This is a genomic window from Buttiauxella sp. BIGb0552 (assembly GCF_004366275.1).
GTDB lineage: Bacteria > Pseudomonadota > Gammaproteobacteria > Enterobacterales > Enterobacteriaceae > Buttiauxella > Buttiauxella gaviniae.
Genome location: NZ_SODY01000004.1, coordinates 1 through 57,671 on the forward strand (window position 1 = coordinate 1; position 57,671 = coordinate 57,671).

Genomic DNA, 57,671 nt, shown 5'->3' on the forward strand with positions numbered 1-57,671 from the left:
CCCACCTGACCCCATGCCGAACTCAGAAGTGAAACGCCGTAGCGCCGATGGTAGTGTGGGGTCTCCCCATGCGAGAGTAGGGAACTGCCAGGCTCCAAATAAACAAACAAGCCTCATGCGAAAGCATGGGGCTTTTTTGTTTTATGCGATTTATGAAAATTCACCGACATGCAGATAAAAAGATTAGCTTGCTCACAATTCTTGACGTAACTACCTCAAAACAGACAACTCTGAATAGCATCTAAATAATCACCTGCTTTACTGAATCTTTGGGCTTTACGCTTATTCAGGAAGACAGGGGATTAAAAAATGACTGAAACAGCAACAACACATCAGGACAGCGGAACGCTTACAGGTTCAGATACACGTCGTCGTATTTGGGCAATTGTGGGAGCCTCATCGGGGAATCTGGTTGAATGGTTTGATTTCTATGTCTACTCATTCTGTTCACTCTACTTTGCACATATCTTCTTCCCTTCGGGCAATAGCACAACACAACTTCTACAAACTGCCGGGGTATTTGCCGCAGGTTTTTTAATGCGCCCGATTGGTGGTTGGCTGTTTGGTTATATTGCCGACAAGCACGGGCGTAAAAACTCGATGCTCATCTCTGTTTGCATGATGTGTTTTGGATCTCTGGTAATCGCCTGTTTGCCCGGTTATTCCTCGATTGGCACTTGGGCACCGGCACTTTTGTTGCTTGCTCGTTTATTTCAGGGGCTATCTGTTGGAGGGGAATACGGTACGAGTGCAACTTATATGAGTGAAGTTGCAGTAGAAGGGCGGAAAGGTTTTTATGCGTCTTTTCAATACGTAACACTCATTGGTGGGCAACTTTTAGCGCTACTCGTTGTGGTTGTACTTCAACAAGTTCTCAGTGATGGAGAGTTGCGTGAATGGGGATGGAGGATACCTTTCGCACTGGGCGCAGTACTTGCCGTTGTCGCCCTCTATTTACGCCGTTCATTAGATGAAACTTCAGATAAAGCGACCCGGGAACACAAAGATGCAGGGACTCTGGGTGGGCTTTGGAAAAACCGTAGAGCCTTTATTATGGTACTCGGGTTCACAGCCGGTGGGTCACTTAGCTTCTATACCTTCACAACTTACATGCAAAAGTACCTGGTCAATACTGCAGGGATGCATGCCAACACAGCCAGCGCATTAATGACCTTCGCATTGTTTATCTTTATGTTGGTGCAACCCTTCTTTGGTGCGTTGTCCGACAAAATAGGTCGTCGAAATTCGATGTTGTGCTTTGGTGGCCTGGCAACGGTGATGACTGTGCCAATTCTGACTGCTTTACAAAGCGTTAGCTCACCTTATGCCGCATTCGGTCTGGTCATTCTCGCGATGCTGATCGTCAGTTTTTACACTTCAATAAGTGGTATTTTGAAAGCCGAGATGTTCCCACCTGAGGTACGTGCATTAGGTGTTGGCCTTTCGTATGCGGTTGCAAATGCCTTGTTTGGCGGGTCGGCTGAATATGTTGCGCTCTCACTTAAATCCATCGGAATGGAGACTGCATTTTTCTGGTATGTCTCAGGAATGGGGGCGCTGGCGTTTCTGGTATCGCTATTGCTACACCGCAAAGGGAAGGGCATAAAACTTTAATATTTAGCAAATTGCCATATTGCATAGCCGGTGGCTGCACCGGCTACATCCCATGTGAAATCTTTCCAGCTCCATCCACTTCCAGCCGGGCGGCTATCCCATAATTCTTTCGTGGCCCCAAGACTTACCGAAAATAAGAAACCAAAATTCGCACTACGGGAGTCACTCCAGCCCTGATGCTGGCCATATTCGTTCCCTGCTGCGGATAAAATAGCCGATGCGATAAAGTGCTGTGCTTTATCCTGACCATGCCATTGGTCTTGTGCCATATGGCTGCAACCGCTAAGAAGGAATATTGAGGGGAGTAAAAAACGCAGCATTCATGATCCTCTGGCTACAAAAAAACCCTGCAAGCAGGGCTTTTCAGTATAGCGATGAATTACAGAATACGACTTATCAAACGGTCTATACGGATACGGCGTAAGCGGCGAATAAGCTTGCGCACTTTAACCGGATATTCCGCGATGCTCTGCAAATCACGATAATGTTGAACGACCGTGGTGTGAGTCCGAATCAAATCTAATTCATGGTCACGCTGCGCCGTAAGTTCTTGTTTTGGATCGTGAATCAGAATTGCATTCTCCAGATCCAGTCTCCACGCTCGCGGGTTGAGGTTATTACCGGTCAGCAGCATCCACTCATCATCGACCCACATGCCTTTCAGATGGTAACTGTTATCGTCATCTTTCCACAGGCGAACAATTAATTGCCCGCTGTTAACGTAGTATTGTAAGCGGCTCAGGAAGCGACGAAGGTTTATTTCATAGAGATAAGGTAAGGCACCGATAATTTTAAACGGTTGATCTTCCGGAATATAAAAATCATTCGCGGTTTTATCACCGACAATAATCTCGACCTGTTTCCCTTCGCGTAAGAGCGTAATAATGTTACGCACCAGCACCGCAGGAAGGTTGAAATAAGGCGTACAAATAACAAGTTTCTGCTCGGTACACGGCATCAAATGATAGATGGTTTTATTGAGCAGGCTAGCTTTACCCAGCCCGACTAATGGCGTAACGGCAAGCTGTTCGTTATCGGCATTACCCTGGAAATGAAAACTGGCATCTCGCAGTTCCTGGCGGAACAAACGAATATCATTTTTGATCTCTGGGCTTTTTGGCCTGTGTAGTTTATCCAGGCGATGTACCGCACGACCATGTACCAGATTTTCTTGCATCCAGTTATACATGATGTCGGAAAGCTGAGGGTTACAGATGACCTGATAGCGGTCATAACGATATTTATCATGCTGATGCAGATAGACGTCATTCACACTGGCACCGCTGTAAATCACGCAATCATCAACAATAAAACCTTTGAAATGCAGAACGCCTAATGCTTCGCGCGTGTTCACTGGCACGCCGTACACTGGAATATCTACGCCGGTATACTCCTCGGTCATACGATGATACCAGTCAGCATTGGTATTGGTCGCGGCGGCTCCGATGCGTCCTCGCTGCGCGCGATGCCAGTCCACCAGAACGGTTACTTCAATTTCCGGGCGTTGCTGTTTTGCCTGGTAGAGCGCGGTTAACACGGCTTTACCAGCATCATCTTGTTCAAGATACAATGCGACAATACAGATGCGGCGAGTTGCGCTCGCAATTTTTTGCAGCAGAACTTCACGGAAATCCGCTGGGGAGAAAAGGGTCTTTACATCATCAACTGACTGAGAAAGCTTCGGCAATTGGGCAAGGTGTTGTTGATGTTTATTACGTTTAAATTTAGACAACATCACAGTGCGTATCTTCTCTATTCATTGGATGGCCTTCTGCAAAATCCAGACGTCAGAACCTGCTGATAATACCACTACTGACCCGCAAAGTGAGTAAGTTTTCCAGTACCTTACTCACGAATCTATGCTTTTTATCAATGGAAGAGCCAGACTTACGATGCCATCTTCCAGTTGTATATCGACATCAAATCCGAGTTTTCTGGCCAAAGTGACCATGCCACGATTGTTCGGCATCGTAATGCCATTTAATCTTTGCAGCCCATGATCACTGGTATAGGCAATCAGTTTTTCCAGTAATCGCCGCCCCAATCCCAAACCCTTCAGGTCAGAACGAACCAGCACAGCAAATTCCGCATCGATATTGTCGGGATCAGAGATCGCGCGCGTGACGCCGATTATCTCACTCTCGCCATTTTTTTGGCGCACTGCGACGAATGCCATTTCTCGATCGTAGTCGATCTGGGTCATATTGGCTAAATCTTCATGGGTAAATTCGTTGATCTCACTGAAGTAGCGATAGTAGAGATCTTCTTTGGTAACCAGAGAAATAAACTGTTGAAGCAAGGGCTCATCTTCCGGAAGGATCGGGCGGAACAGGCATTGCTCGCCGTTCTTGAGAGTCACATTTTCTTCAAGTTGGTACGGATAGGGGCGGATCGCTAATCGTGTTTCTGCATCTCCGTCAAATTTACCGAGCTGCAAAGTCACATCTAGAAGAGTGAATTCATTACCGGAGGCTAAAAGCGGATGAATATCCAGACGCTGGATTTCCGGGCAATCCACAATCAGGTTTGAGACCTGCACCAGTACCTGGCTGATACCGGGCACATCTAACGGGCGTAATGCGCTGCGCCCACGTATTTTGCCGCTTTTGATCGCCTGAATAACCAAATAACGGGCAAGATTCATATTGAGTGGCGGTAAGGCCACCACGGCCTGCTGATCGGGGCGCCACTCGACGCCGCCTTCGCCCAGCATAATCAGAGGGCCAAAGACGGGATCATGCTCAACCACTATCCGCAGCTCCTGTGCTCCTGCCCGGTTAGCCATACTTTGGACCAACAACCCGTGGATACGTGCCTGTGGCCAGGTCATTTTCACTCGATCAATGATGGCATCAGCGGCTTGTTGAACCTCAGTGGCGGTTCTCAGGTACAACATGACACCCTGAACTTCAGATTTATGGGGAATATCAGGGGAGCGTAATTTCAGGGCGACCGGATAACCAATTTGTTCTGCAATATGCACAGCTTCCGCGCTATCACCGGCAATCCAGGTTGGCAGCGTGTTTAGCCCGTACGCTTGTAAAATAGGTCGCACTTCATGGGTATCGAGAGAGGTGGCTCCTTCGGTCAGTGCTTGTTGCAGGAGAGCATGAGCTTCACTGGCATTGGCTTTCAGATTGACAGGTAACGCTGGCGTTTCACGCAGCTGTTTCTGATTTCGACGATATTCCACCATATGCATAAATGCGGTTATCGCACCTTCAGGTGTGCGGTAAGTCGGGATACCCGCGTCACTGAACAATCGCCTGGCTTCCTGAGAGGAAAACTCGCCACACCAGTTGGTTATTAACGTGATGTATTTGCCGCGTGGATGTTTGTGGATTAAGTCGATTAACTCGGTGGCGCTTACCGTCCCAGGGGCTGCAGCACTCGGGGCATGGATGATCATCAGGGCATCATAATCCTGGCTATCAAGTAGCGTTTCAACCGCGTGCAGGTAGCGTTCCGGAGTGGCATCGTCGCGTAAATCTAACGGATTACCACTTTCAACACTGACAGGCAAAGCGCTCCTGAGCTTATCGAGTATTTCATCATTCAGTGTCGCCAGTTTGCCGTTGCGCAGCCATAGCTCATCCAATGCCAGGGCGGCGGGAGCTGCACCATTGCTGATAATCATTAAGCGTTCACCGCGTAATGGCCTCATATGGCTTAGCGTCTCTACCGCTGAGAACAGCTCATGAGTGTCCTGAACGCGCAATAGACCAGCACGTTGAATGGCGGCATCCCATGCGGCATCGAGTCCGATATGGGTTTTCAGTAGTTCTTGTGCTTTGGCACTGCGGCCGCTTTTAATCACCAGAATCGGTTTGTTACGCGAAGCACTTCGCGCCGCTGAAACAAAGCGACGAGCGTCGCTCAAATGTTCCAGGTAAAGCAAAATGGCGCTGGTTTTGGTGTCGCGAGCCAGGTAATCCAGTAGCTCATCAACATCAATATCGAGACTGTCACCGAGCGCGATAAACCATGAGAAGCCCATTTCACGTTGCTGAGCCCAGTCCAGAATAGTGTTCGAAACCGCCGCTGATTGCGAAATAAAGGCCAGTTTACCTTTTTGAATTGGGACGGGTGAGAAACTCGCATTCAGACCTTGCCATGGCGCAAGCAAGCCGAGGCTGTTTGGCCCCAGCAGACGCATTTGCCATTGGGTGGCGCAGGCTAATAATTCAGGGAGTTGCTCAGGTGGGGCAGAGAGAATAATGCAGGCTTTGCAGCCTTTTTCACCCAGAGCTTGTAGCAGTTCGAGATTACGTTTTGAGTTTGTGCAAATGACGGCAAGATCGGGCGGGAAAGGGAGACTTGCGATATCAGGCCAGGCAAGAACGCCGCAAACCGCTTTATGGCTGGGCGTTACAGGCATGACCGGGCCATTAAAACCTCCAGCCAGAAGATTGCGCATCATTAAGTAGCCTGCGCGATCGGTTTTCGCAGAAGCCCCGACAACAGCGATTGATTTGGGACGCAATAGCGCCTCCAGCCCACGTTGACTCATTGCTCTCTCCCCTGAGAATTAACTCAGTGAGTTTAAACGCTTTCTGGTTCTGCTGCTGTGATGCTGGACTGATGATGGGGTTTGCCTGCCAGATATCGCTCACGAAACAGCGTGAAATGTTCGGTTAGCCCAACAGCTGCGTGTTCATCGCCGGCCAGTGCGAGTAAAGCTGCTGCGACTTCTGCGGTGCAGTATTGCCCGTCAGCATGAACTTCACGAAGCCGATAAGCAGAGACAATACTCAAGTCCACTGAAATGACCGGAAGATTGTCCAGGTAAGGACTCTTGCGAAACATTTTACGCGCTTCAGTCCATGTGCCGTCGAGCATGATGAAAAGCGGTGGTTTGCCACTTTTGGGCGGCACGGTCAGCACTTCTCGCCCAACGCTTGCATAAGAAGCGGGGAATACGACCATCGGTTGGTAATCCGGGGAGCTGACTAAATCGAGCAGGGCCTGCGGTGGTTCGGTTCGTGACCACTGAAAAGCTTCGGTATCCGGCAAAATATCTGCAATGAGTCGCCCGGTATTGCTCGGCTTCATCGGTTCGGTGTCGAACATCACCAGGCAGAAACGGCTACGTGCGTTTTGTGGCTGTAGTGTTTCGCACAGGCATTGTTTTAGCGGCAGCAAGCAACGCTGACAACGGCGGATGCGGTTACCACGAGCAAGGAAAGGGCGGGTTGCACGCGCCAGGCGTTCGGCACGAAGACGTAAGACGGCGTTTTCAGTCATCAGATAAACAAGCTTAAAAACGCCATTCTAACGTAGATGAGGCATTCGGGCACAATAAACGTACCCGTGAAGTTAGATGTTTTCGTTCAACCAGCTATCAAACGGTGCTTTAGGCATCGCACCGTTTAGCATGTCGACCATTTCACCTTTTTTGAACACCATTATGGTTGGAATACTGCGGATACGGTAACGTGCGCTCAGTGCCGGCTCTGCTTCTGTATTCACTTTTACAAAACGCACTTTGCCGCTACGTTCTTCCGCCACATCTTCGAAGATTGGCGCGAAGTTCACGCATGGCCCACACCACGGCGCCCAGAAATCCACGACTACGGGTAAATCATCTTGCAGCAATTTATCCAGCGTTTCGCTGGTGGCATTAATCACTTCACCATCAAATAGTTCATGGCCACAACGGCCACATTTCGCACCGTCATCAATACGCTCATCGGGGATGCGATTAATCGCCTGGCAGGCGGCACAAACGGTATTCATAGCTAACCTCTAAAGGATACGTTGTCTGAAAACAGTCAACTCGTCAGTAATGTTTCTTATATGTTAAATATTATCAGCGATTAATAGAGTACCAGCCAAGTGATTTATTCGATGGATATAATAGTTATTGGCTTTCGACCAAAGTTAATGGCTAAGCCGTGCCACATCGGGTAATCTGCGCGCCACGCGCTCAGCCAGGTGGAGAGAAGAATGAACGACGAATTTAAAGGTAAAAGCGGCAAGGTCAAAGTGATGTATGTCCGCGGTGACGATGACAGCGAAAAACGCAGCCAAAACCCGCGCACAGGTAAAGGTGGTGGGCGTCCGGCGGCACCGTCACGTGGTGAGGGCCGTCGTGGTCCACGTCGCGATGATAAGCCTGGCGCCGGGCGTGATCGGAATCGTAGTGATGATCGTGACGATCGCGGTGATAACCCGTGGCGTACGGTTTCACGACCGCCAAGAGAAGAAGTAGTTGAAGCAGGCGAACAAATGGGTGCCAATGGCAGACCAATTGTTGACCCTGAAGTGATTCGCCGCCAGCGTGCGGAAGAAACTCGTGTTTACGGTGAAAATGCTTGCCAGGCGCTGTTCTTGAGCCGCCCTGATTGCATCGTACGCGCCTGGTTTGTCCAGAGCGTGACTCCGCGTTTCAAAGAAGCATTACGTTGGATGGCAGCAAACCGTAAAGCCTACCATGTGGTAGATGATGCTGAGTTAGTGAAAGCATCAGGTACTGAGCACCACGGTGGCGTTTGTTTCATCATTAAAAAGCGTCGTGGTATCACAGTTGATAGCTGGCTTTCTAAAGCTGGTGAAGAAGATTGTGTACTGGCGCTGGAAAACGTGGCTAACCCGCACAACCTCGGCGGCATTATGCGCAGCTGTGCACACTTCGGTGTGAAAGGTTTACTGGTAGAAGATGCGGCAATGCTGGAGTCTGGTGCTGCTGTTCGTACTGCTGAAGGCGGTGCGGAGCATGTTGAAGCCATCAGCGGCGAGACTTTCGAAGACGGTCTGGAGCAATTCCGTAAAGCCGGTTATGCGATTGTCACAACATCAAGCCACAAAGGAACTCCGCTTTTCAAAGCTGAGTTGCCGAAGAAAATGGTTCTGGTGTTAGGTCAGGAACGCGAAGGCGTTTCCGATGCAACCTTCGAAAATGCTGATATGAGCGTGGCGATTACCGGTACTGGTAATGTTGAAAGCCTGAACGTATCAGTAGCAACCGGTGTGTTGCTCTCGGAATGGTGGCGTCAAAACAAAGCGTGATGCTTTGTTAATGACTGCTTTAAAAAGCCAGCGAAAGCTGGCTTTTTTGTCTCTTTAATCTGGCAATACAGGCGTCCAGTTAATCGCTGGCTGGTTGCGCTCAGTCAGATACTCATTAGTTTTAGAGAAATGACCGCAGCCCATAAACCCACGATGTGCTGATAAAGGCGAAGGATGGGGAGCTTGTAAAACATGGTGGCGATTGCGATCGATAAAGCTACCTTTCTTTTGCGCGTGCGAACCCCATAGCAAAAAGACCACACCTTCACAGTGTTCGTTGATAAGCGCTATCACTTTATCCGTGAACGTCTCCCAACCTAATTTCGCATGTGAATGCGCATTGCCTGCTTCAACAGTCAGTACGGTATTGAGCAATAATACGCCCTGGCGCGCCCAGCTTTCCAGATAGCCGTGGTTTGGCCGCGTAAAATCAGCAATATCGGTCTGTAGCTCTTTATACATATTGGCTAATGATGGCGGCACTGCAACGCCGGGAAGCACAGAAAAGGCCAGCCCATGCGCCTGTCCTGGCCCATGGTAAGGGTCTTGACCAAGGATCACGACTTTCACATCACCCAGCTCAGTAAACCTGAATGCGTTGAACACATCTTTCTGCGGAGGATAAACCGTGACTCCAGCAGCACGCCGTTCAGTAACTGTCGCCAGTATGTTTGTGAAATAGGTCTGCTGCTTTTCTTGCGCCAGCACATCGTGCCATGTGAGGGGGGTTGTCATCTCGCTCTCCTGCGATTCGGAATGCCACTAGCTTAACCACTTCTTTCTTCTAAGCAAAATGGATGAACGGCGGATAAGCGTGAAACCTAAAAAAATTTGAAAATTTACATAATTTTTAATTTTCACTAGCTTAACTAAGTTGATGTAAAACAAATAAATGATATCATAGGCACATAGAAGGCATGGATTTAATTGATTTAAATCAAAGTTTGAAGCTGGTTTGGCTAGTATAAAGATCAGTAACGCAACAATGGTTTTACCAATGAGCCAGTTTATGGCCCGAAATAGAATCACAAAATTAGCCCTTAGGGAGAAATAAAATGATTACTGGTATCCAAATTACTAAAGCTGCAAATGATTCACTCCTGAACTCTATCTGGCTGCTGGACAGCGAGAAAGGCGAAGCGCGTTGTGTTTGTGCTAAAGCTGGTTTTGCAGAAGACGAAGTTGTAGAAGTGAGCAAATTGGGTGAAATCGAATATCGCGAAATCCCAGTTGAAGCAAAACCTGAAGTTCGTGTAGAAGGTGGTCAGCACCTGAACGTGAACGTTCTGCGTCGTGAGACTCTGGAAGACGCAGTTAAGCACCCAGAAAAATACCCGCAGCTGACCATTCGTGTATCTGGCTATGCAGTACGTTTCAACTCACTGACTGCAGAACAGCAGCGTGATGTTATTGCACGTACTTTTACTGCAAGCCTCTAATATCCTGCATCTCGAATTATTTCGGGTATACAGTATTTAAGATTTAAAAAGCCGGTGCTCATTGCACCGGCTTTTTTATGGCTTTGAGTCAGTAACTGTTATGAAACGGTTAAAATGCTAACTCAGAACGTAAAAAAACCGCCTCCATAGAGACGGTTTTTATGATCGCTGACGATTTATTCAGCTGAATCGGTTTTCGCACTGCTTGGTTTACGGCGCTTCCCGACATTCTTTTTATCGCGCAGACGAACTTTCACACGCGGTTTTTCTTTATCGTCTTTCTTCTTCTCTTCGCGCTTAGCGAGCACTTTCTTCGACGGCTTACCAGTGAGTTTCTCACTTGGTGCGCGGGTCGTTGGGCGCAGCTCTTCGATAATGCGCGCTTTCATTGGTTCTTTCATGTAACGCGTAACTTTGCCAAGCAGCAAATGGTCATGCGCTTCAACCAGGGAAATAGCGATACCTTTGAGGCCAGCACGGCCTGTACGCCCGATACGGTGCAGGTAAGTGTCAGCAGTACGCGGCATATCGAAGTTGAACACATGGCTTACTTCTGGAATATCGATACCACGAGCGGCAACATCGGTCGCAATCAACACGCTCACACGGCCATCAGTCAAACGCTTGATAGCTTCGGTACGCTTCATCTGCACCATTTCGCCTTCGAGGTAGCAGGTGTTAATACCCGCTTCACGAAGCCACGCAACCAGTTCATGCACACGGTCGCGTTTACGAACAAACACGATTGAACGTGTAGTGTCTGGTTGCTTAAGCAAATGCACCAGCATTGCCGTTTTATGCTCAACGTTGTCTGCGCGGTAGTACCACTGGTGGATTTTCTTGCGCTCGCGAGTTGAGGAGGTTGCAGAAACTTCTACCGGATCTTCTAACAAACGCTCTGCGAAGTTCTTGATCGCGTCGCCTTCAAGCGTTGCGGAGAACAACATGGTTTGTTTGCGCCAGCGTGTTTCAGCAGCAATGGTTTCGATATCCTGCGCAAAGCCCAGATCCAACATGCGATCGGCTTCATCAAGAATCAGTGTCTCTACCGCACGGCAATCAAAGTTTTCTTCTTTGATGTATTGCAGCAGACGACCCGTGGTTGCAACGACAATATCCTGATTTTCGCTGAACACTTCCGCGTGGTTCATATAAGCTACGCCACCGGTGATGGTTGCGATATCAAGATGTGTATGTTTTGCCAGTTCACGAGCGTGATCGGCCACTTGCATTGCCAGTTCACGCGTTGGCGTGACGATCAAAATACGTGGTGGGCCAGATTTCTTACGCGGGAAATCGACCAAATGCTGTAACACAGGCAGCAAATAAGCGGCTGTTTTACCGGTACCGGTTGGCGCGGAACCGAGGACATCACGCCCTTCAAGTGCAGGTGGAATGGCGGCAGCCTGAATAGCTGTCGGGCGGGTAAAGCCCTTGTCCTGGAGCGCGAGTAACAAACTCTCGTCAAGTTCCAGTTCGGAAAAAGTGGTTACAGTCATGGTCTTCCTCTATGTAGGGCGCCGATTATAGACGTTATGGCTGCGATCTTCATCTGTTTGTGTGGGTAACTGACGCTTTTCCTGGCAGCGAGTTTCCCCTATGCTACACCCGTTTCTCTATAGGGTAGCTAAGATGTGCAGTCAAAAAGCAGTATTGCGTCGTGATGGATTCACCTTTAAACAGTTCTTTGTCGCGCACGATCGATGCGCAATGAAAGTCGGTACAGATGGCACACTGCTTGGCGCTTGGGTGCCTGTGGCAAACGTGACTAGCGTATTGGACATCGGCACAGGTAGTGGTTTGTTGGCGCTGATGCTCGCGCAACGCACTCCTGATAATGTCACGATCGATGCTGTGGAACTTGATCCCGTTGCCGCTGAGCAAGCTGCGGAAAATGCCAAAGGTTGCCAGTGGGCCCCGCGCATAACAGTGCATTGTGCAGATATCCGCGAATGGGCTGAGCAGGCAACACAGCGGTATTCGCTGATTGTCAGTAATCCGCCATTCTTTGAACAGGGCAGCAATTGTGCATCGGCAGAACGTGCACAGGCGCGCTACACCACGACATTGGATCATAGCGCGTTGTTAAACAGCGCAACGCAGTTAATTACGGAAGACGGTTTTTTCTGTGTAATCATGCCTGAAACGGCGGGAACGGCGTTTACTGAACTGGCTAAAAAGCAGGGATGGCATGTTCGTTATCGTACCGACGTTGCTGATAACGAAACGCGCTTGCCGCATCGTGTCATGCTGGCGCTGTCACCGACAGACGGTGAATATTATACCGATCGATTAACGATTCGTGGGCCAGACCAGCAGTATTCAGAAGGCTACTGCAGCCTGACCCAGGATTTCTACTTATTTATGTAGAGCGGCGAGAGAATGCTTGGCCCGGCGTTTTCGGCTAAATCCGGGTAGTCCAGCGTGTAGTGCAGACCCCGGCTTTCTTTCCGCATCATGGCGCAGCGCACAATCAACTCTGCAACCTGCACCAGGTTGCGCAGTTCCAGCAAATTGTTCGAGACACGGAAGTTGGCGTAGTACTCGTCGATTTCTTGCTGCAACATGGTGATACGGCGCAATGCGCGTTCCAGGCGGCGCGTCGATCGCACAATACCGACGTAATCCCACATAAATAAACGCAGCTCATGCCAGTTATGCTGAATAACAACCTGCTCATCTGGGTTATCGACGCGGCTATCATCCCAGTCGGGTAATGACCTGGAAATGCGGGCGTATGGCATACGCTTGATAATATCCTCTGCCGCTGACCAGCCATAAACCAGGCATTCGAGCAGTGAATTTGATGCCATACGGTTTGCGCCATGCAGGCCGGTATAAGTCACTTCGCCGATAGCATAAAGCCCGTCAACATCAGTACGCCCATTCTCATCGACCATCACGCCACCGCAGGTGTAGTGCGCAGCAGGAACGACAGGTACCGGTTCTTTGGTGATATCGATACCCAGTCCCATCAGCTTTTCATAGATAGTCGGGAAATGGTGGCGCACAAACTCTTCCGGTTTGTGGCTGATATCCAGGTACATGCAATCTGCACCCAGGCGTTTCATTTCATGATCGATGGCGCGTGCCACGATATCTCGCGGCGCCAGTTCACCACGCTCGTCAAAATCAGGCATAAAGCGCGAGCCGTCCGGGCGCTTGAGATAGGCACCTTCACCGCGCAATGCTTCGGTCAGCAGGAAATTGCGCGCTTGCGGATGGAAGAGAGCGGTAGGGTGGAACTGATTAAATTCCAGGTTGGCGACACGGCAACCCGCACGCCAGGCCATGGCTATACCGTCGCCAGAAGAGATGTCCGGGTTTGTGGTGTACTGATAAACCTTTGATGCGCCACCGGTAGCTAAAACGACCGCTTTTGCACGGCAAGTTTCTACTTTTTCGCGGTTGCGGTTCCAAATCCAGGCACCGACAACGCGACGCGTGCCCGGCAGGCCAATTTTGTCCGAGACAATAAGATCGACTGCATTGCTACGTTCAATGACGCGAATATTAGGGTGGCTCAGTGCTTTGCCGACGAGTGTGGTTTCAACTTCTTTACCCGTTGCATCAGCGGCATGGAGAATTCGGCGATGGCTGTGTCCACCTTCGCGGGTCAAATGGTAACTTTCCGCACCATTTGCCTGAATTTCGGTATCAAACAATACACCCTGGTCGATTAACCATTGCACGCAATGGCGTGCATTGCTGGCGACAAACTCTACCGCATCCCGGTCGCAAATCCCGGCTCCGGCAATAAGCGTATCTTCAACATGTGAATCGATGCTGTCCGTTTCATCAAACACGGCGGCAATACCGCCCTGAGCATAGAATGTTGAGCCTTCATTGATTGGGCCCTTACTCAGAACAATAACTTTGCTGTTTTCGGCAAGCCGTAAAGCAAGAGAGAGGCCAGCAGCTCCGCTACCGACGATTAATACATCACAAGCTAGTTCGGAATTTGCGTTCATCGTGTTTAATTTACTAAACAAAGGTTGGGCCAGCATATCACCCGATGTGGGCTCTAACACGCTTTTTTTAATTCAGTGTTATATGAACTAAACAAAAGAGCTGAAGATCTCAGTTTCATCTGAATTATGTGCTGGATAAGCCATATTTGTTACAGGTCCGATGTTAGTGGCAGATTTTCTGATGAAAAATCATGATTCATGCGATACTCTGCAAGCAGTTTAGCGATCGCCTTTTAGGATAAAAAAGGTGTTACGGTTTGTGCCACGAAACTTATAATCAAGAAGAGATAATTCGTGGAACAGATCAGGAAAACAAAGGCGTAACGGAACTTTGCTCAAATCGAGCGCTCCAACCGTGAACTTGCTCAAATATGCAGAGTTCGGGTGGCTTTTCAATTACGCGTGGAAATAGGTTTGGGGAGACATTACCTCGGATGAGCGAGCAGTTAACGGATCAAGTCCTCGTCGAACGGGTCCAGAAGGGAGATCAGAAGTCATTCAATTTACTGGTAATTCGTTATCAGCATAAAGTGGCGAGTCTGGTTTCCCGCTATGTGCCTTCAGGAGATGTTCCTGATGTGGTGCAGGAGTCTTTCATTAAAGCTTATCGTGCGCTGGATTCATTCCGCGGCGATAGCGCGTTTTATACATGGTTGTACCGAATAGCGGTCAACACGGCAAAAAATTATCTGGTTGCTCAGGGACGTCGTCCTCCATCTAGCGATGTGGACGCAATTGATGCGGAAAACTACGAAAGTGGCAGCGCATTGAAAGAAATTTCGAACCCTGAGAACTTAATGTTGTCTGAAGAACTGAGACAAATAGTTTTCCGTACTATTGAGTCACTCCCGGAAGATTTACGCATGGCAATTACGTTGCGGGAGTTGGATGGTTTGAGCTATGAAGAAATAGCCGTCATCATGGATTGCCCAGTAGGGACTGTACGTTCTCGTATTTTCCGTGCACGGGAAGCTATTGATAATAAAGTTCAACCGCTTATCAGGCGTTGACGATAGCGGGTTACTGGAAGGGTAATTAGGCATGCAGAAAGAACAGCTTTCCGCTTTAATGGATGGGGAAACTCTGGATAGCGAACTGCTCGGTACTTTGTCGAAAGACAAAACATTGCAGAACAGCTGGGAGAGCTACCACCTAATCCGCGATACTATGCGCGGCGATACCAGTGAATTACTTCATTTTGATATTGCAGCCAACGTCATGGCCGCAATTGAAAATGAGCCAGTGCGTAATGTCACGCCACTCATTACTGAACAGCAGCCCGAACCTCAGCAATGGCAGAAAATGTCATTCTGGAATAAGGTTCGTCCGTGGGCAAGCCAACTCACCCAAATGGGCGTTGCAGCATGCGTATCGCTTGCGGTAATCGTCGGGGTGCAGCACTATAATGGCCAGTCTGACAACCCTGCTCAGCCCGAGGCTCCGGTGTTTAACACTTTGCCAATGATGGGTAAAGCAAGTCCGGTAAGTTTGGGTGTGCCGTCTGACAGCACAGCCAGCACAGGTCAGCAGCAGGTACAGGAACAGCGTCGACGTATCAATGCTATGTTGCAAGATTACGAATTGCAGCGTCGTTTACACGCCGAGCAACTCCAGTTTGAACAGGCACAAACCCAGCAAGCTGCGGTACAAGTGCCAGGAAACCAAACTTTAGGAACTCAATCGCAGTAATGAAGCAACTTTGGTATGCCCTGTCTCTTATGACAAGCAGCCTGTTGTTCACCTCAAATGCCTCGGCGGACACTGTTTCGTCCGGGGCATTGTTGCAGCAGATGAACCAGGCAAGTCAGTCACTCAATTATGAGTTGGCATTTATCAGCATTAATAAGCAGGGGATAGAGTCTTTACGCTATCGCCATGCAAGGCTTGATAATCGTCCACTTGCACAATTGCTTCAGATGGATGGCCCACGTCGTGAGGTTGTCCAGCGTGGCAGTGAAATCAGCTATTTTGAACCAGGACTTGAGCCGTTTACGCTCACTGGGGATTACATCGTTGATTCGCTCCCATCAATCGTCTACACCGATTTCAAACGTCTTACCCCTTATTACGACTTCATCTCTGTTGGTCGTACGCGTATAGCCGATCGCCTGTGTGAAGTCATTCGTGTTGTGGCACGAGACGGTACGCGTTACAGCTACATGGTGTGGATGGACTCTGAAACCAAATTACCACTGCGCGTTGATTTGCTGGATCGTGATGGCGAAACGTTGGAACAATTCCGCGTTATTTCTTTCAACGTTAGCAAAGAAGCAAATACCATGATGCAAACTCTGGCAAAGGCAAATTTACCGCCTTTGCTATCGGTTCCAGGTGCTGAGAAAGTGAATTTCTCCTGGGCACCGACTTGGTTGCCACAAGGTTTTAGCGAGGTATCCAGCAGCCGTCGTCCATTGCCAACTGTTGATGTCCCGATTGAATCACGTCTCTATTCTGATGGCTTGTTTAGCTTCTCGGTAAACATTAGCCGCGCTGTAAGTAATAGTACCGATCAGCTATTACGCACGGGGCGCCGTACGGTCAGTTCTGAGGTTCGTGACAAAACTGAGATCACCATTGTGGGTGAATTGCCTCCGCAAACTGCAAAACGTATTGCTGACAGTATAAAATTCAAGGCTGCGCAATGATCAAAGAGTGGGCGACCGTTGTCTCCTGGCATAATGGTGAAGCGCAACTTAGCTGCGACGTGAAAACCTCCTGCAACAGCTGCGCTTCCCGCGCAGGCTGTGGCAGTCGCATACTCAATAAACTCGGCCCACAGACCAGCCACACTTTATCGGTTGCTTGCGATACACCGCTGGTGGTGGGTCAAAAAGTCGAGTTGGGTATTACGGAAGGCAGTCTGATCGGCTCAGCATTGCTGGTTTATATGTCACCGTTAGTCGGTTTATTTCTGGTATCAGCCCTTTTCCAGGCGCTGTTTGGGACAAACCTTGCGGCGATTTGTGGTGCGTTGCTGGGTGGGGTTGGTGGTTTTCTTATCGCGCGCGGCTTCTCTTTGAAGCTCAGTCGTCGTGAAACCTGGCAGCCTGTTATTTTAAGCGTTGCTCTGCCGCCTGATGCATTGAGAGTCGAAACTGTTACTTCTGCGGACAATCGGTGAAGCCTCTTCTGCCCACTATCTATTTGACACACATTCCACCGGCTTTTCATCACTCAGCTACGCTTGCATGATGACCTGTTTCCTCGCTTTCTCGTTGTAGTGTAGAATGCGGCGTTTCAGGCAAAAGACAGCCATTGACATCATGCTCTGTACAGCGCATTGCGCCGAGCTTTCCCGGATTTGTAAGGCATAAAACCTCTAACTATGAAGAATATACGTAACTTTTCTATTATTGCCCACATCGACCACGGCAAATCGACGCTGTCTGACCGTATTATCCAAATTTGCGGCGGCTTGTCCGACCGTGAAATGGAAGCCCAGGTTCTTGACTCCATGGATCTGGAGCGTGAACGTGGTATTACCATCAAAGCGCAAAGCGTTACGCTGGATTACAAAGCATCTGATGGTGAAACTTATCACCTGAATTTCATCGACACCCCTGGCCACGTTGACTTCTCTTATGAAGTTTCCCGCTCTCTTGCAGCGTGTGAAGGTGCGTTGCTGGTGGTAGATGCCGGGCAGGGTGTAGAAGCTCAGACTCTGGCAAACTGCTACACCGCGATGGAAATGGATCTGGAAGTGGTTCCAGTTCTGAACAAAATTGACCTGCCAGCAGCTGATCCTGAACGTGCTGCGCAAGAAATTGAAGACATCGTTGGCATCGATGCCGCCGATGCTGTGCGTTGCTCGGCAAAAACTGGTTTTGGTGTGACTGATGTTCTTGAACGTCTGGTGCGTGATATCCCAGGCCCTGAAGGTGATCCGGAAGCGCCATTGCAGGCTCTGATCATTGACTCATGGTTCGATAACTATCTTGGCGTTGTTTCTCTGGTGCGTATCAAAAACGGTACCATGAGAAAAGGCGACAAAATCAAAGTAATGAGCACCGGCCAGGTTTATAACGCTGACCGTCTGGGCATTTTCACACCGAAACGTGTTGATCGAGATGTTCTGGGCTGTGGTGAAGTTGGCTGGTTGGTCTGTGCAATCAAAGATATTCTTGGTGCACCGGTCGGCGATACCCTGACCCTTTCGCGTAACCCGGCAGATAAAGCGCTGCCAGGTTTTAAAAAAGTGAAGCCGCAGGTTTATGCAGGTCTGTTCCCGGTTAGCTCTGACGATTACGAAAACTTCCGTGATGCGCTTGGTAAGCTTAGCCTGAACGATGCTTCACTGTTCTATGAGCCAGAAAGCTCCACCGCATTGGGCTTTGGCTTCCGCTGTGGCTTCCTGGGTCTGTTGCACATGGAAATCATTCAGGAACGTCTGGAGCGCGAATACGATCTTGACCTGATTACCACAGCACCTACAGTAGTTTACGAAGTCGAAACCACGACCGGCGAAACTATCTATGTTGATAGCCCATCTAAGCTGCCAGCACTGAATAACATCGCAGAACTGCGTGAGCCAATTGCAGAATGTCATATGCTGATGCCACAGGAATATCTGGGTAGCGTTATCACTCTGTGTATCGAAAAACGCGGTGTGCAGACCAACATGGTTTACCACGGTAACCAGGTTGCATTGACTTATGAAATTCCAATGGCTGAAGTGGTTCTCGACTTCTTCGACCGTCTGAAATCAACATCCCGTGGCTATGCTTCATTGGATTACAACTTCAAACGCTTCCAGACTTCTGACATGGTGCGTGTAGATGTTCTGATTAACGGCGATCGTGTTGATGCCCTGGCATTGATCACGCACCGTGGTAACTCGCAGTTCCGTGGTCGTCAGTTGGTTGAGAAGATGCAAGAGCTGATCCCACGCCAGCAGTTTGATATTGCGATCCAGGCGGCTATCGGCGCACATATCATCGCGCGCTCTACTGTGAAACAGTTGCGTAAAAACGTATTGGCAAAATGCTACGGCGGTGACGTCAGCCGTAAGAAAAAGCTGTTGCAGAAACAGAAAGACGGTAAGAAGCGTATGAAGCAAGTCGGTAACGTCGAATTGCCTCAAGAAGCGTTCCTCGCCATTCTGCACGTCGGCAAAGACAGCAAATAAATTAAGGAGTTGGCATGGCGAATATGTTTGCGCTAATCCTCGTGATAGCGACGCTGGTAACGGGCCTTTTATGGTGTATTGATAAATTTATTTTTGCGCCAAAGCGTCATGAAAAACAGGCGGCAGCGCAAGCTGCCACTGGTGATGCACTTGATAGCAAAACGCTAAAAAAAGTCGCACCTAAGCCAGGTTGGTTAGAAACGGGGGCATCCGTATTCCCGGTGCTCGCTATTGTTTTGATCGTACGTTCATTTATTTATGAACCGTTCCAGATTCCATCAGGATCAATGATGCCAACGTTACTCATTGGCGACTTTATCCTGGTGGAGAAATTTGCTTACGGTATTAAAGATCCGATTTACCAGAAAACGCTCATTGAAACGGGTCACCCAAAACGCGGTGATATTGTGGTGTTCAAATATCCACAAGATCCACGTCTGGATTACATCAAGCGTGCTGTTGGCTTACCGGGCGATCGCGTCAGTTACGATCCAGTGGCAAAAGAAGTCACTATTCAGCCAAATTGCAGTTCGGGCCAGGCATGTGATAACGCTCTGCCAATTACCTACAGCAATGTAGAGCCAAGTGATTTTGTGCAGACTTTTGCGCGTCGTAATGGTAGTGAAGCTAATTCTGGTTTCTTCCAGTTGCCTCTGAACCAGACCAAAGAAGACGGGATTCGCCTGTCTGAGCGCAAAGAAACACTGGGTGATGTGACCCACCGCATTTTGACTGTGCCAATCGCTCAAGACCAACTGGGTATGTATTACCAGCAACCGGGCCAGCAACTTGCTACGTGGATTGTGCCACCGGGCCATTATTTCATGATGGGTGATAACCGCGATAACAGCGCTGATAGCCGTTATTGGGGCTTTGTTCCTGAGGCAAATCTGGTCGGTAAAGCAACCACTATCTGGATGAGCTTTGAGAAACAAGAGGGTGAATGGCCAACGGGTGTTCGTTTAAGTCGTATTGGCGGAATTCATTGATCAATTAAATCTATTCAGATAACGACTTTCTATGTCGTTATCTATAGAATATCCCCCCGTATTAAGGTTGGCTCCCATAAGGGAGCCACGGCAAACGAAACAGCGTTGGTTCTCTTTTTCAGGTCTGTTCCGTGTGCTGAATAATTGACGCATTCATTAATTGGTATCGCATGAACCCCATCGTAATTAATAGGCTGCAGCGTAAGCTGGGCTACACTTTTGTACATCAGGATCTGTTGCAGCAGGCATTAACGCATCGAAGTGCCAGCAGCAAGCACAATGAGCGTCTGGAATTTCTGGGTGACTCCATTCTTAGCTACGTTATTGCAAACGCGCTTTACCATCGTTTTCCTCGTGTAGACGAAGGTGATATGAGTCGTATGCGTGCAACGCTTGTGCGTGGAAATACTCTGGCAGAAATTGCCCGTGAATTTGAATTAGGCGAATGTCTGCGCCTTGGGCCGGGTGAGTTGAAAAGTGGTGGTTTCCGCCGCGAATCTATTCTGGCCGATACCGTCGAAGCCTTAATTGGTGGTGTTTTCCTCGACAGCGATATCCAGAATGTTGAGCGTTTAATTCTTTCCTGGTATCAATCTCGTCTGGATGAAATTAGCCCAGGCGATAAGCAAAAAGACCCTAAGACGCGTCTGCAAGAGTATTTGCAGGGTCGCCACTTGCCGCTACCATCTTATTTGGTGGTACAGGTTCGTGGTGAAGCGCACGATCAGGAATTTACCATTCACTGTCAGGTGAGTGGCCTGCCTGAACCGGTCGTTGGTACTGGTTCAAGCCGCCGTAAAGCGGAACAGGCTGCAGCTGAGCAGGCGCTTATCAAGCTGGAGCTGGAATAATGAGCGAAGAACAAACCTTTTGCGGATTCGTGGCCATCGTTGGTCGCCCGAATGTCGGCAAATCCACGCTGCTAAACCAGTTGCTTGGGCAAAAAATCTCTATCACTTCCCGTAAAGCGCAGACTACTCGTCACCGCATTATGGGTATCCATACTGAAGGCCCGTATCAGGCGATTTACGTCGATACCCCGGGGCTGCATATGGAAGAAAAGCGCGCCATCAACCGCCTGATGAACAAAGCTGCCAGCAGCTCCATCGGTGATGTTGAGCTGGTTATCTTCGTTGTCGAAGGCACGAAGTGGACCGCCGACGATGAGATGGTGCTCAACAAACTGCGTGATGCGCGCGCGCCGGTAATTCTTGCGGTGAACAAAGTCGATAACGTTCAGGACAAAGGCATTCTGTTGCCGCACCTGCAATTCCTCGGCAGCCAGATGAACTTCCTTGATATCGTGCCTATTTCTGCGGAACACGGTATGAACGTAGACACAATCGCAAGCATTGTTCGCAAGCGTCTACCAGAAGCAATTCATCACTTCCCGGAAGAATACATCACTGACCGTTCACAGCGTTTCATGGCGTCTGAGATCATCCGTGAAAAACTGATGCGTTTCCTGGGTGCGGAACTGCCATATTCCGTTACCGTTGAAATTGAACAGTTTGTAGAGAATGCTCGTGGTGGTTTCGACATCAATGGCCTGATTTTGGTTGAACGTGAAGGCCAGAAGAAGATGGTTATTGGCAATAAAGGCGCCAAAATCAAAACCATCGGTATCGAAGCGCGTAAAGACATGGAAGAGATGTTTGAAGCCAAAATCCACCTTGAACTGTGGGTTAAGGTGAAATCCGGTTGGGCAGACGACGAGCGCGCGCTGCGTAGCCTGGGTTATACCGACGATCTGAAATAAGAGAATGGAAGGCTGGCAACGGGCTTTTGTCCTGCATAGTCGCCCCTGGAGCGAAACCAGCCTTCTACTTGATCTTTTTTCTGAAGAGTCCGGGCGCGTTCGTTTAATTGCGAAAGGAGCTCGTTCTCGCCGCTCTAATCTCAAAGGGACTCTACAACCCTTTACCCCTTTGCTGGTTCGCTGGGGCGGACGTGGTGAAGTTAAAACGCTCCGTAGCGCCGAAGCTGTCTCTCTTGCACTTCCCTTGAGTGGTATCACGCTTTACAGCGGCCTGTACGTCAACGAGCTGATTTCACGCGTGCTGGAAGACGAAACCCGTTTCTCCGAATTATTCTTCGATTATCTCCACTGTATTCAGGCTCTCGCTGGAACGAGTGGTTCACCCGAACCTGCTTTACGCCGTTTTGAATTGGCTCTGCTTGGGCATTTGGGGTATGGCGTGGATTTTCTGCATTGCGCAGGAAGCGGCGAAGAAGTTAGCGACACCATGACCTATCGATACCGTGAAGAAAAAGGGTTTATCGCAAGCCTGGTTGTCGATCATTACAGCTTCACCGGCCATGAATTAAGAGCGCTTGCTAACCGTGAGTTTCCTGACGTCGCCACGTTGCGCGCGGCTAAACGCTTTACGCGTATGGCATTAAAACCCTATCTTGGCGGCAAACCTCTCAAAAGCCGCGAATTGTTCCGCCAGTTTGTGCCCAAAATTCGACCACTCAAATCACCTCAAGACCCGCAATAACGCAAGGCCGTAGCCACGCTTTCCTTACCCGGTGTAAACTGCCTGAACTTAAACCGTTCTGAACCCGAGGAAAGGCATGGCTGAATTACTGTTAGGCGTAAACATCGATCACATCGCAACGCTTCGTAACGCGCGTGGCACGGCATATCCTGATCCTGTACAGGCTGCATTTATCTGCGAGCAGGCTGGAGCAGACGGTATTACGGTTCACCTGCGAGAAGATCGCCGCCACATCACCGACCGTGACGTGCGCATCCTGCGTCAGACCCTCGACACTCGTATGAATCTGGAAATGGCTGTTACCGAAGAGATGATTGGTATCGCTTGCGAAACCAAACCGCATTTCTGCTGCCTGGTGCCGGAAAAACGCCAGGAAGTGACCACTGAAGGTGGCCTCGATGTGGCAGGCCAGCTGGATAAAATGCGTGATGCCTGCAAACGTCTGGCCGACGCCGGTATTCTGGTTTCCCTGTTCATTGATGCCGACCACGCACAAATTGATGCCGCGGTTGCCGTTGGTGCGCCCTATATCGAAATCCACACGGGCTGTTACGCTGATGCCAAAGATGAAGCGACTCAGGCAAAAGAGTTGGCTCGTATCGCCGAAGCAGCAACATACGCCGCAGGCAAAGGCCTGAAAGTGAATGCGGGACACGGTTTGACTTATCACAACGTGAAAGCCATTGCTCGCCTGCCAGAAATGCATGAGCTGAATATTGGTCACGCGATTATTGGCCGCGCAGTAATGAGTGGCCTGAAAGAGGCTGTGACAGAAATGAAACGCCTGATGCAGGAAGCGCGTAGCTAATGGCGATTCTTGGCCTTGGCACCGACATCGTAGAGATAGCGCGTATTGAAGGCGTTATCTCGCGTTCCGGCGACCGCCTGGCAAAGCGTGTGCTCAGCGCCAACGAATGGTTGCAATATCAGGCGCACCAGCAACCGGTGCGCTTTCTTGCAAAACGTTTTGCAGTAAAAGAAGCGGCAGCTAAAGCATTTGGCACCGGCATTCGTAACGGCCTGGCGTTTAACCAGTTCGAAGTGTTTAACGATCCTTTGGGTAAGCCGCAGCTACGTTTTTGGGAAGAGGCGGAGCGAGTGGCGCAAATAATGGGTGTGCGATCAGTACACGTTACTCTTGCCGATGAACGGCACTATGCGTGTGCGACGGTGATCATCGAGAATTAAAGTTTATCGGCGTGATGCAACTGAACAAATTTGTCCCACAGTTGCTCTTCGTTCTCAATATGTGCCGGATCGCCGATGATGGTATTCGGGATCGGGCAAACTTTCTGGCAGGTTGGCGTTTCGTAATGCCCAACGCACTCGGTGCAACGGTCGGTATTGATTTCGTAAATGCTGTCACCCATGGAAATTGCCTCGTTCGGGCACTCCGGCTCGCACATATCGCAATTAATACATTTTTTAGTGATAAGTAGCGCCATGGGGAAATCTCGATAACATCAGAAACAGGGCGGGCATTATACGCCCAATCCCCGATCAAACCAGTTTTTTTACCAGTGCTTCACTGTGACGAATGCGCTTCGGTGCGTGCTCCAAGTCCCTCTGTACCAGTGCCATAAACAGTAAATCGGTTAACATCATTTGCGCGCTGGTGGAGGATATCGCCGAACTGCGTGTCGCCTGCTCTTCGGCGATGGTGTACAGGCACAGTGTCGCGCGTTGCTGTAAAGCATTTGGCGTAAAGCCCGTGATGGCGAGGATCTTCGCCCCAGTGCGCAGGGTTTCATCTGCCGCGAGGTTTATCTCACGCCGTTCACCAGAATAAGAAATCGCCAGTAATACATCGTCACTGCTTGAGGCTTGCGCCGTCGCAAGTAGCGCATGCATGTCTTGCTCAGCCACCGCGTTAATGCCGATTTTCATCAGCTTCCAGGCAAAATTCTTGGCAACCAGCCCGGATGCACCGATGCCAACTAGCAGAACGCGTCGCGCATTGCGCAGCATGTTCACGCTCGCCAGCAGCTTTTCTTCGCTGTTGACGTCAAGCGTTGCATGCATCGCCGCCATATTATCTTTGATCAGCTTCTCACCAACCAGGCGCAGCGGATCATCACCCAGAATAAGATTATGCACCGGGACTGATTGCGATTGCTGGCCGCTCGCGAGAGCTTCACTAATGGCGAGTTTCAGGGCAGGGAAGCCTTTGAACCCCAGTTTTTGGGAGAACTTCACCACGCTCGACTGGCTCACTCCGGCTTCTGCCGCTAGCTGTTGTGAACTTAAATGGCGGGCGTAGTCGGGTTTCTCCAGCAGAAAGTCGGCCAGTTTACGGTCACTCTGTGCAAGCGTTGAGTAGCGGCTTCGAATACGCAGTAAACAGTTCATGTCCTCTCCAGTCTGCCGGGTCAATAATGTGAGCCGCTCCATAATAACGTAAATTACGCTCGCCTGAATGAATTTTATATTCCATCATATGGAAACTATAAGGAATTAAATATTCAAAGGTGCATGATGAATCTCGGCTCACTCGTTTCTGAAACTCGTAATCCACAAACAATGGATCTCGATTGCCTCTCAACGCTCGCGATGGTCGAACGTTTTAACCAGCAGGATGCTCTGGTAGCCGGTGCGGTCGAAAAAACACTACCGGAAGTGGCCCTGGCGGTAGATGCTGCAGCCGAATCACTAAAAGCGGGTGGGCGTTTGATTTATATGGGTGCCGGAACCAGTGGGCGTCTTGGTGTGCTGGATGCTTCCGAATGCCCACCCACATTTGGTGTGCCACACGGTCTGGTGATTGGTTTAATTGCCGGAGGTCCTGGGGCATTGCTGAAAGCTGTCGAAGGTGCCGAAGACAATCAGCAATTGGGTGAAGACGACCTGAAAGCGTTAGACCTGACGGTTAACGATATGGTGGTTGGGCTTGCTGCATCAGGCCGTACGCCATACGTTATTGGTGGCCTGCGTTATGCCCGTAACCTCGGTTGCCGTACTGCCGCTATTTCCTGTAATCCGGGTTCCGCTATTGCGCTGGAAGCTGAAATTGCCATTTCTCCGGTCGTAGGCCCGGAAGCGTTGACCGGTTCCACTCGTCTGAAATCTGGCACTGCACAGAAGCTGGTACTGAATATGATTTCCACAGGCTCGATGGTCAAACTGGGCAAGGTCTACCAGAACCTGATGGTGGACATGAAAGCCACCAATATCAAGCTGGTAGACCGCGCCTGCCGTATTGTTGTTGAAGCGACCGGTGCCAGCCGTGAAGACGCAGAAAACGCCCTGAAACAAACGGATTATGAAGTTAAGCCCGCCATTCTCATGCTACTCACCGGTGTTGATGCTCAAACCGCGCAAGTGCGCCTGGCAGTTAGCCACGGTTACCTCCGCTCCGCCTTAAAATAAAGGTACTGAATCATGGATAAGACAGCGGCTCTGGCCAGTGAGATTTTGCTTGGCATCGGTGGGCAGGCAAACATCGCCCGTCTCGAAAACTGCATGACCCGCGTGCGGGTAGAAGTGAATGACGATGGACTGCTGGATATTGCTGGTTTGAAAAAACTGCCAGGTGTCAGCGGCTATGTGAAGCAGGGTGCACAGCATCAACTGATTGTCGGGCCAGGGCGTGCCGCACAAGTGGTGGATGCCATGCGCGAGCTGCTGCAAAGCAATGGCCAGACTACCTCTAGTGAAGATGATATTGCGCAGAATAAGGCACAAGCCAAAGCGCGTTATCAGGCGCCGATGAGCGAAGCGCTGCGTAAACTGGCAAACGTCTTTATTCCATTGATTCCGGCTTTTATTGCTTCCGGGCTGATTACGGGGATTATTAATATCCTCAAACGCCCGGATATTGTGGGTGACCTTGCAACCCAGTACCCGAACATTCTCGGCTTACTCGCCATCTTTGGTAGTGCGGTGTTTGCTATTATGAATATTCTGGTCGGCGTCAATGCCGCCAAAGTATTCGGCGGTTCGATGGCGATGGGTGGCGTGATGGCGGGGATACTTTCCAGCCCGCAACTCGCGCAAATCCACCTGTTTGGTGAAAACCTCCAGCCAGGTCGTGGCGGCGTTATCGCCGTGTTGCTGGTGGTGGCGTTGATGTGCTGGATTGAAAAACGTTTACGCAAGTTGTTGCCTGGTTCGATTGAGCTGATCCTCAATCCGCTTCTGACGACGCTCATTACTGCATCGATTGCGATTGTTGCTTTGCAGCCGTTAGGTGGCCTGATTTCTGACGCGATTGCTCACGGCGCAACAATGGCAATCGACAAAGGTGGCCTGGTGGTTGGTGCAGTGCTTTCCGGTGCATTCTTGCCGTTGGTGCTTTCCGGTTTGCATCAGGGGTTGGTGCCCATTCATGTCGAGCTAATCCAGACTCATGGCCAGAACGCATTGCTGCCCATTCTGGCCATGGCAGGAGTCGGGCAAGTGGGTGCAGCTATCGCGGTCTTCATGAAAACGCGCAATCAGCGCCTGAAAAAACTTATCAAAGGGGCGTTGCCGGTCGGGCTGTTGGGTATTGGCGAACCGCTCATTTTTGGTGTGACTTTACCGCTGGGCAAGCCGTTTATCGGTGCGTGTTTGGGTGGTGCGGTTGGCGGGGCGCTGATCAGTTACTGGAAAGTGGCGACGGTTATTACATTTGGCATTTCAGGTTTACCGCTGGCATTAACCATTGTTACCGGAAAAGTGATGCTCTATCTGTTAGGCTTTCTGATAGCGGTTATCGCAGGGTTCTTATTTACATGGTTTATGGGCTTTAACGATCCAGAGGAGTAACGTTTGACAACTCAGAGTGAGCGTCGGGTAGTATTTTTCGATTTAGATGGCACGCTGCATCAGCAGGATATGTTTGGCAGCTTCTTGCGCTACCTGCTGCGCCATCAACCACTCAATCTGTTACTTGTCATCCCGCTTTTGCCGGTGATCGGGGGCACGTTGCTGATTAAAGGGCGTGCCGCCCGCTGGCCGATGAGCCTGTTGCTGTGGGGCGCGACTTTCGGCCACAGTGAAAAGCGCCTCAAAGAGCTGGAAGCAAACTTCGTCACCTGGTTCCGTGGGCAAGTTACAGCTTTTCCGGTTGTGCAGCAGCGCCTTACCGATTATCTGACAAGTTCAGATGCTGATGTCTGGCTGATTACTGGCTCACCGCAACCGCTTGTTCAGCAGGTTTATTTCGATACACCGTGGTTGCCGAAAGTGAAGCTTATAGCCAGCCAAATCAAGCGTTCTCATGGTGGGTGGGTGCTTACATTGCGCTGCCTTGGGCATGAAAAAGTCTCACAGCTGGAACAGCAAATCGGCACACCTTTGCAACTCTACAGCGGTTACAGCGACAGCAACCAGGACAACCCTCTGCTCTATTTTTGCCAGCACCGCTGGCGGGTTACGCCACAGGGCCAGTTACAGCAGCTCGAATAATTCCGTCTGGCATAACGACTGTGTATAATGCGCGCCCGAATATAGGCCGGAGAATCCCTTGTCAGAAAGCGAATTGAATCACGAACACTGGATGCGCCATGCGTTGACGCTTGCTCGCCGTGCGTGGGAAGAAGGTGAAGTTCCGGTCGGTGCAGTGTTGGTCCATAACAACCAGGTGATTGGTGAAGGTTGGAACCGCTCTATCGGACGACACGATCCGACAGCACATGCTGAAATTATGGCGTTGCGTCAGGGCGGTTTGGTGCTGCAAAACTACCGTCTGCTGGAAACAACACTTTATGTCACCCTCGAACCGTGCGTTATGTGTGCAGGTGCGATGGTGCATGGACGTATCGGAAACCTGGTGTTTGGCGCGCGCGATGCTAAGACCGGGGCGATTGGATCTCTGATGGACGTGGTAGGGCATCCTGGTATGAATCACCAGGTTATGGTGACTGAGGGCGTACTGGCAGAAGAGTGCTCGGCAATGTTAAGTGCTTTTTTTCGAGCCCGCCGTCTGGAGAAAAAGGCCCTAAAGGAAAAGGCCCGTAGCTCGGAGTAGCAAGTTCTACAGGGGCTACCGCCGGGTAAGCTTCGGCATATTTTTCTTCTTGTGCCACCTGCTTCTCTTTTTCAAGCAAATATCCCGCAAGACTAATGTGATACTTACGGATATTTTCTACATAGGCATACGCCTCATGGCCACGGGCGTAACCATAAGTAGTTTTGCTGTAATACTGTTTTTGACTCAGTAACGGTAGCCGAGTTTTGACATCCGCCCAACTGTCCGGGTTACCTTTCTGCTTCGCCGTAAGCTGACGGGCATCAAGCATGTGGGCATACCCCATGTTATATGCCGTCAGAGCAAACCAAATACGCTCTTCCTCTGGCACGCTATCAGGGACTTTTGACATCATATCTTTCAGATAACGACTCCCACCTTCAATGCTTTGCTCTGGGTCTAACCGGTCAGTAACACCGAGACTTTGCGCGGTATTTTTGGTCAGCATCATAAGCCCACGCACACCAGTTGGTGAGGTGGCCTGATCATCCCAGTGCGATTCCTGATACGAAATTGCCGCCAGCAAACGCCAGTCTATTTCAGTGGCATATTTTTCGAATAACGGCTGAAGCGTTGGTAGCACGGTATCAACCGCTTTTAGGAAGGTACGTGTATCTACGTAGTCAAAATCCCCAACGTGACCGAGATATTTCTCTTCAAGACGTGCAAAGGTGCCATCGCTATTAAGGCGGTTATAGAAATCGAGTAGAGCCGCGGAAAGGCTATCATCATTATCTAACGTGCTAAACCAGGTGACCGGCTGCTCGTCGGTCACATCCAGAGCGACAGCAAGCTGTGGATGGACGCGTTGGAAGGTGCTGATGGCAACAGAGTCTGCAATGGTAAAGGCAATCTCTCCATCAACCACTTTTTGCATCAGTTCAGTGCTGCTGTGTTGATCATCAACTCGCCAGCTTAAATCCGGGAATTTTTCTGCTTTCAGCTTGTTCAAGGCATTCAGTGAAGTTACGCCTGGCGACAGTACAAGCTGGTTATCTTTGACACCTGCCAGCGTTTTGGGGCGTGGGCTCCCGATGCGATAAACCATCTGCTGGGAAACTGAATAGTATGCCGGGCCGGCCTGGTAACGCTGACCGCGTTGCGCGTTATAGACCAGTCCTGCCGCAATCACATCGGCATCGTTATTATCAATGTCATCAAACAGTTCCTGGATATTCGGACGAACAGTGACTTCCAGCTTCACGCCAAGATAGTCAGCAAACTGCTGAGCCAACTCGTAATCAAGGCCTATTTTTTTGCCTTGATAAAGGGTGTAGGTCAGCGGTGACTCAATAGTACTGACGCGCAAAACCCCCCGCGATTGAATTGCGGCGATACGGTTTTCGGTTTGTCCGAACCAGGGTATGGAGGGCCAGAGCGCCACTGCCAGCAACACGGTTACGGCACCGATGAGCAGATAATTAATCTTAAATCTTTTCAAATAGTTAATCTTCTGCGGTGCGTCGAGTCTTCGCTAACAACAGGCTTCAAAAGTTGAGGTTATACAAAAAGGTGTGGCGCATTTTGCTTAACAAAACGCCACCGCGCAACTTATTCAACATTTCTGGCTGAATTTTAAGCAATGAAAAGTAATCCACTTATTTATACGCAAACGGTTTCGTCACGGCGATGGATTATCTATAATGGCGCCCGTTTTCCCCTTGCGCCCACTGAAGCGTCCCCCTGGCGTTTCGAAGACGAGAGATCTTTGATGATGGAAATTCTGCGTGGTTCGCCCGCTTTATCGGCATTTCGTATTAACAAATTACTGGCCCGCTTCAATGACGCCAACCTTCCGGTCAGCGACATTTATGCCGAGTATGTTCACTTTGCCGATCTCGACGCGCAGCTCGACTCTGATGAGCACGCCCGTCTGCAACGGTTGTTGAAATATGGTCCAACCCTTGCCGACCACGCCCCGACAGGCCACCTGATTCTGGTTACGCCGCGTCCTGGTACCATCTCACCCTGGTCCTCTAAAGCGACTGATATTGCCCATAATTGCGACCTGGCGAAAGTTAAGCGCCTGGAACGTGGCGTGGCATATTACGTCACTGCAAGCCAACTGACCGACGCACAGCGCCAGGACGTTGCCACATTGCTGCATGACCGCATGATGGAAAGCGTATTTGGTTCGCTTGATGATGCACAGCAGTTGTTCTCTCATCACACGCCTGCGCCGGTGCAAAGTGTTGACCTGCTCACACAAGGTCGCGAAGCACTGGTTGAAGCCAACATCCGTTTAGGGCTGGCTTTAGCAGAAGATGAAATCGACTACTTGCAGGATGCGTTCACCAAACTGGGGCGCAACCCGAACGACATCGAGCTGTATATGTTCGCGCAGGCTAACTCCGAACATTGCCGCCACAAAATTTTCAACGCCGACTGGATTATCGACGGCGTAGAGCAGCCTAAATCGCTGTTCAAAATGATTAAAAACACCTTCGAGAAAACGCCTGACTACGTGTTATCTGCCTATAAAGATAACGCCGCAGTGATGGAAGGCTCACAGGTAGGGCGCTTCTTTGCCGACCACGAAGCGGGCCGTTACGACTATCACCAGGAAGATGCGCACATCCTGATGAAAGTTGAAACCCACAACCACCCAACAGCCATTTCCCCATGGCCGGGTGCTGCGACCGGTTCCGGTGGCGAAATCCGTGATGAAGGTGCGACGGGCCGTGGTGCTAAACCGAAAGCGGGCCTGGTTGGTTTCTCCGTTTCAAACTTGCGTATCCCTGGTTTTGAACAGCCGTGGGAAGAAGATTTTGGCAAGCCGGACCGTATTGTTACCGCGCTGGACATCATGACTGACGGCCCTCTGGGTGGTGCGGCGTTTAACAACGAATTCGGTCGCCCGGCTCTGACTGGCTACTTCCGTACTTACGAAGAGAAAGTAAACAGCCATAACGGCGAAGAATTACGCGGTTACCACAAGCCAATCATGCTGGCGGGTGGCATCGGTAACATTCGTGCTGACCACGTTCAGAAAGGCGTAATTACCGTAGGCGCGAAACTTATCGTGCTCGGTGGCCCATCCATGAACATTGGTCTGGGTGGCGGCGCTGCATCCTCTATGGCATCCGGTCAGTCCGATGCGGATCTGGATTTTGCATCCGTACAGCGTGACAACCCAGAAATGGAACGCCGCTGCCAGGAAGTTATCGACCGCTGTTGGGAGTTGGGTGATGCCAACCCAATTCTGTTTATCCACGATGTGGGCGCGGGTGGTCTTTCCAACGCAATGCCTGAACTGGTGAGCGACGGTGGGCGCGGTGGCCGTTTCGAACTGCGTGATATTCTGAACGACGAGCCGGGTATGAGCCCGCTGGAAGTGTGGTGTAACGAATCCCAGGAGCGTTATGTTCTGGCGGTTGCTCCAGACCAGTTGCCGCTGTTTGACGAGCTGTGCCGCCGTGAACGTGCGCCATATGCCGTTATCGGCGAAGCCACCGAAGAAAAACACCTGACGCTTAACGACAACCATTTCGACAACCAGCCGATTGATATGCCGCTGGACGTGCTGCTCGGCAAAACGCCGAAAATGGAACGTAACGTTGAAACCCTGAAAGCGAAGGGCGATGCGCTGGATTGCCGTAACATCACAATAGCTGATGCGGTAAACCGTGTGCTGCATTTGCCAACGGTTGCAGAAAAAACTTTCCTCGTGACTATCGGTGACCGTTCGGTGACAGGCATGGTTGCTCGTGACCAGATGGTTGGCCCGTGGCAGATCCCGGTTGCCAACTGTGCGGTCACCACGGCAAGCCTCGATAGCTACTACGGCGAAGCGATGTCTCTGGGTGAACGCGCACCTGTTGCGCTGCTCGATTTCGCAGCATCGGGCCGCCTGGCTGTGGGTGAAGCACTGACTAACATTGCAGCTACGCAAATCGGCGCGTTAAATCGTATTAAACTTTCTGCTAACTGGATGTCTGCTGCGGGTCACCCGGGTGAAGACGCTGGTCTTTATGAAGCGGTAAAAGCGGTGGGTGAAGAGCTTTGCCCAACGCTTGGCCTGACCATTCCGGTCGGCAAAGATTCAATGTCGATGAAAACCCGCTGGCAGGAGGGCACCGAGCAACGCGAGATGACCTCTCCGCTGTCGCTGGTTATCACCGCATTTGCCCGTGTTGAAGATGTCCGTCGCACCGTTACGCCACAGCTGCATACCGAAGATAATGCCTTGTTGCTTATCGATTTAGGCGTTGGTCACAACGCGCTGGGCGCTACCGCACTTTCTCAGGTTTACCGTCAACTGGGCGACAAACCTGCTGACGTTCGCAGCGCTGAGCAGCTGAAAGGCTTCTTTAACGCGATTCAGGCGCTGGTGGTTGAGCAGAAACTGCTGGCTTACCACGACCGTTCTGACGGCGGCCTGTTAGTGACGCTGGCAGAGATGGCGTTTGCTGGTCACTGTGGCGTGGAAGCCGATATAGCAACTTTAGGTAGAGACCATCTGGCGGCCCTCTTTAATGAAGAGTTAGGTGCAGTAATCCAGGTTAAAGCGGCAGATCGCGAAGTGGTTGAGAAAACACTGGCAGACCACGGCCTGGCAGATTGCGTTCACTTCCTCGGTAAAGCTGTTGTGGGTGACCGTTTCACGCTGACCGCTGATAAGCACGCAGTGTTTAGCGAAAGCCGCACCACGCTTCGTATGTGGTGGGCAGAAACCACCTGGCAGATGCAGCGCCTGCGTGATAACCCAGAATGTGCCGATCAAGAGCATGAAGCGAAAGCCAATGACAACGATCCTGGCCTGAACGTTAAGCTCAGCTTCGACATCAAAGAAGATATCGCGGCACCGTTTATCGCTAAAGGTGCACGTCCAAAAGTTGCTGTACTGCGCGAGCAGGGTGTTAACTCTCACGTTGAAATGGCGGCAGCCTTCCACCGTGCGGGCTTTGATGCCATCGACGTGCATATGAGTGATTTGCTGGCGGGCCGTCGTGGTCTGGAAGATTTCCAGGCGCTGGTGGCGTGTGGCGGCTTCTCTTATGGTGACGTATTGGGTGCCGGTGAAGGTTGGGCGAAGTCCATTCTCTTTAACTCACGTGTCCGTGACGAGTTCGAAACATTCTTCCACCGTCCGCAAACCCTGGCTTTGGGCGTGTGTAACGGTTGCCAGATGATGTCGAACCTGCGTGAACTGATTCCAGGCAGCGACCTGTGGCCGCGTTTTGTACGCAACCATTCAGACCGCTTTGAAGCGCGTTTCAGCCTGGTTGAAGTCACTTCAAGCCCGTCGCTGCTGCTGCAAGGCATGGTCGGTTCGCATATGCCAATCGCGGTTTCTCACGGCGAAGGGCATGTGGAAGTGCGAGATGCGGCACATCTTGCGGCGCTTGAAAGCAAAGGCCTGGTGGCGCTGCGCTTTATCGACAACTTCGGCAAGGTCACGCAGAACTACCCGGCAAACCCGAATGGTTCGCCAAACGGTATTACTGCGGTAACCAATGAAAGCGGGCGTGTCACTATTATGATGCCGCACCCTGAACGTGTGTTCCGTTCTGTTAGCAACTCCTGGCACCCAGCCGAGTGGGGCGAAGATAGCCCGTGGATGCGTATTTTCCGCAATGCGCGTAAGCAACTTGGTTAAGCTCTAATAGAATCCCTGCTCCGGCAGGGATTTTTTTGTCACTAAAACCCGACATTCGCTATTTTTCACTGTCTCCAAATGGAGACATTTAACTTGTTGATTTTAATGGTATGTGCGGTTGAGTTATTATGGTGTTGCTAAATGGCGACAGTGTGTGCAAAAAATAGCCTGTATCATTCATGTGTGTTATAGAAAATAAACATAATAGAAACATTGGTATATATAACCTGTAGCAACTATGGCACATATAATGCATAATACTGCGCAGTGGCTCATTCACCTCCTTATGTCAGCCCCCGCAAGGGTTGTGCTACATAAACCATAGAATGATGCACTCAAGGTGCCTGCCGTCCGACTTTTGATTATTGCCAGTCTTGTACTGCTTTATCATGCTCCGGGCGAAACGTTGAGTAAGGCACCGCCTGATTCCAGAACAAAGGCAGAGATTATTCTCTGCCTTTGTTGTTTCTGCGTTCAAGACTTTAAACTCCCGCCAATCCCCGCTAGCATCAAATTATCCAGAATCCCAATGAGATAAGTCTATTGAACCAGTGGCATTTTTTCCCGCGATCCTTACGTCAGCTCGTCATGATGGCCTTTTTGCTGGTGCTGGTTCCGCTGTTGGTTCTGGCATGGCAAGCGTGGCAAAGCCTTAATGCGCTCAGCGATCAGGCTGCGTTAACAAATCGCACCACGCTGGTGGATGCTCGCCGCAGTGAAGCCATGACAAACGTTGCTCTGGAAATGGAACGTAGTTATCGCCAATATTGTGTGCTGGATGATGCAACGCTTGAGACTGTCTACCAGGGGCAGCGTAAGCGTTACACGCAAATGCTCGAAGCGCATGCCGGAGTTTTGCCTGATAACCATCTTTATAAAGACCTCAGCCAGTCGTTAAAAGACCTTGCCAATATACAATGCAAAAATAGCGGCCCAGATACCGCTGCTGCTGCACACCTTGAAAACTTCGCGGCCAAAAATGCTGAAATGGTACAAGCGACGCGCGCGGTGGTGTTTTCCCGTGGACAGCAACTTCAACAAGAGATTGCCGAGCGCGGACAGTTTTTTGGCTGGCAGGCGCTGGTGTTATTCCTGTTGAGCTTTGCATTGGTCATTATCTTTACGCGCATGATTATCGGCCCGGTGAAAGGTATCGAGAAGATGATTAATTTACTCGGTGAAGGGCGTTCATTAGGTAATTCGGTGTTGTTTAAAGGGCCGAGTGAACTACGTTCTGTTGGGCAGCGAATTGTCTGGCTCAGTGAGCGCCTTTCCTGGCTTGAGTCCCAGCGCCACGAATTTTTGCGCCATATTTCCCATGAATTAAAAACACCGCTAGCCAGTATGCGTGAAGGTACCGAATTGCTTGCCGATCAGGTTGTTGGGCCGCTGACCAACGATCAAAAAGAGGTGGTGGAAATTCTTGATAATAGTAGCCGCCACTTACAAAAATTGATTGAGCAGTTACTGGATTACAACCGTAAACTGGCCGATGTCCCACTCGAGATGGGTAAAGTTGAATTGGCACCGCTGGTGGATGTCATTATCGCCGCTCACAGTTTGCCTGCGCGGGCTAAAATGATGCGTACCGAGTGTGATATTAGCCCGGTTGCTTGCCTGGCTGAGCCGATGTTGTTAATGAGCGTGCTGGATAATCTCTATTCCAATGCGGTGCACTATGGGTCTGAATCCGGTACCATTTATCTACGAAGCTCGCAGGTGGGTCACTTGCTCTTTATTGATGTCTGTAACACAGGCGACCCCATTCCGTCCGCGGAGCGAGAGATGATCTTTGAACCTTTTTATCAGGGAAGCCATCAGCGTAAAGGTGCAGTTAAAGGTAGCGGCCTGGGATTGAGTATCGCCCAGGATTGTATCCGTCGTATGCATGGCGAATTGCACCTGATTGATGATGAAACGGCAGATGTCTGCTTCCGAATCGAGTTACCTGTCTTTCCCGAGAACAAATAAAAAATGAAAGCGACTATTTTTCACGTGTTGCGTAACGGCTTAATCCCATGCCTACGCAGCCCAGTTTCAATTCGCCCGCTGTCCGCATTACTTGTGCCATTACTACTGGCGAGTTGTGTTCAGAGTACTGTGCCGAAAGATGTTAAACACCCACAACTAGCAGAAGAGCCGGAACAGCAACTGGCCGATTACTTGTCTACGGATTGTGAGGATATCTGGCAAAATCAGAGCCACGACTCAATGAGTAACCCTCTGTATTGGCTTCGGGCGATGGACTGCGCAGAACGTTTAGCGCCGATTCAGGCGCGAGCTGAAGCACGCCGCTGGCCATCTGATAGTTGGCCCGACACGTTCAAAAGAGGGATTTTGTTGGCGAATGCCAAAATTAGCCCAACCGAGCGCCGCCGTTACATGGTTAAGCTGGATGCGATGACGACAGAAGTGCCTTCACAGGTGCGCTCGTTATTCCAGGTGTGGCGTGATGGGCAAGCGTCGTTACTGGCGCTGTCAGATGAACGTACCCGCTACAGCAAATTACAACAGTCGTCAGACAACGAGCTGGATACGTTGCGTGAACAACAGCAACGCCTCAGAGGCCAGCTAAGCCTGACGACTCGCAAACTAGAAAACCTGACGGACATCGAACGCCAGCTTTCCAGCCGCAAACCTGCCGGTGCCGAATTGCCGGACAATACCAAACCCGCGCAGGAGGCGAAACCATGACGCAACGTAAACCCGCCAGATTACTGCTGGTTGATGACGATCCGGGCCTGCTTAAACTTCTCGGTATGCGCCTGACCAGTGAAGGTTATACCGTTTCCACTGCGGAAAGCGGTGCTGAAGGGTTGCGTCTCCTGGGGCGAGAAAAAATCGACTTAGTGATTAGCGACCTGCGGATGGATGAAATGGATGGCATGGCGTTATTTGCTGAAATCCAGAAAGCACAACCGGGAATGCCGGTTATCATTCTTACCGCTCACGGTTCTATTCCTGATGCCGTGGCTGCAACACAGCAGGGCGTGTTTAGTTTCTTGACTAAACCGGTTGATAAAGATGCGCTCTACAAGGCGATTGACGATGCTCTCGAGCATACTGTCACTGCCGGTGATGATATGTGGCGCGACACTATTGTTACACGCAGCCCGACGATGCTGCGCTTGTTGGATCAGGCGCGCATGGTGGCCCAGTCGGATGTCAGCGTGCTGATTAACGGGCAAAGCGGAACCGGCAAAGAGATCCTTGCGCAGGCCATTCACAACGCCAGTCCGCGCAGCAAGAAGGCATTTATCGCTATTAACTGTGGAGCATTACCAGAACAGTTGCTGGAATCTGAGCTGTTTGGCCATTCGCGTGGTGCCTTTACCGGTGCAGTCAGCAGCAGAGAAGGGCTGTTTCAGGCCGCAGAAGGTGGCACGTTATTCCTTGATGAAATTGGCGATATGCCGATTCCCTTGCAGGTCAAATTACTGCGTGTGTTGCAGGAGCGCAAAGTGCGCCCGTTGGGCAGCAACCGTGATCTCGATATTGATGTGCGCATTCTCTCTGCCACCCACCGCGACTTACCTAAAGCGATGGAGCGTGGCGAGTTCCGTGAAGACTTGTTCTACCGCCTGAATGTAGTGAGCCTGAAAATCCCTGCCCTGCAAGAACGCGCGGAAGATGTGCCTTTGCTGGCAAATCATTTATTGCGCCAGTCTGCCGATCGCCATAAGCCGTTTGTGCGCAGTTTTTCGACCGACGCCATGAAGCGCCTGATGGCGGCAAGTTGGCCTGGCAACGTGCGCCAGTTGGTTAACGTGATTGAACAGTGCGTAGCTTTGACATCCGCTCCCGTTATCAGCGAAGCGCTGGTTCAGCAGGCTCTGGAGGGCGAGAATACTGCACTGCCAACTTTCGTTGAAGCACGTAATCAGTTCGAGCTGAACTATCTGCGAAAATTGCTGCAAATGACTAAAGGTAATGTTACCCAGGCCGCGCGCGTAGCGGGGCGTAACCGTACTGAATTCTACAAATTACTCTCAAGGCATGAACTCGATGCCAATGACTTTAAAGAGTAGTTTGTGGTAATTTGAAACCACGATTACTGTAACCAGGCAGCACACTTGAGTTGTGCGGGAACCGGAAATACCATGAAAAAAATTGATGCGATTATTAAACCGTTCAAACTGGATGACGTGCGCGAAGCGCTGGCAGAAGTTGGCATCACCGGCATGACGGTAACTGAAGTTAAAGGTTTTGGTCGTCAGAAAGGGCACACCGAGCTGTACCGTGGTGCCGAGTACATGGTGGATTTCCTGCCAAAAGTAAAAATTGAAATTGTCGTCACAGACGACATCGTTGATACCTGTGTGGACACCATTATCCGCACTGCGCAAACTGGTAAAATCGGCGATGGTAAAATCTTTGTCTTTGATGTGGCGCGTGTGGTGCGTATCCGTACTGGCGAAGAAGACGACGCCGCGATTTAACTGGCCTTTATGGCGGGAGTTAAATTGATATTACTCGCCATTTTCAATACTCAAAATAATTCGAGTCGCAGGAAGGCGACCTGGCCGCAAGTCCCCAGGAGCATAGATAACTATGTGACTGGGGCGAACGGGTGCAGCCAACGCACCTGCAACTCGAAGTATGAAGAGTATAAATCACATCACTTTATGCGGGCCAAAACACTCATAATTAATTCGGTCCTGCCCTATGCCTAGCTTCACCAACTGCTCCGCCGCAAAACGCATAAAACTTACCGGGCCGCAAAGATAGAACTGCATATCTGGTGCACTGATTTTGCTTTCCAGGGTCAGTAAATCCATCAAACCTTCGCTATCAAATTTTGCCTGTGCACGGCAGCTTTCGGATGGTGTGCGATACCAGACGTGGCGCTCAAAGCGTGGCAACTGTTCACCCAGGTGATTCACTTCATCCGCAAATGCATGTACGTCACCATGTTCAGCGGCATGGAGCCAGTTCACCTGCGCGCTATGGTCATTTTTCGCCAGCGTATCGAGCATTGCCAGCATCGGCGTTTGGCCAACACCTGCTGAAATCAACGTAACTGGCGTTTGCCCGTTCACATCCATAAAGAAATCACCAGCAGGCGCAGCCAGATGCACTTCATCGCCCATCTGCGCGTGGTTGTGTAACCAGCTTGAAACCTGGCCCAAATCTTCGCGTTTCACCGCAATGCGATAGCTTTTGCCATCTGGCTTGCGGGTCAATGAATATTGGCGAATCTCCTGATGCGGGAAACCTTCAGGTTTCAGCCATACGCCAAGATATTGGCCTGGTTGATAATCCGCGACTGGTTTACCATCCAGCGGTTCAAATTCAAAGCTGGTGATAAGTGAGCTCTGCGGCTCTTTTGCCACAATGCGGAAGGCGCGAGTGCCTTCCCAACCGCCATTTTTCGCCGCGTTTTGCTGGTAGATTTCCGCTTCACGATTGATAAACACGCCTGCCAGCACGCCATACGCTTTGCCCCACGCATCCAATACTTCCTGGCCCGGGCTGAACATTTCATCCAGCGTTGCTAACAGGTGACCGCCGACGATGTCGTACTGTTCCGGTTTGATCTGGAAGCTGGTGTGTTTCTGCGCGATTTTTTCTACCGCTGGCAGTAACACCGCCAGATTTTCAATATTAGCCGCGTATGCACAGATGGCATTGAACAGCGCTTCACGCTGATCGCCATTGCGCTGGTTGCTCATATTGAAGATTTCTTTCAGCTCAGGATTATGGCTGAACATGCGATCGTAAAAGTGAGCGGTAAGTTTTGGGCCGGTTGCGGCAAGCAGGGGAATGGTGGATTTCACAACAGCGATGGTTTGTGCGTCAAGCATGGTATGGCTCCTTTTATACCCGTCATATTTCAAGCCGCAGGGGTGATAGATGCAACTCGAATTATTTAGGGTTTTCTAATTGATGTATTTTAAATGCATCTTATAAAATTATCGGATTAAAAAAAAGCACTACATTGTAAATGGATACTTACTGAGTCGATTCGGCTCACAGAACGTGAAATTTCTGCATGTTGATGATGAATTAATATCCGCAGAAATAGCTTGCCACTTTTGGCTTCAAACCCTTGCAGGACGCCGAGCCAATCGTTTGCGTAAAAACCTCTGTCAAGACCTATCACCTGATACCAATTCGGTTTACACTGTTGCCCGTTGTTTGAGAGAGCCCTCAAAGCTGTTCGAATTTTTACTGTTAGCTGAGTCTGGAGATGCGAATGTTAAAACGTGAAATGAACATTGCCGATTACGATGCCGATTTATGGCAGGCCATGGAGCAAGAAAAAGTACGTCAGGAAGAGCACATTGAACTGATCGCCTCCGAAAACTACACCAGCCCGCGCGTGATGCAGGCTCAGGGTTCTCAGTTAACTAACAAATATGCCGAAGGTTACCCAGGCAAACGTTACTACGGCGGCTGCGAATACGTTGATGTCGTTGAACAACTGGCTATCGACCGTGCAAAAGAGCTGTTCGGCGCTGATTACGCTAACGTGCAACCGCACTCCGGTTCACAGGCTAACTTCGCGGTATACACCACTTTGCTGGAACCAAGCGACACCGTTCTGGGTATGAACCTGGCACATGGCGGCCACCTGACTCACGGCTCCCCGGTAAACTTCTCCGGCAAGCTGTACAACATCGTTCCTTATGGTATCGATGAAACCGGTCATATCGACTACGCAGACCTGGAAAAACAAGCTAAAGCCCATAAGCCGAAAATGATCATCGGTGGCTTCTCTGCTTATTCAGGCGTGGTTGACTGGGCAAAAATGCGTGAAATTGCAGACATGGTTGATGCGAAACTGTTCGTGGACATGGCACACGTTGCTGGCCTGATTGCTGCGGGCGTTTACCCGAACCCGGTTCCACATGCACACGTTGTGACAACCACTACGCACAAAACTTTGGCAGGCCCACGCGGTGGTTTAATCCTCGCGAACGGCGGCAGCGAAGAGCTGTATAAGAAACTGAACTCCGCTGTCTTCCCAGGCGCGCAGGGCGGCCCACTGATGCACGTCATCGCGGGTAAAGCTGTTGCACTGAAAGAAGCAATGGAACCTGAGTTCAAAACTTACCAGCAGCAAGTTGCTAAGAATGCAAAAGCAATGGTTTCTGTGTTCCTGGACCGTGGTTACAAAGTGGTTTCTGGCGGTACTGACAACCACCTGTTCTTGCTGGATCTGGTTGATAAAAACCTGACCGGTAAAGAAGCTGATGCTGCATTGGGTCGCGCGAATATCACCGTGAACAAAAACAGCGTGCCAAACGATCCGAAGAGCCCGTTTGTGACTTCTGGTATCCGTATCGGTACTCCAGCGGTGACTCGCCGTGGCTTCAATGAAGCAGACGTTCGCGAACTGGCTGGCTGGATGTGTGATGTGTTAGATAGCATCAACGACGAAGCGGTTATCGAACGCACCAAGCAAAAAGTTCTGGATATCTGCGCCCGCTTGCCGGTTTACGCATAATTTCCGCTACGTAAGTCACTAAAGCCCACGTTATGTGGGCTTTGTTGTTTTTGATGGCTAATGTTGATCGCGCGTGATTAAACTGCAGTTCTTCGCAGTGGCTACGGTATCGCTGCTCTGAGTTGCCTGAATACAGGCATCCATTGGCGATAAGGGGGGCGGGGTATTAACCGTCTGGGCTGCACAACCTGCCAATAACAGCCCGAAAATAATCACACCTGCTTTATGCATAATTTCACTCCTTGCCAGATGTTGACTGGGATATCCGGGGAATATTTCCTCACGGCTTATTCTTTACCCAGCGTGGCTTCCACATACAAATAACCAATTCCCATCACTTGCTGTGGCCGCGAAAGCTTGCCGAAACTAATTTGTGTCGCATTAATCTTTAGCGCATCGCCATGGTCAAACGGATTAAACCCAATCTGCCGATTGATGGTTGCCAGCCAGTCCTCGCCAAATCCACAGCTTCTACCATAAAACAAAATATTGTTAATATTTAATATATTAAGGAAATTATACAAACTCAGCCCAATGGCATTAGCTGCACTTTCTACCCAGCTACGAACTTGTTCATCGCCACTATGCCAGGCTGAAATAAGCTGTGCGGAGGTGACATTTTCCGGGTCTTGTCGTGCCGAACCAGGTTGCGATTTTAACCAGATACGCGCCTGTTTTTTTAACGCTGAAAGCGATGCGACGGTTTCCAGACAGCCGTAGCGCCCGCAGTCACAGGCCATGCCATCAGGGTTCACAATGGTGTGGCCGATTTGCCCACTGCCATACAAACTGCCGCGATAAATCTGCCCGTTGATGACAAACGATGAACCAATCCCGTAATCCACATTTATCACGCAGAAATCCTGGCGGTTTGCCGGGTTTTGCCATTTTTCTGCCAGCGCCAGCATCACACAGTCGTTATCGACTCTTACCGTTACACCAAGCTTTTCCTCCAGCAGATATTTAATTTCTACCGGCTCACGCCACGGAGCCTGCGGCATGGTTTGCGAAACGCCTGTCACAGGATCGACTTGCCCATGAATAGCCAGAGCGAGATTGATGACTTTTTTCGGCCAGATTTTGCGTTGATTACGCCAGATGTTCTCAATAGCGGCCAGTAATACCTGCGGTGTGGCGGCGTTCACATGGATACGCTCAAATTCCCCTTGCGGTGAAAGTTGTGCGTCGCACAGTTGGCTTTCAATACTGGTGGGCGTGACATTCATGCAGAGAATGAAATCGCCATCAGGTGGAATTTGGTAACTGCCGCTGTTAATGCCTCGGTTACTGAGGTTTTCGCTGGAGTGGCTCAGTTTGCCATCGCTCACCAACTCCTCAAGGATCTTACTCACCGCTGGAATGGACAGCCCGGTGTACTGCGCAAACTGCGATTTGCTTAGCCGCTTATGCTGCCAAACCAGTTTCATAATCGTCTGGCGGTTAAGTTGGCGCACGCGTTGATTATTCAGCCCTGAATTATGCATTTCACTAAACCCCGTTAACTTTATTGTGTGAGCATTAAGCGCTCTAAGCCGTTATGAGTTCTCTACACTGCAAACATAACGTATTTCACTGTTGTTTGTTTACTGGAGAAGCGAAATGTACGGAGCCGTTAGCGTCTGGCAAGAGACGATTGCTTTACCCACCTGGACTACCGGTGCGGAAGACCCGAATCCTATGTTTCTGGAGAACCGCGTCTATCAGGGATCTTCAGGTGCTGTTTATCCTTACGGTGTTATTGACACACTTACCGGCAGTCGCGAGATGCGTGATTACAACGCGGTATGGATTGAGAACGACTTTATCCGCGTAATGTTATTGCCTGAGCTGGGAGGCCGCATTCATCGCGCCTACGACAAAGTGATGGAGCGCGACTTTGTTTACTACAACGAAGTGGTGAAACCAGCTTTGGTTGGACTGGTCGGGCCGTGGATTTCCGGTGGTATTGAATTTAACTGGCCGCAGCACCATCGCCCAACTACTTTCATGCCGGTAGATGTGACTTTCCAGAAACATGACAACGGCGCGCAAACCGTCTGGCTCGGTGAAGTGGAGCCAATGCGCGGCTTGCAGGTGATGACCGGCTTTACGCTCTATCCAGAAAAAGCGCTGATTGAAATTACCGGGAAAGTATTCAATGGCAACGCTACACCGCGCCATTTTCTGTGGTGGGCGAACCCAGCAGTCAAAGGCGGCGACGATCACCAAAGCGTCTTCCCGCCGGATGTCACGGCGGTATTCGACCACGGTAAGCGTGATGTTTCTGCCTTCCCGATTGCCCACGGTACTTACTACAAAGTTGATTATTCCGCAGGCGTGGATATCTCGCGCTACAAAAATATCCCGGTGCCAACCTCATATATGGCGGATAAATCAGATTACGATTTTGTTGGCGCCTACCATCATGGCGAGCAGGGCGGTTTATTACATATTGCGGACCACCATGTTTCACCGGGTAAGAAACAATGGTCATGGGGGAACTGTGATTTCGGCCAGGCCTGGGACCGTAATCTAACCGATGAAAATGGCCCGTATATTGAGTTGATGACCGGTGTGTTTACCGATAATCAGCCAGATTTCACCTGGATTGCCCCTTACGAAGAAAAAGTCTTCGTGCAGAACTTCCTGCCATACAGCCAGCTTGGCACTTTGCAAAACGCCAACACTCAGGCGGCAATTAAAATGGAACGCCACAACGGCGAGCTGCACCTCGGTGTATATGCGATTGAGCCGCTGCCTGATTTTACACTCGACATTGAAGCCGCAGGCCAAACACTCTGGAAATCAGCTCTTTCATTACAACCCGCGCAGGCGTGGCAGGAAAAATTCAGCAACCACTGGCCACAAAGGTTGACGCTAAATCTGTGCGATCCCCAGGGCAATATCATTCTCAGTTATTGCGAACATATCCCTGAAGATTTACCACTGCCACAGCCAGCCTGTGTGCCCGCTAAACCGCATGAAATCACCAATTGCGATGAATTGTATTTTATCGGTCAGCATCTGGAGCAGTATCTGCACGCCAGCCGTTCGGCACTGGACTATTACCAGCGTGCGTTGGCATTAGATCCTGAAGATTACCGCTGCAACGTAGCCCTCGGGCAGCTTGAGTTTAACCGGGGTAACTGGACGCTTGCCGAACAATATGCAGATGCGGCACTGAAGCGGGCGCACCGTCTGAACAAGAACCCACAAAATGGCGATGCCAGCATGCTGCGCGGTGCTGTAAAAGAAAAACAGGCTGATTACGACGGCGCGTTTGATGATTATTTCAAAGCAAGCTGGAGTGGTAACTGCCGCGATGCTGCATTCTACGCGCTTGCACGTCTGGCGCTGCGTAAAGGTAATGCGGTTCAATCACTGGCGTTTGTGAACCAAAGCCTTAAATTTAACGCCAGCAATAATCTGGCTATGGGGCTAAAAGCACTGGTTTTACACCAAACAGGAGCAACAAAAAACGCCCTGACCTGGATTGCGCAGCAGCTTGAGGAATACCCGCTCAGTTACGTGTTGTACTACGCCCGCTGGGCCATTATGCAAAATGAAACTGATCGCGCCGAACTTGTGCGTATTACCGGGAAACGCGGTGTGAATGCCAGTGTTCTGGCCGGGTGGCTGGTGAGTCTTGGTAAGGATTCGGCTGCGAAAGAGATGCTGGGTATTCTTGATTCACAAGAGGCGATGCCGCTTTTGTGGCGTGCAGCGCTAACCACTGACCGCCCTCGACAACATCTATTCATTCAACAGGCGCAGGAAAACTTTGCCCGTAAAGTTCGCTTCCCAAATACCCTGGATGAAGTGCAAATGTTGCAGCGATTGCCGCATGATGGCTTCGCGCAATATCTGCTTGGTTGCTTCTGGTACAGCAAACGTCGGTATAGCGAAGCGGTTGCCTGTTGGCAATTTGCCGCGCAACAACTTCCAGAGTTCGCTGCAGTACAGCGTGTGTTGGGGATTCACGCATGGAATAAAACGCACGATGTAAGGCTTGCCGAAAGTTATCTGCAACGAGCGGTTGAACTCGAGCCCGATAACGCCCGCTTCTTGTTTGAACTCGATTACCTGCAAAAACTTAACGGGCGCGTTACCGATCAGCGTTTGGCGAATCTGGCAGCTCGTCGTGATGTGGTACTTAAACGCGACGACCTCACTGCTGAATTGTTGAGTCTTTGGAATATTCACGGTGAAACCGATGCGGCGGCACAAGTCCTGGCACGGCGAAAATTCCACCCGTGGGAAGGTGGAGAAGGCAAAGTCACCGGACAGTATCTGATTAACCTGCAATACCGTGCGCTGGAGTGCATTGCCAATAAACAGTTGGGCGAAGCAGAAGAGTTGCTTCAGCAAGCGCTCAGTTACCCGGAGAACTTAGGTGAGGGGCGTTTAGTCGGCCAGAGCGATAACGATATTTGGTATCTGCTCGGCTGGTGCGTACAACAACTCCAGCAGCCTGAACGCGCTCAGCTCTATTTCGAACGAGCGCTGGAAGGGGGCTCCACCCTGGAAGCCGGGCGTTACTACAACGACCAACCCGTCGATTACTTGTTCTACCAGGCCATGGCGTTGGTGCGCACTGGTGACAAAGAGCAGGCTCAACAGCAATTCCGTAGCTTTATTCACTGGGCCGACGCCCACTTTAATGACCCATCTGAACCTGATTTCTTTGCCGTATCGCTGCCTGATTTGGTCGCGCTGGATGCTGACCGTCAGGCTGCACACCAGCAACACTGCCTGTTTGTCGCAGCCCTTGGGCATCTGGGATTGGGTGAATACTCCGAGTTCGAAGCAGCATTGAAAGCTTTACTGTCACAAAACCCGGCACACGACAAAGCGCACTTGCTGCATCTGGCAATGCAGCGCGGCGTCTTTGCCTGAGTGCTGAAATAACAATAAACGGCGGGAGATAAATCCCGCCTCCTCTGTATCTCTACAAAGTGAGGAATAACAATGAAAACTGTGCAGACACAACTACGCATGGGGTATGTCTGGACTATCTGTCTGGTGGCCGCCTGTGGCGGTTTGCTATTCGGATATGACTGGGTGGTGATTGGTGGCGCCAAACCCTTCTATGAAGCTTACTTTTCAATAACCGACCCTGCGCAGTCTGGCTGGGCGATGAGTTCAGCACTGGTAGGCTGTATTTTCGGTGCGCTGATTTCCGGCTGGTGTGCAGACCGGTTCGGACGCAAAACACCGCTTATCATTTCGGCGATACTGTTTACCGCATCGGCCTGGGGTACGGCGATGGCCAGTAACTTCGACATGTTTGTGGTGTTCCGCATTGTCGGTGGTGTGGGCATTGGCCTCGCATCAGCGTTAAGCCCGATGTATATCGCGGAAGTGAGCCCGGCTGAAAAACGCGGCAAGTTTGTTGCCATCAACCAGTTAACCATTGTGATAGGTGTGCTGGCGGCACAACTTATCAACCTGTTGATTGCCGAACCGGTGGGGACCGCCGCAAGCATGCAGCAAATCACCGAAAGCTGGAATGGGCAGGTGGGCTGGCGTTGGATGTTTGGTGCAGAACTGGTTCCGGCGCTGGCGTTTCTGGTGCTGATGTTCTTTGTGCCAGAGTCACCACGCTGGCTTGTGCGGGCCGGGAAAAATGAACGTGCCCACAAAATGCTTAAGCGCATCGGTAACCAGAAATATGCCGATGATACGCTCAACGATATTCTGCAAACTCTGAATAACGACACACAAAAAGTCTCCTGGGGAACGCTGTGGCAGCCGCAGGTTAAGCCCATCATTATTATTGGGATGGTGCTGGCGGTGTTCCAGCAGTGGTGCGGGATCAACGTGATATTTAACTACGCGCAGGAGATTTTTGCCTCCGCCGGGTTTGATATTAACAGCACACTGAAATCCATTGTTGCCACCGGTTTAATCAACCTTATCTTCACTCTCGCCGCGCTGCCGCTGGTGGATAAAATTGGCCGCCGTAAGCTGATGTTATTTGGCGCTGCGGGCCTGACTATCATCTATGCATTAATCGGTGCCGCATACGGTCTGGGTATTCTGGGGTTGCCGGTGCTTATCCTCGTCCTGGCGGCGATTGCGATTTACGCACTGACACTCGCCCCTGTGACCTGGGTTCTGCTATCAGAAATTTTCCCGAATCGGGTTCGTGGCCTGGCGATGTCTTTGGGTACGCTGGCGCTGTGGGTGGCCTGTTTCCTTCTGACGTACACCTTCCCGTTATTGAACGCCAGTCTCGGGGCTGCGGGTAGTTTCCTGCTGTATGGTGTGATTTGTGCAGCAGGTTTTGTCTATGTACGCCGTTATGTTCCGGAAACGAAAGGCGTGAGCCTGGAAGCGCTGGAAAAACGTATGGCAGAACAATACGGTGCTGTGGCGAAAGCTCGCGCTGAAAAAGTGGCTCAATAACAATGCAAAGCCTGTTACTCGAAAATAGCCATTTGCGTTTAGTTGTCGCCCCGCAAGGGGCGGCAATCCTCAGCCTGGATTCGCTAAAGCACCAGCAACCGATTCTTTATGCAGGTGAAAAAGCATTATTCCCGATGCTACCACTGGCAAACCGAGTCGCCGGGAATTGCTTTCGGCTACACGGAGAAATGGTCACGCTGCCGAAAAGTCCGGTCGATGAACAATTTTTTCTCCATGGCGATGGCTGGCTGAAAAGCTGGCAGGTGGAAACCGAGGATAGTAAGCAGATTGTTTTAACGCTGGATAGTCAGCATGAGTGCGGGTTTGATTATCACGCGCGGCTGAATTACCGGCTGGAAGGTAAGCGTTTTATCGCGGAGCTTGTGCTTACTCACCGGGGAAGTAAGCCGATGGTCTATGGGCTGGGTTTTCATCCCTTTTTCCATCTCACACCCACGACACACGTGCAGTTTGGAGCAACGGGATTCTGGCCTGAAGGAGAGAATCACTTACCTCTTGAGTGGCGTGACCAACTGACGGCACAAACCAATTTCATCACGGCGAAAATCCCGGACAACCAATGGCTGAATATTGGCTATTCCGGTTGGAACGGTTTGGCGCTGATTGACTCTGGTGACCTGCTGGTGCAGCTAAAATGTTCCACGCCGTACTTAATGGTGTTCCGTATGGCAGACGAACCATTTATTTGCCTCGAGCCACAAAGCCACCCGGTTAATGCCCATAATATGGCCGGCCAGCCGGGACTGGTGTTGCTGAGGGCAGGGGACTCGACACAGTTGCAGATGGAGGTCGTGGTCTTGTCGTGAGCGCCAGGTTTGTGTCGGATTAGCGAAAGCGACATCCGACAATGACAATTGCACCATAACCATACTATTTCAGTGTGTTATTAGTCTGTTAATGAATGCTTGCAAGCTCGTCAGCGCTCGGACACACTAGCGCCTCCAAAACGGGAGGGATCATGGTTTTGCATTCAACGCGCTGGCTGGCGCTCAGTTATTTTACCTACTTCTTTAGCTACGGGATTTTCCTGCCATTCTGGAGTGTCTGGCTTGCCGGAGTTGGTCTGCCGCCTGAAACTATAGGACTATTGTTAGGGGCTGGGTTAATCGCCCGTTTTCTTGGTAGTTTGCTTCTCGCACCTCGTGTTACCGACCCTTCCCGACTTGTCTTTGCTTTACGTTTACTCGCCTTACTCACTTTGCTATTCGCCGTTGCTTTCTGGTTCGGGCAAACCGCCAGCTGGCTTTTGATTGTGATGGTCGGTTTTAACCTGTTTTTCTCACCCCTGGTGCCGCTTACCGATGCGTTGGCCGGAACCTGGCAGCGCCAAATCACCATGGATTATGGTCGTGTGCGCCTGTGGGGATCGCTGGCGTTTGTGATCGGTTCCGCCATGACGGGCAAGCTGGTGAGCATGTATAGCTACCAGGCGATTTTGGTGCTACTGAGTATTGGTGTCGCGTCGATGCTAATCGGCATGATGCTGCGCCCATCCGTGATGCCGCAAGGTGAAACACGCCATAAAGAAGGTGCGGGTTGGCCTGCCTGGAAAAAACTGGTGCTCGGTTCATGGCGATTCCTGGCCTGCGTGACATTACTTCAAGGCGCACACGCGGCTTACTACGGATTCAGTGCGATTTACTGGCAAGGAGCGGGTTATTCCGCGTCGGTTGTCGGGTATCTGTGGTCGCTGGGTGTTGTAGCGGAAATTGTGATTTTTGCTCTCAGCAACAAGCTGTTCCGCAACTGGAGTGCACGTGACTTACTGCTGCTTTCTGGTGTGACGGGGATTTTGCGCTGGAGCCTGATGGCGTACACCACCGATTTGCCGTGGCTGATTGCTGCGCAAATCCTTCACTGCGGCAGCTTCACTGTGTGCCACCTCGCGGCGATGCGTTATATCTCGGCTCGCGAGGGCAATGAAGTTATCCGTTTACAAGCCGTCTATTCCGCGGTGGCGATGGGCGGTGGTATCGCCATTATGACCATGTTCTCTGGCTACCTTTACCAGCATATGCAGGGTGGGGTGTTCTGGATTATGGCGTTGGTGGCCGTTCCTGCATTGTTCATTCGGCCACGCCCAGTCTCATATTGCGTTAACACTCAATAATCTTACGGATCTGCTGCTGCTGGTGTTCACCCAGCGGCAGCGTTACGTGAATCAGTGGCGGTGAGTAAAGTGGTAAGGTGGTGGAATAGGGTGTAATCACCAACACCACTTCTTTCGGTGCCCCCTCTTTTTGGTAACTGTGAATCGTCAGGTGTTTAATATTTAGCGGCAGTAACGTGAGCTCGCGCAACTGCTGTTCAATACTCTGTTCAAGTTCAATGTTGTTGCCAGTAAGCAGCAAAACCTGCTTTTCATGCAGGTCATTTTCCTGCATTAACCACGCTCCGAATATCACCGCCACTAGTCCAACTTCTTCATCTGAAAAACGCATTTCAAAATGGTTTTCAAAATCATTGAACGCTTCACGCGTGGTGCGCATCAAGCGTGGATAAAGGCGGGTTATTTCTTCCGGTAGGCTGTTATCAATCCCAATACCGAACTGGCAACGATCCAATGCCTGAGCAAGATGAATGTAGAGTTGGTCGCTCAGGCCTTGTTCATCGCTAAAGGACATACCCGCCAGCTCGCGAAAGCGCGCAATCATTCCGAAAATGGCCGAGCGTAAGCGTAAATCTTGCTCATGATTGTCACGAATTGGGTCGGGAGTGCGGAGTAACTGGAATAAAAGCGCCAGGAATAACTGCTCGTTTTCGTTGGCTGATTGCAGCACGCGGCGCTTCCAATGGCGGGCAATCTCAAGTGCTGCCACAAACTCCGGGCGAATCTGTGTCCACGCGCGTTGCTGCTCAGTGAATTCTGGCGTGATCCCAGCATGGTGCTGGTGCAAACAGTACTGCAAAAACAGCGTTAAAAATTGCACATCGCGGCTGTCAAACTGGCGCTGTAAGCGCCGTTCGCAGAGGCCTATCAACGCCTGGAGGTTTTTCTCGTCATACAATGCTGTCAGAACCCCTTGCTGTTTAAGCTGGGTTTTGAGTGCTGGCGTAAAATGCTGCTGCACAAAGTGCGGGCATAATCGCAACGCGCGGCGTAACCAATGCAATAAGCACAGGCGGCAGTCCAGAGGCGTGCCCTCAATCCGATAGCTGCCGTCCTGTTGTGTGATAAGCCTCAGCCGGTGATAGCGCTGGATTTCATCGCCGGTGTCGGCTATATCTTGCAGGGCTTTGATGTCATCGACCCCGTTGAGCCTTGCGAGGATCTCTGGAGTGACGGTTTGGCCCGGTAAGTAAAGCAACAAAAGCAGGTGGCAGCGGCGCTGCGGACTAGAGAGTACAGATGGTGGTGGGGAGAGCAGTGTCATCATCCGCATAACCGAGTCAAAGTAATTAATGCTAAGAGTAGCTAAACCTTTTGTCGTAGAGAGCCACATTTGAGCTTTTTAATTACGGAATTCTGACTGGCTCACAGAATTATAATCTCGAGAGAATAATGAGCAGGAAAATGTGTAACAGAATTGCGTTTTTTACCTTAATTTCTGCACTTTTTAGCCCAGTGGCTTCGGCTCATCCGCACAGTTTTATCACTCTCGTGACCACGGTGATGACCGAAAATGACCAGCTTACTGGTCTTAAAATGCAGTGGACGATGGATGAAATCACTTCAGCAGATCTACTGTATGACGCAGGTAATGCCAAACCTGACTCGCCGGTGTGGAAGAAGCTTGCCGCCGAAGTGATGGCCAATATTTTAGGGCAACATTACTTCACTGAATTCTGGCATAACGGCAAAAAAGTGACGTTTAACAATTTGCCACCCGAGTACGGGCTTGCGCGGGTAGGGCATCAGGCCGTGTTGACCTTTGTTTTACCTCTGGCACACCCGCAGCCATTGAAGGGGCAGACGTATCAGATTGCGACATTCGACCCGACCTATTTTGTCGATATGAGTTACGACAACTCCAGTGATGCCAAATTGCCGAAAACATTAGCCTCACTTTGCAAAATCTCAGTGAAAACCCCGCAGCCGAACGAAGATACGCTGGCCTTCGCACAATCGCTGGATAAAGCCGATGCGCCTCCCGAAGATATGGAACTGGGTAAACAGTTTGCTCAACAGGTGATATTGCAATGTCAGTAATGCCTTCAGCTAAACCCCATTCACGCCACTGGCTTCAGCTTTGGCCGCTGGCATTTTTCCTGCTGGTTTGTGCTGGAGCACTTTACAGCCTCTGGCATTACTGGCCACAACTCCTCATCGACAGTGCGATGTGGCAGAAATCGATTAACCAGCAAATGAGCACACTCCTGCGTGAGGTTGCCGAGAACCCGGCGCGGGCGGGTTGGTCATTGCTGTCATTTAGTTTTGTTTACGGTGTGCTTCACGCATTGGGGCCAGGTCATGGGAAAATAGTTATTACGACATGGCTTGCGACACATCCTTCGCGCTTGAAAAGCAGCCTTAAATTGACGTTTGCAGCATCTTTATTGCAAGGATTAGTGGCGATTGGGTTGGTAACGATAGTGCTGGGGATTCTGGCTCTGCCTTCGCGCCAATTGCATATGAGCAGTTTTTGGCTCGAGAAGGGAAGCTATTTACTGGTGGGTGTTTTAGGTGTGATGTTGTGCGGTCGGGCCCTACGTAAATTGCAACGTGTGCTGCGAAAACCGAAGCGTTTCACTTCATTCACGCCTCATCATGTACATGATGAAAAATGTGGCTGTGGCCATCAGCATTTACCCACGCAGCAACAGCTTGCAGCAGGAGAAGACTGGCGTGCCCGAATGATGATTGTTTTATCCATGGGCATGCGCCCATGCTCTGGGGCAATTATGGTGCTGCTGTTTAGCAAAGTGATTGGCGTGTATAGCTGGGGAGTGTTGTCGACGCTTGCGATGGCTGCAGGCACATCTATTACCATTTCTGGCCTGGCCTTTTTAGTCCACGGATTCCGTCAGCTTGCGGTACGCATTAGCGGTAATAGAGCACCGGTTTTATGGCGGCAAGTCGCCTGGGCGACGCTGGCATTTGCAGGTGGTGGAATTTTAGTATTAGCAGCAGTGGTGATGTGGCTGAGTGCTCAACCGGTAATGCGTGGGATTCGACCGTTTTAATTGAATGCCTTCCCGATGGGAAGGCATTTTCTGAGATTAACGCTTCAGCGCTTCGCTCAGTTCATCACGCATTGCTGCCAGCATCGCTTTAACAACACGTGGGTTACCTGCAACGATGTTGCCGCTGGTCAGGTAGTTGTGGCCGCCGGTGAAATCACATACCAGGCTACCAGATTCGCGAGCAATCAGTTCACCTGCTGCGAAATCCCAAGGTTTCAGGCCAATCTCGAAGAAACCATCAACACGGCCAGCCGCAACGTATGCCAGATCCAGAGCAGCAGAACCGGTGCGACGGAAGTCAGCACACTGCGTGAACAGTTTGGTCACGATGTTCATATAAGGAGTAGCGTGTTGCTTCAGTTTGAACGGGAAGCCAGTTGCCAGAATGGTGCCATCGAGGTCACGTGCATTGCTGCCGCGCAGACGGTAACCGTTCAGCTGTGCGCCTTGACCACGAACGGCTGTGAACAGCTCATTACGCATTGGGTCATAAACAACAGCAACTTCGGTGCGGCCCTTAACACGGACAGCGATAGATACAGAGAAGTGTGGCAAACGTTTGATGAAGTTTGAAGTGCCATCCAGAGGATCGATAACCCATTGCACATCCTGCTCGGTACCCGCCAGTTCGCCTGATTCTTCAGCGATAATGGTGTGTTGCGGGTAGGATTTGCGGATAATTTCGATAATCAGACGCTCGGCGTCTCTATCTACGTTAGTCACAAAATCGTTGCTCCCTTTTTGACTCGCTTCTACAGCGTCAGGGGTTTCGTAGTTCTTGACAATTAAATTGCCCGCCTTGCGCGCAGCGCGCACGGCGATGGTGAGCATCGGATGCATCGGTCTCTCTCTGGATGTTAAAGAACGGGAAAACGCGGCGGAGTATAGCAGAGCGTTCGGAATATGTCCCAGGGTTATGATAGGATATCGCGATAATCTTTTCAGGCTATGAGTCAACGATGCTGCAAAACGTACGTATAGTGCTGGTTGAAACCTCCCACACCGGCAACATGGGCTCCGTAGCCCGTGCAATGAAAACCATGGGGCTGACAAATCTGTGGTTGGTTAATCCACTGGTGAAACCTGACTCTCAGGCAATCGCGCTCGCTGCGGGTGCCAGTGATGTTATTGGCGAAGCGAAAATTGTCGATACGCTGGATGAAGCCCTGGCGGGTTGTAGTCTGGTGGTAGGAACGAGCGCTCGTTCACGCACGCTGCCATGGCCTATGCTCGACCCACGCGAATGTGGTCTAAAGACCATTTCTGAAGCGCAAGATGCGCCAGTGGCGATTGTGTTTGGCCGTGAACGTGTTGGCTTGACCAATGACGAATTGCAGAAATGCCATTACCACGTTGCGATTCAGGCAAATCCAGAATACAGCTCGCTGAACCTGGCTATGGCCGTGCAAATCCTCGCTTATGAAGTACGCATCGCCTGGCTTGCTACGCAAGAAGAAGGCAAAGAAGCGGTCGTTGTTGAGGACCAGACTCAGTATCCATCGGCTGACGATCTCGAGCGTTTTTACGTTCACCTGGAGCAAGTATTGCTGAAAACCGGCTTTATTCGCACCAGTCATCCGGGCCAGATTATGAGCAAATTACGCCGCTTATATAACCGTGCACGCCCGGAAACTCAAGAACTTAACATTCTGCGCGGCATGCTTTCTTCTATTGATAACGAGAAAAAATCCGGCAAATAATACTTGAGTAAATTACTAGGTTAAATAGTTGACCAATTTACTCGGGAATGTCAGACTTGCGACCTGCTATGTGACAATCACATTTATAAAAAACCCCCGGTTCGAGGGGCGATTTGAGGTTAAGTAAGACATGAGACTGACATCGAAAGGACGTTATGCCGTGACCGCAATGCTTGACGTTGCGTTGAACTCCGAATCAGGCCCGGTACCGTTGGCTGATATTTCTGAACGTCAGGGAATCTCTCTCTCCTACCTGGAGCAGTTATTCTCCCGTCTGCGTAAAAATGGCCTGGTTGCCAGCGTACGTGGTCCAGGCGGTGGTTATCTGCTGGGTAAAGAAGCAAATAGCATCGCAGTTGGCGAAGTTATCAGTGCTGTAGATGAATCTGTTGATGCCACGCGTTGCGCGGGCAAAGGCGGTTGTCAGGGCGGCGATAAATGCCTGACTCACGCACTGTGGCGCGATCTGAGTGACCGCCTAACTGGTTTTCTGAATAACATCACCTTGGGTGAACTGGTGAATAACCAGGAAGTGCTGGACGTCTCTGGCCGTCAGCAAAATGAAAACCTTCGCAGTACGCGCTCTCAAGACGCGATCGACGTCAAACTGCGCGCCTAATTTACCCGTCATATTTCGGGTTGCAATTGTGTTGGCCGCACTTGTTCACCCCAGTCACTTACTTGATGTAAGCTCCTGGGGACTCTCAAGTTTGCCGCCTTGCTGCAACACGATCTATTTAGGGCAAAAATAAAATAGATTTCAGAATCAGGCCGGGGTGTCACACCCCGTCAAAAAGGTCGTTCATTCAGCCAGTTGCCTGATTCATTGCATTGAGTGATGTACGGAGTTTAAGAGCAATGAAATTACCGATTTATCTCGATTACTCTGCGACTACGCCGGTTGACCCGCGTGTTGCGCAGAAAATGATGCAGTTTTTGACTATGGACGGAACCTTCGGTAACCCGGCTTCTCGTTCTCACCGTTTCGGTTGGCAGGCGGAAGAAGCTGTTGATATCGCCCGTAACCAAATCGCTGAACTGGTTGGTGCAGACCCGCGTGAAATCGTCTTTACCTCCGGTGCAACTGAATCTGATAACCTCGCTATCAAAGGTGCGGCTAACTTCTATCAGAAGAAAGGCAAGCACATCATCACCGTTAAAACCGAACACAAAGCTGTGCTGGACACCTGTCGTCAGCTTGAGCGTGAAGGTTTTGAAGTGACTTATCTGGCACCACAGAGCAACGGTATCGTTGACCTGAGCGTGCTGGAAGCAGCGATGCGTGACGACACCATTCTGGTTTCTATCATGCACGTGAACAATGAAATCGGCGTGGTGCAAGATATCGCGGCAATCGGCGAAATGTGCCGTGCACGTGGCATTATCTATCACGTTGATGCGACTCAGAGCGTGGGCAAACTGCCTATCGACTTGAGCACCCTGAAAGTTGACCTGATGTCGTTCTCTGGTCACAAAATTTATGGCCCTAAAGGCATCGGCGCGCTGTATGTTCGCCGTAAACCACGTATTCGTATCGAAGCTCAGGTACACGGTGGCGGTCACGAGCGCGGTATGCGTTCTGGTACTCTGCCTGTTCACCAGATTGCTGGCATGGGCGAAGCTTACCGTATCGCGAAAGAAGAGATGGAGACAGAGATGTCCCGTCTGCGCACGCTGCGTAACCGTTTGTGGAACGGCGTGAAAGATATGGAAGAAGTCTATCTGAATGGCGACCTGGAAAATGGCGTGCCAACTATCCTCAACGTGAGCTTTAACTACGTTGAAGGTGAGTCACTGATTATGGCGCTCAAAGACCTCGCGGTTTCTTCTGGTTCTGCCTGTACATCAGCAAGTCTCGAGCCATCCTACGTGCTGCGCGCACTGGGCATGACCGACGAACTGGCTCACAGCTCTATCCGTTTCTCTTTGGGTCGTTTTACAACTGAAGAAGAGATCGACTACACCATCGAACTGGTACGTAAGTCCATTGGCCGTCTGCGCGAACTTTCTCCACTGTGGGACATGTTTAAGCAGGGCGTGGATATTAACTCCATCGAATGGGCTCATCACTAATCGTTCGCTTCGAACGTCGATATCGGATTCAGGAAAATTAAAAATGGCTTACAGCGAAAAAGTAATCGATCACTACGAAAACCCACGCAACGTTGGTTCTTTTGATAATAGCGATGACAACGTCGGTTCCGGCATGGTGGGTGCACCAGCCTGCGGAGACGTGATGAAGTTGCAGATCAAAGTTAACAATGAAGGTATTATTGAAGACGCACGCTTTAAGACCTATGGCTGTGGCTCTGCCATCGCTTCCAGCTCGCTGGTGACCGAATGGGTCAAAGGTAAATCTCTGGATGAAGCGCAGGCAATCAAAAACACCGACATCGCAGAAGAACTCGAACTGCCACCGGTGAAGATTCACTGCTCAATCCTTGCAGAAGACGCTATCAAAGCGGCTATCGCGGATTACAAAAGCAAGCGTGAAGCTAAATAATTATTGTTGAGTCTTTTTCAAAATAATTTGAGTTGCAGCCAGGCGGCAAGCTTATGAATCTCCAGGAGCTTACTAAAGTAAGTGACTGGAGTGAGTGAGAGTAGCCAACACCCTGCGGCTCGAAGAATGAAGAAAAATTGATTGAGGTTGTTGTATGTCGATTACCCTTAGCCACAGCGCTGCCGATCGTGTGAATGCCTTTTTAGCTAACCGCGGTAAAGGTTTTGGTCTGCGTTTAGGCGTTCGTACTTCTGGCTGTTCTGGTATGGCTTATGTTCTTGAATTTGTTG

The 57,671-nt window shown here is 50.5% G+C and carries 52 protein-coding genes and 1 rRNA gene (1 of these 53 running past the window's edge); 37 read left to right on the forward strand and 16 right to left on the reverse strand.

Going from position 1 to position 57,671, the window contains the following annotated elements; all coding sequences use genetic code 11:
• Together rrf and EDF88_RS12145 are read left to right on the forward strand one after the other, a co-directional pair.
• A 5S ribosomal RNA gene (gene rrf / locus EDF88_RS12140) occupies nt 1–93 on the forward strand; the annotation flags it as partial.
• Nucleotides 94–309: 216 nt separating this feature from the next.
• Entirely contained in the window at nt 310–1,614 is a 1,305-nt protein-coding gene (locus EDF88_RS12145; protein ID WP_064513156.1) for an MFS transporter, read from the forward strand.
• Here the strand turns inward: EDF88_RS12145 and EDF88_RS12150 are convergent.
• The 5 genes from EDF88_RS12150 to trxC all read right to left on the reverse strand — a co-directional run bounded on the left by EDF88_RS12150 (nt 1,611) and on the right by trxC (nt 7,350).
• Nucleotides 1,611–1,934, reverse strand: coding sequence for a YfiM family lipoprotein (locus tag EDF88_RS12150; RefSeq protein ID WP_134184886.1), 324 nt, complete (start codon nt 1,932–1,934; stop codon nt 1,611–1,613). The genes EDF88_RS12145 and EDF88_RS12150 overlap by 4 nt on opposite strands.
• A 59-nt stretch (nt 1,935–1,993) precedes the next feature.
• Nucleotides 1,994–3,349 carry a CDP-diacylglycerol--serine O-phosphatidyltransferase gene (pssA, locus tag EDF88_RS12155; RefSeq protein WP_134184887.1) on the reverse strand — a complete coding sequence of 452 codons (1,356 nt, stop codon included), beginning with the start codon at nt 3,347–3,349 and terminating at the stop codon, nt 1,994–1,996.
• Between the two features lie 114 nt (nt 3,350–3,463).
• Nucleotides 3,464–6,124, reverse strand: a complete 2,661-nt coding sequence (gene pat, locus EDF88_RS12160; RefSeq protein ID WP_134184889.1) for a protein lysine acetyltransferase — start codon at nt 6,122–6,124, stop codon at nt 3,464–3,466.
• A gap of 32 nt (nt 6,125–6,156) precedes the next feature.
• A complete protein-coding gene (locus EDF88_RS12165; protein ID WP_064513148.1) occupies nt 6,157–6,858 on the reverse strand; it encodes a tRNA-uridine aminocarboxypropyltransferase in 702 nt (233 codons plus the stop codon).
• A 72-nt stretch (nt 6,859–6,930) separates the two neighbouring features.
• A complete protein-coding gene (gene trxC, locus EDF88_RS12170; RefSeq protein ID WP_134184891.1) occupies nt 6,931–7,350 on the reverse strand; it encodes a thioredoxin TrxC in 420 nt (139 codons plus the stop codon).
• A 210-nt stretch (nt 7,351–7,560) separates the two neighbouring features.
• Between trxC and EDF88_RS12175 the strand changes: the two genes are divergently transcribed.
• Nucleotides 7,561–8,622 (forward strand): tRNA/rRNA methyltransferase, encoded by a 1,062-nt coding sequence (locus EDF88_RS12175; RefSeq protein WP_064513145.1) that lies wholly within the window; start codon nt 7,561–7,563, stop codon nt 8,620–8,622.
• A gap of 54 nt (nt 8,623–8,676) precedes the next feature.
• Here EDF88_RS12175 and ung read toward each other — a convergent pair whose 3' ends face one another.
• A complete protein-coding gene (gene ung, locus EDF88_RS12180; RefSeq protein ID WP_064513143.1) occupies nt 8,677–9,357 on the reverse strand; it encodes a uracil-DNA glycosylase in 681 nt (226 codons plus the stop codon).
• Between the two features lie 320 nt (nt 9,358–9,677).
• Here ung and grcA point away from each other — a divergent pair, with 320 nt between their 5' ends.
• Complete coding sequence (gene grcA, locus EDF88_RS12185) at nt 9,678–10,061, forward strand: autonomous glycyl radical cofactor GrcA (protein WP_064513139.1); 384 nt, start codon at nt 9,678–9,680, stop codon at nt 10,059–10,061.
• 176 nt (nt 10,062–10,237) lie between these two features.
• Here the strand turns inward: grcA and srmB are convergent, their stop codons facing one another.
• Nucleotides 10,238–11,560, reverse strand: coding sequence for an ATP-dependent RNA helicase SrmB (gene srmB, locus EDF88_RS12190; protein WP_064513137.1), 1,323 nt, complete (start codon nt 11,558–11,560; stop codon nt 10,238–10,240).
• Between the two features lie 133 nt (nt 11,561–11,693).
• On the opposite strand from srmB, the gene EDF88_RS12195 reads away from it, so the two are divergent.
• Entirely contained in the window at nt 11,694–12,431 is a 738-nt protein-coding gene (locus tag EDF88_RS12195) for a tRNA1(Val) (adenine(37)-N6)-methyltransferase (protein WP_064560373.1), read from the forward strand.
• Here EDF88_RS12195 and nadB read toward each other — a convergent pair.
• Entirely contained in the window at nt 12,416–14,032 is a 1,617-nt protein-coding gene (gene nadB, locus EDF88_RS12200) for an L-aspartate oxidase (RefSeq protein WP_134184893.1), read from the reverse strand. The genes EDF88_RS12195 and nadB overlap by 16 nt on opposite strands.
• A gap of 434 nt (nt 14,033–14,466) precedes the next feature.
• Between nadB and rpoE the strand changes: the two genes are divergently transcribed.
• The 11 genes from rpoE to acpS all read left to right on the forward strand — a co-directional run bounded on the left by rpoE (nt 14,467) and on the right by acpS (nt 23,835).
• Nucleotides 14,467–15,042, forward strand: coding sequence for an RNA polymerase sigma factor RpoE (gene rpoE, locus EDF88_RS12210; protein ID WP_034459318.1), 576 nt, complete (start codon nt 14,467–14,469; stop codon nt 15,040–15,042).
• A gap of 31 nt (nt 15,043–15,073) precedes the next feature.
• Nucleotides 15,074–15,721, forward strand: a complete 648-nt coding sequence (gene rseA / locus EDF88_RS12215; RefSeq protein WP_064513130.1) for an anti-sigma-E factor RseA — start codon at nt 15,074–15,076, stop codon at nt 15,719–15,721.
• Nucleotides 15,721–16,677, forward strand: a complete 957-nt coding sequence (gene rseB, locus EDF88_RS12220; RefSeq protein WP_064513128.1) for a sigma-E factor regulatory protein RseB — start codon at nt 15,721–15,723, stop codon at nt 16,675–16,677. The genes rseA and rseB overlap by 1 nt, the downstream gene beginning before the upstream one ends.
• Nucleotides 16,674–17,153: a SoxR-reducing system protein RseC gene (gene rseC, locus EDF88_RS12225; RefSeq protein WP_064513126.1), complete on the forward strand. Its 480-nt coding sequence runs from the start codon at nt 16,674–16,676 to the stop codon at nt 17,151–17,153. Before rseB ends, rseC begins: the two co-directional genes overlap by 4 nt.
• A gap of 204 nt (nt 17,154–17,357) precedes the next feature.
• Entirely contained in the window at nt 17,358–19,157 is a 1,800-nt protein-coding gene (gene lepA, locus EDF88_RS12235) for a translation elongation factor 4 (RefSeq protein WP_064513124.1), read from the forward strand.
• Nucleotides 19,158–19,171: 14 nt separating this feature from the next.
• A complete protein-coding gene (lepB, locus tag EDF88_RS12240) occupies nt 19,172–20,146 on the forward strand; it encodes a signal peptidase I (protein ID WP_034459309.1) in 975 nt (324 codons plus the stop codon).
• A gap of 170 nt (nt 20,147–20,316) precedes the next feature.
• On the forward strand, nt 20,317–20,997 hold the full coding sequence (gene rnc, locus EDF88_RS12245; protein ID WP_064513123.1) for a ribonuclease III: 681 nt from the start codon (nt 20,317–20,319) through the stop codon (nt 20,995–20,997).
• Nucleotides 20,997–21,905 (forward strand): GTPase Era, encoded by a 909-nt coding sequence (gene era / locus EDF88_RS12250; RefSeq protein WP_064513120.1) that lies wholly within the window; start codon nt 20,997–20,999, stop codon nt 21,903–21,905. The genes rnc and era overlap by 1 nt, the downstream gene beginning before the upstream one ends.
• 4 nt (nt 21,906–21,909) lie before the next feature.
• Entirely contained in the window at nt 21,910–22,647 is a 738-nt protein-coding gene (recO, locus tag EDF88_RS12255; protein WP_034459297.1) for a DNA repair protein RecO, read from the forward strand.
• Between the two features lie 76 nt (nt 22,648–22,723).
• On the forward strand, nt 22,724–23,455 hold the full coding sequence (gene pdxJ / locus EDF88_RS12260; protein ID WP_134184895.1) for a pyridoxine 5'-phosphate synthase: 732 nt from the start codon (nt 22,724–22,726) through the stop codon (nt 23,453–23,455).
• Nucleotides 23,455–23,835 (forward strand): holo-ACP synthase, encoded by a 381-nt coding sequence (acpS, locus tag EDF88_RS12265; protein ID WP_134184897.1) that lies wholly within the window; start codon nt 23,455–23,457, stop codon nt 23,833–23,835. Before pdxJ ends, acpS begins: the two co-directional genes overlap by 1 nt.
• Here acpS and EDF88_RS12270 read toward each other — a convergent pair.
• Nucleotides 23,832–24,092 (reverse strand): YfhL family 4Fe-4S dicluster ferredoxin, encoded by a 261-nt coding sequence (locus EDF88_RS12270; protein ID WP_134184899.1) that lies wholly within the window; start codon nt 24,090–24,092, stop codon nt 23,832–23,834. The two genes, acpS and EDF88_RS12270, sit on opposite strands and share 4 nt — an antisense overlap.
• Nucleotides 24,093–24,147: 55 nt before the next feature.
• A complete protein-coding gene (locus EDF88_RS12275; RefSeq protein ID WP_134184901.1) occupies nt 24,148–24,996 on the reverse strand; it encodes a MurR/RpiR family transcriptional regulator in 849 nt (282 codons plus the stop codon).
• A gap of 126 nt (nt 24,997–25,122) precedes the next feature.
• On the opposite strand from EDF88_RS12275, the gene murQ reads away from it, so the two are divergent.
• The 4 genes from murQ to tadA are packed head-to-tail and all read left to right on the forward strand — an operon-like array spanning nt 25,123 to nt 28,597.
• The gene (gene murQ / locus EDF88_RS12280) at nt 25,123–26,013 is read left to right on the forward strand and encodes an N-acetylmuramic acid 6-phosphate etherase (protein ID WP_134185581.1); all 891 of its coding nucleotides are present in this window, start codon (nt 25,123–25,125) and stop codon (nt 26,011–26,013) included.
• Between the two features lie 12 nt (nt 26,014–26,025).
• Nucleotides 26,026–27,393 carry a PTS transporter subunit EIIC gene (locus EDF88_RS12285; RefSeq protein WP_134184903.1) on the forward strand — a complete coding sequence of 456 codons (1,368 nt, stop codon included), beginning with the start codon at nt 26,026–26,028 and terminating at the stop codon, nt 27,391–27,393.
• Nucleotides 27,394–27,396: 3 nt separating this feature from the next.
• A complete protein-coding gene (yfhb, locus tag EDF88_RS12290) occupies nt 27,397–28,035 on the forward strand; it encodes a phosphatidylglycerophosphatase C (RefSeq protein WP_064513110.1) in 639 nt (212 codons plus the stop codon).
• A 58-nt stretch (nt 28,036–28,093) separates the two neighbouring features.
• Nucleotides 28,094–28,597, forward strand: a complete 504-nt coding sequence (gene tadA / locus EDF88_RS12295) for a tRNA adenosine(34) deaminase TadA (protein ID WP_074391991.1) — start codon at nt 28,094–28,096, stop codon at nt 28,595–28,597.
• On the opposite strand, the gene mltF is transcribed toward tadA, so the two are convergent.
• Nucleotides 28,482–30,038, reverse strand: coding sequence for a membrane-bound lytic murein transglycosylase MltF (gene mltF / locus EDF88_RS12300; protein ID WP_134184905.1), 1,557 nt, complete (start codon nt 30,036–30,038; stop codon nt 28,482–28,484). The genes tadA and mltF overlap by 116 nt on opposite strands.
• A gap of 270 nt (nt 30,039–30,308) precedes the next feature.
• Between mltF and purL the strand changes: the two genes are divergently transcribed.
• The 5 genes from purL to glnB all read left to right on the forward strand — a co-directional run bounded on the left by purL (nt 30,309) and on the right by glnB (nt 38,635).
• Nucleotides 30,309–34,196, forward strand: coding sequence for a phosphoribosylformylglycinamidine synthase (gene purL, locus EDF88_RS12305; RefSeq protein WP_134184907.1), 3,888 nt, complete (start codon nt 30,309–30,311; stop codon nt 34,194–34,196).
• Between the two features lie 543 nt (nt 34,197–34,739).
• A complete protein-coding gene (locus EDF88_RS12310; protein ID WP_134184909.1) occupies nt 34,740–36,167 on the forward strand; it encodes a HAMP domain-containing sensor histidine kinase in 1,428 nt (475 codons plus the stop codon).
• Between the two features lie 3 nt (nt 36,168–36,170).
• Nucleotides 36,171–36,890 carry a two-component system QseEF-associated lipoprotein QseG gene (qseG, locus tag EDF88_RS12315; protein WP_064513102.1) on the forward strand — a complete coding sequence of 240 codons (720 nt, stop codon included), beginning with the start codon at nt 36,171–36,173 and terminating at the stop codon, nt 36,888–36,890.
• A complete protein-coding gene (gene glrR, locus EDF88_RS12320) occupies nt 36,887–38,224 on the forward strand; it encodes a two-component system response regulator GlrR (protein ID WP_064513100.1) in 1,338 nt (445 codons plus the stop codon). The genes qseG and glrR overlap by 4 nt, the downstream gene beginning before the upstream one ends.
• Before the next feature lie 72 nt (nt 38,225–38,296).
• Entirely contained in the window at nt 38,297–38,635 is a 339-nt protein-coding gene (glnB, locus tag EDF88_RS12325; RefSeq protein WP_002438074.1) for a nitrogen regulatory protein P-II, read from the forward strand.
• 174 nt (nt 38,636–38,809) lie between these two features.
• On the opposite strand, the gene hmpA is transcribed toward glnB, so the two are convergent.
• Complete coding sequence (gene hmpA / locus EDF88_RS12330; protein WP_134184911.1) at nt 38,810–40,000, reverse strand: NO-inducible flavohemoprotein; 1,191 nt, start codon at nt 39,998–40,000, stop codon at nt 38,810–38,812.
• Nucleotides 40,001–40,392: 392 nt separating this feature from the next.
• Here hmpA and glyA point away from each other — a divergent pair, with 392 nt between their 5' ends.
• Nucleotides 40,393–41,646, forward strand: a complete 1,254-nt coding sequence (glyA, locus tag EDF88_RS12335; RefSeq protein WP_134184913.1) for a serine hydroxymethyltransferase — start codon at nt 40,393–40,395, stop codon at nt 41,644–41,646.
• 57 nt (nt 41,647–41,703) lie between these two features.
• Here glyA and EDF88_RS24690 read toward each other — a convergent pair whose 3' ends face one another.
• Both EDF88_RS24690 and EDF88_RS12340 read right to left on the reverse strand, forming a co-directional pair.
• Complete coding sequence (locus EDF88_RS24690; protein WP_166671971.1) at nt 41,704–41,877, reverse strand: hypothetical protein; 174 nt, start codon at nt 41,875–41,877, stop codon at nt 41,704–41,706.
• 56 nt (nt 41,878–41,933) lie between these two features.
• Nucleotides 41,934–43,130: an ROK family protein gene (locus EDF88_RS12340; protein ID WP_134184915.1), complete on the reverse strand. Its 1,197-nt coding sequence runs from the start codon at nt 43,128–43,130 to the stop codon at nt 41,934–41,936.
• A 115-nt stretch (nt 43,131–43,245) separates the two neighbouring features.
• Here EDF88_RS12340 and EDF88_RS12345 point away from each other — a divergent pair, with 115 nt between their 5' ends.
• The 4 genes from EDF88_RS12345 (at nt 43,246) to EDF88_RS12360 (ending at nt 50,164) form a co-directional block, all read left to right on the forward strand.
• Nucleotides 43,246–46,521 carry a DUF5107 domain-containing protein gene (locus EDF88_RS12345; protein WP_134184917.1) on the forward strand — a complete coding sequence of 1,092 codons (3,276 nt, stop codon included), beginning with the start codon at nt 43,246–43,248 and terminating at the stop codon, nt 46,519–46,521.
• Between the two features lie 72 nt (nt 46,522–46,593).
• The gene (locus EDF88_RS12350; protein ID WP_134184919.1) at nt 46,594–48,033 is read left to right on the forward strand and encodes a sugar porter family MFS transporter; all 1,440 of its coding nucleotides are present in this window, start codon (nt 46,594–46,596) and stop codon (nt 48,031–48,033) included.
• 2 nt (nt 48,034–48,035) lie between these two features.
• Nucleotides 48,036–48,860 carry an aldose 1-epimerase gene (locus tag EDF88_RS12355; protein ID WP_134184921.1) on the forward strand — a complete coding sequence of 275 codons (825 nt, stop codon included), beginning with the start codon at nt 48,036–48,038 and terminating at the stop codon, nt 48,858–48,860.
• A gap of 152 nt (nt 48,861–49,012) precedes the next feature.
• Nucleotides 49,013–50,164 (forward strand): 3-phenylpropionate MFS transporter, encoded by a 1,152-nt coding sequence (locus tag EDF88_RS12360; protein ID WP_134184923.1) that lies wholly within the window; start codon nt 49,013–49,015, stop codon nt 50,162–50,164.
• Here the strand turns inward: EDF88_RS12360 and csiE are convergent.
• The gene (gene csiE, locus EDF88_RS12365) at nt 50,151–51,431 is read right to left on the reverse strand and encodes a stationary phase inducible protein CsiE (RefSeq protein WP_134184925.1); all 1,281 of its coding nucleotides are present in this window, start codon (nt 51,429–51,431) and stop codon (nt 50,151–50,153) included. The genes EDF88_RS12360 and csiE overlap by 14 nt on opposite strands.
• Before the next feature lie 137 nt (nt 51,432–51,568).
• Here csiE and EDF88_RS12370 point away from each other — a divergent pair, with 137 nt between their 5' ends.
• Both EDF88_RS12370 and EDF88_RS12375 read left to right on the forward strand, forming a co-directional pair.
• Nucleotides 51,569–52,204 (forward strand): DUF1007 family protein, encoded by a 636-nt coding sequence (locus EDF88_RS12370; RefSeq protein ID WP_134184927.1) that lies wholly within the window; start codon nt 51,569–51,571, stop codon nt 52,202–52,204.
• Nucleotides 52,195–53,178, forward strand: coding sequence for a nickel/cobalt transporter (locus EDF88_RS12375; protein WP_134184929.1), 984 nt, complete (start codon nt 52,195–52,197; stop codon nt 53,176–53,178). The genes EDF88_RS12370 and EDF88_RS12375 overlap by 10 nt, the downstream gene beginning before the upstream one ends.
• 36 nt (nt 53,179–53,214) lie before the next feature.
• Here EDF88_RS12375 and suhB read toward each other — a convergent pair whose 3' ends face one another.
• A complete protein-coding gene (gene suhB, locus EDF88_RS12380; RefSeq protein ID WP_064513082.1) occupies nt 53,215–54,018 on the reverse strand; it encodes an inositol-1-monophosphatase in 804 nt (267 codons plus the stop codon).
• Nucleotides 54,019–54,137: 119 nt separating this feature from the next.
• On the opposite strand from suhB, the gene trmJ reads away from it, so the two are divergent.
• From trmJ to iscA, 5 genes are all read left to right on the forward strand, one after another.
• On the forward strand, nt 54,138–54,878 hold the full coding sequence (gene trmJ / locus EDF88_RS12385; protein WP_064513080.1) for a tRNA (cytosine(32)/uridine(32)-2'-O)-methyltransferase TrmJ: 741 nt from the start codon (nt 54,138–54,140) through the stop codon (nt 54,876–54,878).
• 130 nt (nt 54,879–55,008) lie between these two features.
• Nucleotides 55,009–55,497, forward strand: coding sequence for a Fe-S cluster assembly transcriptional regulator IscR (iscR, locus tag EDF88_RS12390; RefSeq protein WP_064513078.1), 489 nt, complete (start codon nt 55,009–55,011; stop codon nt 55,495–55,497).
• 239 nt (nt 55,498–55,736) lie between these two features.
• Nucleotides 55,737–56,951, forward strand: a complete 1,215-nt coding sequence (locus tag EDF88_RS12395) for an IscS subfamily cysteine desulfurase (protein ID WP_064513076.1) — start codon at nt 55,737–55,739, stop codon at nt 56,949–56,951.
• A gap of 43 nt (nt 56,952–56,994) precedes the next feature.
• Nucleotides 56,995–57,381 carry a Fe-S cluster assembly scaffold IscU gene (gene iscU, locus EDF88_RS12400; RefSeq protein ID WP_064513073.1) on the forward strand — a complete coding sequence of 129 codons (387 nt, stop codon included), beginning with the start codon at nt 56,995–56,997 and terminating at the stop codon, nt 57,379–57,381.
• Between the two features lie 154 nt (nt 57,382–57,535).
• Nucleotides 57,536–57,671: the beginning of an iron-sulfur cluster assembly protein IscA gene (iscA, locus tag EDF88_RS12405; RefSeq protein ID WP_064513071.1), read on the forward strand. It continues 188 nt past the right edge of the window; 136 of the gene's 324 nt are visible here — the first part of the coding sequence; its start codon is at nt 57,536–57,538; the stop codon falls past the right edge of the window.

What these genes read in the sequence shown, in the direction of transcription:
- glyA (WP_134184913.1), top strand. Translation starts at nt 40,393, where the DNA reads ATGTTAAAACGTGAAATGAACATTGCCGATTACGATGCCGATTTATGG.
- trmJ (WP_064513080.1), top strand. Translation starts at nt 54,138, where the DNA reads ATGCTGCAAAACGTACGTATAGTGCTGGTTGAAACCTCCCACACCGGC.
- csiE (WP_134184925.1), bottom strand. Translation starts at nt 51,431, where the DNA reads ATGATGACACTGCTCTCCCCACCACCATCTGTACTCTCTAGTCCGCAG.
- EDF88_RS12165 (WP_064513148.1), bottom strand. Translation starts at nt 6,858, where the DNA reads ATGACTGAAAACGCCGTCTTACGTCTTCGTGCCGAACGCCTGGCGCGT.
- EDF88_RS12350 (WP_134184919.1), top strand. Translation starts at nt 46,594, where the DNA reads ATGAAAACTGTGCAGACACAACTACGCATGGGGTATGTCTGGACTATC.
- trxC (WP_134184891.1), bottom strand. Translation starts at nt 7,350, where the DNA reads ATGAATACCGTTTGTGCCGCCTGCCAGGCGATTAATCGCATCCCCGAT.
- EDF88_RS12355 (WP_134184921.1), top strand. Translation starts at nt 48,036, where the DNA reads ATGCAAAGCCTGTTACTCGAAAATAGCCATTTGCGTTTAGTTGTCGCC.
- rpoE (WP_034459318.1), top strand. Translation starts at nt 14,467, where the DNA reads ATGAGCGAGCAGTTAACGGATCAAGTCCTCGTCGAACGGGTCCAGAAG.
- lepB (WP_034459309.1), top strand. Translation starts at nt 19,172, where the DNA reads ATGGCGAATATGTTTGCGCTAATCCTCGTGATAGCGACGCTGGTAACG.
- iscR (WP_064513078.1), top strand. Translation starts at nt 55,009, where the DNA reads ATGAGACTGACATCGAAAGGACGTTATGCCGTGACCGCAATGCTTGAC.
- qseG (WP_064513102.1), top strand. Translation starts at nt 36,171, where the DNA reads ATGAAAGCGACTATTTTTCACGTGTTGCGTAACGGCTTAATCCCATGC.
- purL (WP_134184907.1), top strand. Translation starts at nt 30,309, where the DNA reads ATGATGGAAATTCTGCGTGGTTCGCCCGCTTTATCGGCATTTCGTATT.
- nadB (WP_134184893.1), bottom strand. Translation starts at nt 14,032, where the DNA reads ATGAACGCAAATTCCGAACTAGCTTGTGATGTATTAATCGTCGGTAGC.
- glnB (WP_002438074.1), top strand. Translation starts at nt 38,297, where the DNA reads ATGAAAAAAATTGATGCGATTATTAAACCGTTCAAACTGGATGACGTG.
- pssA (WP_134184887.1), bottom strand. Translation starts at nt 3,349, where the DNA reads ATGTTGTCTAAATTTAAACGTAATAAACATCAACAACACCTTGCCCAA.
- EDF88_RS12370 (WP_134184927.1), top strand. Translation starts at nt 51,569, where the DNA reads ATGTGTAACAGAATTGCGTTTTTTACCTTAATTTCTGCACTTTTTAGC.
- EDF88_RS12345 (WP_134184917.1), top strand. Translation starts at nt 43,246, where the DNA reads ATGTACGGAGCCGTTAGCGTCTGGCAAGAGACGATTGCTTTACCCACC.
- EDF88_RS12360 (WP_134184923.1), top strand. Translation starts at nt 49,013, where the DNA reads ATGGTTTTGCATTCAACGCGCTGGCTGGCGCTCAGTTATTTTACCTAC.
- EDF88_RS24690 (WP_166671971.1), bottom strand. Translation starts at nt 41,877, where the DNA reads ATGCATAAAGCAGGTGTGATTATTTTCGGGCTGTTATTGGCAGGTTGT.
- rseA (WP_064513130.1), top strand. Translation starts at nt 15,074, where the DNA reads ATGCAGAAAGAACAGCTTTCCGCTTTAATGGATGGGGAAACTCTGGAT.
- pdxJ (WP_134184895.1), top strand. Translation starts at nt 22,724, where the DNA reads ATGGCTGAATTACTGTTAGGCGTAAACATCGATCACATCGCAACGCTT.
- era (WP_064513120.1), top strand. Translation starts at nt 20,997, where the DNA reads ATGAGCGAAGAACAAACCTTTTGCGGATTCGTGGCCATCGTTGGTCGC.
- acpS (WP_134184897.1), top strand. Translation starts at nt 23,455, where the DNA reads ATGGCGATTCTTGGCCTTGGCACCGACATCGTAGAGATAGCGCGTATT.
- lepA (WP_064513124.1), top strand. Translation starts at nt 17,358, where the DNA reads ATGAAGAATATACGTAACTTTTCTATTATTGCCCACATCGACCACGGC.
- rseC (WP_064513126.1), top strand. Translation starts at nt 16,674, where the DNA reads ATGATCAAAGAGTGGGCGACCGTTGTCTCCTGGCATAATGGTGAAGCG.
- suhB (WP_064513082.1), bottom strand. Translation starts at nt 54,018, where the DNA reads ATGCATCCGATGCTCACCATCGCCGTGCGCGCTGCGCGCAAGGCGGGC.
- EDF88_RS12275 (WP_134184901.1), bottom strand. Translation starts at nt 24,996, where the DNA reads ATGAACTGTTTACTGCGTATTCGAAGCCGCTACTCAACGCTTGCACAG.
- rseB (WP_064513128.1), top strand. Translation starts at nt 15,721, where the DNA reads ATGAAGCAACTTTGGTATGCCCTGTCTCTTATGACAAGCAGCCTGTTG.
- recO (WP_034459297.1), top strand. Translation starts at nt 21,910, where the DNA reads ATGGAAGGCTGGCAACGGGCTTTTGTCCTGCATAGTCGCCCCTGGAGC.
- EDF88_RS12145 (WP_064513156.1), top strand. Translation starts at nt 310, where the DNA reads ATGACTGAAACAGCAACAACACATCAGGACAGCGGAACGCTTACAGGT.
- rnc (WP_064513123.1), top strand. Translation starts at nt 20,317, where the DNA reads ATGAACCCCATCGTAATTAATAGGCTGCAGCGTAAGCTGGGCTACACT.
- EDF88_RS12285 (WP_134184903.1), top strand. Translation starts at nt 26,026, where the DNA reads ATGGATAAGACAGCGGCTCTGGCCAGTGAGATTTTGCTTGGCATCGGT.
- grcA (WP_064513139.1), top strand. Translation starts at nt 9,678, where the DNA reads ATGATTACTGGTATCCAAATTACTAAAGCTGCAAATGATTCACTCCTG.
- murQ (WP_134185581.1), top strand. Translation starts at nt 25,123, where the DNA reads ATGAATCTCGGCTCACTCGTTTCTGAAACTCGTAATCCACAAACAATG.
- EDF88_RS12195 (WP_064560373.1), top strand. Translation starts at nt 11,694, where the DNA reads ATGTGCAGTCAAAAAGCAGTATTGCGTCGTGATGGATTCACCTTTAAA.
- srmB (WP_064513137.1), bottom strand. Translation starts at nt 11,560, where the DNA reads ATGACTGTAACCACTTTTTCCGAACTGGAACTTGACGAGAGTTTGTTA.
- EDF88_RS12175 (WP_064513145.1), top strand. Translation starts at nt 7,561, where the DNA reads ATGAACGACGAATTTAAAGGTAAAAGCGGCAAGGTCAAAGTGATGTAT.
- EDF88_RS12270 (WP_134184899.1), bottom strand. Translation starts at nt 24,092, where the DNA reads ATGGCGCTACTTATCACTAAAAAATGTATTAATTGCGATATGTGCGAG.
- glrR (WP_064513100.1), top strand. Translation starts at nt 36,887, where the DNA reads ATGACGCAACGTAAACCCGCCAGATTACTGCTGGTTGATGACGATCCG.
- EDF88_RS12340 (WP_134184915.1), bottom strand. Translation starts at nt 43,130, where the DNA reads ATGCATAATTCAGGGCTGAATAATCAACGCGTGCGCCAACTTAACCGC.
- iscU (WP_064513073.1), top strand. Translation starts at nt 56,995, where the DNA reads ATGGCTTACAGCGAAAAAGTAATCGATCACTACGAAAACCCACGCAAC.
- EDF88_RS12395 (WP_064513076.1), top strand. Translation starts at nt 55,737, where the DNA reads ATGAAATTACCGATTTATCTCGATTACTCTGCGACTACGCCGGTTGAC.
- hmpA (WP_134184911.1), bottom strand. Translation starts at nt 40,000, where the DNA reads ATGCTTGACGCACAAACCATCGCTGTTGTGAAATCCACCATTCCCCTG.
- pat (WP_134184889.1), bottom strand. Translation starts at nt 6,124, where the DNA reads ATGAGTCAACGTGGGCTGGAGGCGCTATTGCGTCCCAAATCAATCGCT.
- ung (WP_064513143.1), bottom strand. Translation starts at nt 9,357, where the DNA reads ATGACAACCCCCCTCACATGGCACGATGTGCTGGCGCAAGAAAAGCAG.
- EDF88_RS12375 (WP_134184929.1), top strand. Translation starts at nt 52,195, where the DNA reads ATGTCAGTAATGCCTTCAGCTAAACCCCATTCACGCCACTGGCTTCAG.
- EDF88_RS12150 (WP_134184886.1), bottom strand. Translation starts at nt 1,934, where the DNA reads ATGCTGCGTTTTTTACTCCCCTCAATATTCCTTCTTAGCGGTTGCAGC.